50 protein-coding genes are annotated in these 57,671 nt (G+C 46.7%); 29 read left to right on the top strand and 21 right to left on the bottom strand.

Annotated elements, in window-relative coordinates; all coding sequences use genetic code 11:
• Positions 1 to 193: 193 nt before the first annotated feature.
• From CMO31_04330 to CMO31_04320, 3 genes are all read left to right on the top strand, one after another.
• Positions 194 to 1,183 (top strand): hypothetical protein, encoded by a 990-nt coding sequence (locus CMO31_04330; protein ID MAZ53228.1) that lies wholly within the window; start codon positions 194 to 196, stop codon positions 1,181 to 1,183.
• Positions 1,183 to 1,803, top strand: coding sequence for a redox-sensing transcriptional repressor Rex (locus tag CMO31_04325; GenBank protein MAZ53227.1), 621 nt, complete (start codon positions 1,183 to 1,185; stop codon positions 1,801 to 1,803). The genes CMO31_04330 and CMO31_04325 overlap by 1 nt, the downstream gene beginning before the upstream one ends.
• 71 nt (positions 1,804 to 1,874) lie before the next feature.
• The gene (locus tag CMO31_04320; GenBank protein MAZ53226.1) at positions 1,875 to 2,822 is read left to right on the top strand and encodes an octaprenyl-diphosphate synthase; all 948 of its coding nucleotides are present in this window, start codon (positions 1,875 to 1,877) and stop codon (positions 2,820 to 2,822) included.
• Positions 2,823 to 3,103: 281 nt separating this feature from the next.
• Here CMO31_04320 and CMO31_04315 read toward each other — a convergent pair whose 3' ends face one another.
• The 4 genes from CMO31_04315 to CMO31_04300 form a co-directional block, all read right to left on the bottom strand.
• Positions 3,104 to 3,397, bottom strand: coding sequence for an integration host factor (locus tag CMO31_04315; GenBank protein ID MAZ53225.1), 294 nt, complete (start codon positions 3,395 to 3,397; stop codon positions 3,104 to 3,106).
• A 164-nt stretch (positions 3,398 to 3,561) separates the two neighbouring features.
• The gene (locus tag CMO31_04310) at positions 3,562 to 4,161 is read right to left on the bottom strand and encodes a 1-acyl-sn-glycerol-3-phosphate acyltransferase (GenBank protein ID MAZ53224.1); all 600 of its coding nucleotides are present in this window, start codon (positions 4,159 to 4,161) and stop codon (positions 3,562 to 3,564) included.
• Between the two features lie 382 nt (positions 4,162 to 4,543).
• On the bottom strand, positions 4,544 to 5,032 hold the full coding sequence (locus CMO31_04305) for a hypothetical protein (GenBank protein ID MAZ53223.1): 489 nt from the start codon (positions 5,030 to 5,032) through the stop codon (positions 4,544 to 4,546).
• Positions 5,033 to 5,065: 33 nt separating this feature from the next.
• On the bottom strand, positions 5,066 to 7,933 hold the full coding sequence (locus CMO31_04300; GenBank protein MAZ53222.1) for an excinuclease ABC subunit A: 2,868 nt from the start codon (positions 7,931 to 7,933) through the stop codon (positions 5,066 to 5,068).
• 454 nt (positions 7,934 to 8,387) lie between these two features.
• Here CMO31_04300 and CMO31_04295 point away from each other — a divergent pair, with 454 nt between their 5' ends.
• The 5 genes from CMO31_04295 (at position 8,388) to CMO31_04275 (ending at position 13,134) form a co-directional block, all read left to right on the top strand.
• Complete coding sequence (locus CMO31_04295; GenBank protein ID MAZ53221.1) at positions 8,388 to 8,849, top strand: hypothetical protein; 462 nt, start codon at positions 8,388 to 8,390, stop codon at positions 8,847 to 8,849.
• Positions 8,850 to 9,255: 406 nt separating this feature from the next.
• Entirely contained in the window at positions 9,256 to 10,017 is a 762-nt protein-coding gene (gene sufC, locus CMO31_04290; GenBank protein MAZ53220.1) for a Fe-S cluster assembly ATPase SufC, read from the top strand.
• Positions 10,018 to 10,104: 87 nt separating this feature from the next.
• Complete coding sequence (gene sufB / locus CMO31_04285; GenBank protein MAZ53219.1) at positions 10,105 to 11,490, top strand: Fe-S cluster assembly protein SufB; 1,386 nt, start codon at positions 10,105 to 10,107, stop codon at positions 11,488 to 11,490.
• Positions 11,491 to 11,497: 7 nt separating this feature from the next.
• Entirely contained in the window at positions 11,498 to 12,820 is a 1,323-nt protein-coding gene (gene sufD / locus CMO31_04280) for a Fe-S cluster assembly protein SufD (protein ID MAZ53218.1), read from the top strand.
• Positions 12,817 to 13,134: a ferredoxin gene (locus CMO31_04275; GenBank protein ID MAZ53217.1), complete on the top strand. Its 318-nt coding sequence runs from the start codon at positions 12,817 to 12,819 to the stop codon at positions 13,132 to 13,134. Before sufD ends, CMO31_04275 begins: the two co-directional genes overlap by 4 nt.
• 96 nt (positions 13,135 to 13,230) lie before the next feature.
• Here CMO31_04275 and ispF read toward each other — a convergent pair whose 3' ends face one another.
• The gene (gene ispF / locus CMO31_04270; protein MAZ53216.1) at positions 13,231 to 13,719 is read right to left on the bottom strand and encodes a 2-C-methyl-D-erythritol 2,4-cyclodiphosphate synthase; all 489 of its coding nucleotides are present in this window, start codon (positions 13,717 to 13,719) and stop codon (positions 13,231 to 13,233) included.
• Positions 13,720 to 13,815: 96 nt separating this feature from the next.
• Between ispF and CMO31_04265 the strand changes: the two genes are divergently transcribed.
• Together CMO31_04265 and CMO31_04260 are read left to right on the top strand one after the other, a co-directional pair.
• Positions 13,816 to 14,961: an aminotransferase gene (locus CMO31_04265; protein MAZ53215.1), complete on the top strand. Its 1,146-nt coding sequence runs from the start codon at positions 13,816 to 13,818 to the stop codon at positions 14,959 to 14,961.
• Positions 14,958 to 15,932, top strand: coding sequence for a serine/threonine dehydratase (locus CMO31_04260; GenBank protein ID MAZ53214.1), 975 nt, complete (start codon positions 14,958 to 14,960; stop codon positions 15,930 to 15,932). Before CMO31_04265 ends, CMO31_04260 begins: the two co-directional genes overlap by 4 nt.
• A 141-nt stretch (positions 15,933 to 16,073) precedes the next feature.
• Here CMO31_04260 and acs read toward each other — a convergent pair whose 3' ends face one another.
• From acs to CMO31_04230, 6 genes are all read right to left on the bottom strand, one after another.
• Positions 16,074 to 18,020 (bottom strand): acetate--CoA ligase, encoded by a 1,947-nt coding sequence (gene acs, locus CMO31_04255; GenBank protein ID MAZ53213.1) that lies wholly within the window; start codon positions 18,018 to 18,020, stop codon positions 16,074 to 16,076.
• 171 nt (positions 18,021 to 18,191) lie between these two features.
• Entirely contained in the window at positions 18,192 to 19,658 is a 1,467-nt protein-coding gene (locus CMO31_04250; protein MAZ53212.1) for a potassium transporter TrkG, read from the bottom strand.
• A gap of 35 nt (positions 19,659 to 19,693) precedes the next feature.
• On the bottom strand, positions 19,694 to 21,040 hold the full coding sequence (locus tag CMO31_04245) for a Trk system potassium transporter TrkA (protein MAZ53211.1): 1,347 nt from the start codon (positions 21,038 to 21,040) through the stop codon (positions 19,694 to 19,696).
• Between the two features lie 72 nt (positions 21,041 to 21,112).
• The gene (lnt, locus tag CMO31_04240; protein MAZ53210.1) at positions 21,113 to 22,627 is read right to left on the bottom strand and encodes an apolipoprotein N-acyltransferase; all 1,515 of its coding nucleotides are present in this window, start codon (positions 22,625 to 22,627) and stop codon (positions 21,113 to 21,115) included.
• 37 nt (positions 22,628 to 22,664) lie between these two features.
• A complete protein-coding gene (locus CMO31_04235) occupies positions 22,665 to 23,798 on the bottom strand; it encodes a hypothetical protein (GenBank protein MAZ53209.1) in 1,134 nt (377 codons plus the stop codon).
• 89 nt (positions 23,799 to 23,887) lie between these two features.
• On the bottom strand, positions 23,888 to 24,205 hold the full coding sequence (locus CMO31_04230; protein ID MAZ53208.1) for a hypothetical protein: 318 nt from the start codon (positions 24,203 to 24,205) through the stop codon (positions 23,888 to 23,890).
• 341 nt (positions 24,206 to 24,546) lie between these two features.
• Here CMO31_04230 and rplU point away from each other — a divergent pair, with 341 nt between their 5' ends.
• The 7 genes from rplU to CMO31_04195 all read left to right on the top strand — a co-directional run bounded on the left by rplU (position 24,547) and on the right by CMO31_04195 (position 29,984).
• The gene (gene rplU / locus CMO31_04225; protein ID MAZ53207.1) at positions 24,547 to 24,939 is read left to right on the top strand and encodes a 50S ribosomal protein L21; all 393 of its coding nucleotides are present in this window, start codon (positions 24,547 to 24,549) and stop codon (positions 24,937 to 24,939) included.
• A gap of 27 nt (positions 24,940 to 24,966) precedes the next feature.
• Entirely contained in the window at positions 24,967 to 25,224 is a 258-nt protein-coding gene (locus CMO31_04220; GenBank protein MAZ53206.1) for a 50S ribosomal protein L27, read from the top strand.
• A 124-nt stretch (positions 25,225 to 25,348) separates the two neighbouring features.
• A complete protein-coding gene (locus CMO31_04215) occupies positions 25,349 to 26,617 on the top strand; it encodes a GTPase (GenBank protein ID MAZ53205.1) in 1,269 nt (422 codons plus the stop codon).
• Between the two features lie 525 nt (positions 26,618 to 27,142).
• Positions 27,143 to 27,664: a phosphohydrolase gene (locus tag CMO31_04210; GenBank protein ID MAZ53204.1), complete on the top strand. Its 522-nt coding sequence runs from the start codon at positions 27,143 to 27,145 to the stop codon at positions 27,662 to 27,664.
• A complete protein-coding gene (locus CMO31_04205) occupies positions 27,639 to 28,961 on the top strand; it encodes a hypothetical protein (GenBank protein MAZ53203.1) in 1,323 nt (440 codons plus the stop codon). The genes CMO31_04210 and CMO31_04205 overlap by 26 nt, the downstream gene beginning before the upstream one ends.
• 13 nt (positions 28,962 to 28,974) lie before the next feature.
• Complete coding sequence (gene rsfS, locus CMO31_04200; protein ID MAZ53202.1) at positions 28,975 to 29,331, top strand: ribosome silencing factor; 357 nt, start codon at positions 28,975 to 28,977, stop codon at positions 29,329 to 29,331.
• Positions 29,332 to 29,369: 38 nt separating this feature from the next.
• On the top strand, positions 29,370 to 29,984 hold the full coding sequence (locus CMO31_04195; protein ID MAZ53201.1) for an N-(5'-phosphoribosyl)anthranilate isomerase: 615 nt from the start codon (positions 29,370 to 29,372) through the stop codon (positions 29,982 to 29,984).
• A gap of 412 nt (positions 29,985 to 30,396) precedes the next feature.
• Here CMO31_04195 and CMO31_04190 read toward each other — a convergent pair whose 3' ends face one another.
• The gene (locus tag CMO31_04190) at positions 30,397 to 31,011 is read right to left on the bottom strand and encodes a hypothetical protein (protein ID MAZ53200.1); all 615 of its coding nucleotides are present in this window, start codon (positions 31,009 to 31,011) and stop codon (positions 30,397 to 30,399) included.
• Positions 31,012 to 31,107: 96 nt separating this feature from the next.
• Here CMO31_04190 and CMO31_04185 point away from each other — a divergent pair, with 96 nt between their 5' ends.
• The 3 genes from CMO31_04185 (at position 31,108) to CMO31_04175 (ending at position 34,576) form a co-directional block, all read left to right on the top strand.
• Positions 31,108 to 32,781: a hypothetical protein gene (locus CMO31_04185; protein MAZ53199.1), complete on the top strand. Its 1,674-nt coding sequence runs from the start codon at positions 31,108 to 31,110 to the stop codon at positions 32,779 to 32,781.
• Positions 32,782 to 32,892: 111 nt separating this feature from the next.
• Positions 32,893 to 33,954 (top strand): rod shape-determining protein RodA, encoded by a 1,062-nt coding sequence (locus CMO31_04180; protein MAZ53198.1) that lies wholly within the window; start codon positions 32,893 to 32,895, stop codon positions 33,952 to 33,954.
• 286 nt (positions 33,955 to 34,240) lie between these two features.
• The gene (locus CMO31_04175) at positions 34,241 to 34,576 is read left to right on the top strand and encodes a metal-sulfur cluster biosynthetic enzyme (protein MAZ53197.1); all 336 of its coding nucleotides are present in this window, start codon (positions 34,241 to 34,243) and stop codon (positions 34,574 to 34,576) included.
• A gap of 240 nt (positions 34,577 to 34,816) precedes the next feature.
• Here CMO31_04175 and CMO31_04170 read toward each other — a convergent pair whose 3' ends face one another.
• Together CMO31_04170 and CMO31_04165 are read right to left on the bottom strand one after the other, a co-directional pair.
• On the bottom strand, positions 34,817 to 35,284 hold the full coding sequence (locus CMO31_04170) for a 50S rRNA methyltransferase (protein MAZ53196.1): 468 nt from the start codon (positions 35,282 to 35,284) through the stop codon (positions 34,817 to 34,819).
• Between the two features lie 32 nt (positions 35,285 to 35,316).
• Complete coding sequence (locus CMO31_04165; GenBank protein ID MAZ53195.1) at positions 35,317 to 36,246, bottom strand: thymidylate synthase (FAD); 930 nt, start codon at positions 36,244 to 36,246, stop codon at positions 35,317 to 35,319.
• A gap of 227 nt (positions 36,247 to 36,473) precedes the next feature.
• Between CMO31_04165 and CMO31_04160 the strand changes: the two genes are divergently transcribed.
• Complete coding sequence (locus CMO31_04160; GenBank protein ID MAZ53194.1) at positions 36,474 to 39,362, top strand: hypothetical protein; 2,889 nt, start codon at positions 36,474 to 36,476, stop codon at positions 39,360 to 39,362.
• Positions 39,363 to 39,446: 84 nt separating this feature from the next.
• Here the strand turns inward: CMO31_04160 and CMO31_04155 are convergent, their stop codons facing one another.
• Positions 39,447 to 40,316 carry a diacylglycerol kinase gene (locus CMO31_04155; GenBank protein MAZ53193.1) on the bottom strand — a complete coding sequence of 290 codons (870 nt, stop codon included), beginning with the start codon at positions 40,314 to 40,316 and terminating at the stop codon, positions 39,447 to 39,449.
• A gap of 56 nt (positions 40,317 to 40,372) precedes the next feature.
• Between CMO31_04155 and CMO31_04150 the strand changes: the two genes are divergently transcribed.
• Together CMO31_04150 and CMO31_04145 are read left to right on the top strand one after the other, a co-directional pair.
• Entirely contained in the window at positions 40,373 to 41,044 is a 672-nt protein-coding gene (locus CMO31_04150) for a glucose-1-phosphate thymidylyltransferase (protein MAZ53192.1), read from the top strand.
• Positions 41,045 to 41,111: 67 nt separating this feature from the next.
• The gene (locus tag CMO31_04145) at positions 41,112 to 41,801 is read left to right on the top strand and encodes a rhomboid family intramembrane serine protease (protein ID MAZ53191.1); all 690 of its coding nucleotides are present in this window, start codon (positions 41,112 to 41,114) and stop codon (positions 41,799 to 41,801) included.
• Positions 41,802 to 41,975: 174 nt separating this feature from the next.
• On the opposite strand, the gene CMO31_04140 is transcribed toward CMO31_04145, so the two are convergent.
• The gene (locus CMO31_04140; GenBank protein MAZ53190.1) at positions 41,976 to 44,177 is read right to left on the bottom strand and encodes an AAA family ATPase; all 2,202 of its coding nucleotides are present in this window, start codon (positions 44,175 to 44,177) and stop codon (positions 41,976 to 41,978) included.
• Positions 44,178 to 44,540: 363 nt separating this feature from the next.
• On the opposite strand from CMO31_04140, the gene CMO31_04135 reads away from it, so the two are divergent.
• Both CMO31_04135 and cysK read left to right on the top strand, forming a co-directional pair.
• Positions 44,541 to 44,879, top strand: coding sequence for an NADH-quinone oxidoreductase (locus tag CMO31_04135; protein MAZ53189.1), 339 nt, complete (start codon positions 44,541 to 44,543; stop codon positions 44,877 to 44,879).
• 200 nt (positions 44,880 to 45,079) lie between these two features.
• Positions 45,080 to 46,027, top strand: a complete 948-nt coding sequence (gene cysK / locus CMO31_04130; GenBank protein MAZ53188.1) for a cysteine synthase A — start codon at positions 45,080 to 45,082, stop codon at positions 46,025 to 46,027.
• Positions 46,028 to 46,123: 96 nt separating this feature from the next.
• Here cysK and CMO31_04125 read toward each other — a convergent pair whose 3' ends face one another.
• Together CMO31_04125 and CMO31_04120 are read right to left on the bottom strand one after the other, a co-directional pair.
• On the bottom strand, positions 46,124 to 46,885 hold the full coding sequence (locus tag CMO31_04125) for a hypothetical protein (protein ID MAZ53187.1): 762 nt from the start codon (positions 46,883 to 46,885) through the stop codon (positions 46,124 to 46,126).
• Positions 46,886 to 46,890: 5 nt separating this feature from the next.
• Positions 46,891 to 47,670: an inositol monophosphatase gene (locus CMO31_04120; protein ID MAZ53186.1), complete on the bottom strand. Its 780-nt coding sequence runs from the start codon at positions 47,668 to 47,670 to the stop codon at positions 46,891 to 46,893.
• A 250-nt stretch (positions 47,671 to 47,920) separates the two neighbouring features.
• Here CMO31_04120 and CMO31_04115 point away from each other — a divergent pair, with 250 nt between their 5' ends.
• The 4 genes from CMO31_04115 to CMO31_04100 all read left to right on the top strand — a co-directional run bounded on the left by CMO31_04115 (position 47,921) and on the right by CMO31_04100 (position 55,164).
• The gene (locus tag CMO31_04115) at positions 47,921 to 49,510 is read left to right on the top strand and encodes a ketoglutarate semialdehyde dehydrogenase (protein ID MAZ53185.1); all 1,590 of its coding nucleotides are present in this window, start codon (positions 47,921 to 47,923) and stop codon (positions 49,508 to 49,510) included.
• 316 nt (positions 49,511 to 49,826) lie between these two features.
• Positions 49,827 to 50,945: a sporulation protein gene (locus CMO31_04110; protein ID MAZ53184.1), complete on the top strand. Its 1,119-nt coding sequence runs from the start codon at positions 49,827 to 49,829 to the stop codon at positions 50,943 to 50,945.
• A gap of 299 nt (positions 50,946 to 51,244) precedes the next feature.
• Positions 51,245 to 52,060, top strand: coding sequence for a 16S rRNA (cytidine(1402)-2'-O)-methyltransferase (gene rsmI / locus CMO31_04105; protein MAZ53183.1), 816 nt, complete (start codon positions 51,245 to 51,247; stop codon positions 52,058 to 52,060).
• 74 nt (positions 52,061 to 52,134) lie between these two features.
• Positions 52,135 to 55,164, top strand: a complete 3,030-nt coding sequence (locus CMO31_04100; protein MAZ53182.1) for a transcription-repair coupling factor — start codon at positions 52,135 to 52,137, stop codon at positions 55,162 to 55,164.
• Between the two features lie 211 nt (positions 55,165 to 55,375).
• Here the strand turns inward: CMO31_04100 and CMO31_04095 are convergent, their stop codons facing one another.
• From CMO31_04095 to CMO31_04085, 3 genes are all read right to left on the bottom strand, one after another.
• Positions 55,376 to 55,831 (bottom strand): hypothetical protein, encoded by a 456-nt coding sequence (locus CMO31_04095; GenBank protein MAZ53181.1) that lies wholly within the window; start codon positions 55,829 to 55,831, stop codon positions 55,376 to 55,378.
• 218 nt (positions 55,832 to 56,049) lie between these two features.
• Entirely contained in the window at positions 56,050 to 56,913 is an 864-nt protein-coding gene (locus tag CMO31_04090) for a phytanoyl-CoA dioxygenase family protein (protein MAZ53180.1), read from the bottom strand.
• Positions 56,914 to 57,038: 125 nt separating this feature from the next.
• Positions 57,039 to 57,671, bottom strand: a 633-nt coding sequence (locus tag CMO31_04085) for a hypothetical protein (protein ID MAZ53179.1), incomplete at its 5' end; no start/stop codon positions are given.

The following is a 57,671-nucleotide window of genomic DNA, read 5'->3' as shown; positions in this document are numbered from 1 at the left end:
TGGAGATAGGAATTGTGGGTGGTACGGGATGGATCAGAAGCGTAGGCCGTCTTTTCCAGGCGACGAGTTCGGATGTTTGGAATGCCGCCGGCTCCGGTATCAAGGTGAGAAAATTAAGGCTGCCGGGGTTTTGTCAGCACCACAATTAGTCTTGATTAACTTTTCTTCCGCGGCGGTTGAGTAGGTTTTCCTAATGGACTGGATTCGAAGAAACTGGCCTGATCTTGTGATAGGCGTGGCCCTAGTTTCCGTTATAGGTGCAATAGTAGCTACCCTAATGACTGGTGGATCGATCTTTAATCTCGTTGGTCGCTCTCCGTTATCCAATCCGATATCCAACATAGATGAGAATAAATCCCCAGATATGGTTCCGATAATTAAAGAATCTCTGCCTCAAATTTCACCGGTACCTCTTGGTGATAGTTATGATGAAAATGAAATTGAGTTGGAAGTCCCAACCGCCATGGAGAGAAGAGACCTAGAGGAAGCTTCTCCGACGCCAGTGCCCTCCCAAGATCTTGGAATAGCAGAGGAAGAGGCTTCGGGGTTGGTGCCCTCAATTGGAGACACCAGTTCCCCAACAGACTCCCAGGAAACTGGGCGGTACCGCATTTCAATAGGGGCATTTGGTAATAAAGAAAACGCTGAAGGTTTGTTGCGGGGTTTCCGTGATCAGGGTTACCCGGTTTTCTTGGGTAGACAGGGGACATTATTTATTGTTTTGGTTGGTCCTTATGAACTGTTAAAAGATGCTGAATTAATATCAGGCCGAATTGAGGAAGCGAACAATGGTGTCGATAGCACCCTGATTTATACCTACGATCCTAACGAGGATACGTCGGTAGTTACTCAAATTATGGAGACAAGTGATCCAGGCTTGGTAGAACCAAATACTGGGCAGCAGCAGCCGGTAGCAGAAGAGGTCATCGAGCAGCAAGGAGAAGGTTTTGACACGTTGAGATCCCAGGAATTAGAGCCGGAATCCTATTTGCAGGTGGGGGCCTATGCCTCTTTAGAGAGTGCCAGGCCGCAGTTGGATCGCCTTACTGAGCTTGGTTACTCAGTGAGTAGCCGGGAAGAAGGTGGGCTTGTCAAGCTACTGGTAGGCCCTTTTAGCACCGAAGAAATTTCTCTAGTTCGTACCAAATTGTTGACAGACGGGATCGATAGCTTCATACGGTAATGTCAACCATTCCGACAGCTACTATTAGTCGTCTTGTTACCTATCTGAGGATCCTAACCGATTTAGATTTTAGTGGAGTAAAGAAAACTTCTAGTGACCATCTTGCTGAGGAAGCTCAGGTATCTGCTTTCCAGGTTCGGAAAGATTTGGCGTACTTTGGCCGTTTTGGGACACGGGGGACAGGGTATTTAGTTCCGATGTTGAGACGTGAAGTACGGCGAATTTTGGGCCTCACTCGTCCTTGGAATGTTGTGATTGTAGGAATGGGTCGCCTAGGTCAAGCAATTGCCGATTACCCGAACTTTTACCAATATGATTTTTCCTTGTGTGGCTTTTTCGATATTGATCCCGAAAAAGCTGGAGACCAGGTGAGGGATGAAGAGATAATGCATCCGCGAGATATGCCGAGAATAGTCAAGGAGAGGGACATAGATATTGGTTTTCTTACGGTTCCGCAAGGTGCAGCCCAACAGGCAGCAGACCAGATAGTAGCTGCAGGTATTGGGGGAATATTGAACTTTGCTCCTTCGGTAATTAATGTTCCCGAAGAAGTTCATGTGGAATCTGTAGATTTTATGGCAGGCCTTATGAGGCTTTCATTTTACCGCCAGAATCGCTAGTCGAAGCAGAATTTCCATAAGATTTAATTTCGGCACTGGGTTCGTGGCGGATTGTGCCGTATACTTGCCCGGTGTCTGAGCTAATAAAATCGGAGTTAGCAGGTTTTGGGAAACGTTTGGCAAAAGAACTCCATTCTAATGTTGGCTTTATTAAAGAAATCAGTGAAGGCCTTGTATCTGCTGGAGGGAAGAGGCTTCGCCCAAGCCTCTCCCTCTTGGCTGGAAAGCTATTAGGGGTTTCTTCCGAAACAAGCATTCAAGTTGCTCTTACTGTTGAATTGACTCACTCAGCTACCCTTCTACATGACGATTTGATTGATAATGCCGAAACTCGTCGGGGCTCAGAGTCTGCTTTTCGGCGTTATGGGAGTGTGGTTAGTGTAATGTCAGGTGATTTTATGCTGGCCCGGGCCCTTGGATTGCTTGCAAGTCTCAATAACTCTGAGTTTACTCGTTTAATGTCAGAAACAGCCACACAAATTTGCGAAGGAGAGGTGCTCCAGCTTCAAATGGCTAGTGATGAGGCTTGGGATTTTGACCGCTATCGCCAGGTGATTGAAGGTAAGACAGCTGTATTGTTTGCAGCTGCTATAGAGGGGGTAGGGCTATTTTCCGGGAGGCCTGTTCAAGAGCTGGTTGCTCTAAGATCTTTTGGTATAAGTTACGGACGTGCTTTTCAGATGCGTGATGATTATCTGGATTTAATGGGTGACGAGAAGTTAATGGGTAAACCGGTTGGTGGAGACTTGCGAGAAGGTAACGGGACTTATCCAGTTTTATGGCTTTTGGAAGCGGGCATTGACGAAGCACAAACTATCCTAAGAAGGAGAGCGTCAGAAGACGGAGATATTAGTCGGATGGTTGATCTAGTTAGGCATTATGGTGCTGATAAGCTCACGAAAGAACAGATTGCAAAAGACATTCGGGAAGCCAAAAAGGCCTTAGAAATTTTCCCAACTTCTGAGGCTCGGACTTGCCTTATAGAGTTAGCTGAACTTGAAATATCTCGGGTCGAATAACATGGGCCTAGGCTATCTTGCGCCCACTATATGATGAAGCAGAGTGTACTCTCAGCATAAGGACTCATTAAATATCTAGAGTTACTTAACTATATCTACTGATGGGTCTGTAACTAAGAAAGAAATAAAAACTGTCGTACCCTAAACATGTTGACACTTTAATGTTGATAGATACTCCGAATGTTTGCGCGGCCCGCTGGTGTTCCGGGCCACGCTAACATTATTATCCTCAGGCTTTTGAGTCTAGCTTCGGGCTTTTTCCAAACCCTGCATAAGGAAACTTAGATGGACACTCGCTCTTTTAAGCTTTTCCCGGGTTTGAATGCAGGGTACTTACTTGCGGGAATATCTATTTTTTCTGTTGTTCCCGGTTTGACTCCCGTGCGTGCCCTCCGGGTACGCACTTCAAAGGTGCCAAAACCGGTTAGCTGTACCTTGAAGTCGTTATCCAAGTGAGAGCTAATTTTGTCAATGATTGTGTCCATAACATCCTTGACATCTTTCTTCTTCATTCCGGTCTCGTCGGCTACAAGATCTACCAAATCAGCCTTCGAGACGGTCTTTGATTTCGCCATATTGTCCCCTCCCCTAAGGAATTACGTAATGGCACTGTAACACGGTGAAGTAGGAGGGAGAAAGTATGATTACGTGCATTTCCTAACTTAATTTCTATACTTCACCTTAATTGCTTCGAATGAACCGACTTTGTTGTTAGGGGCCGTTGCAAAGATATCTAATTTCAATTGGCCTCATTTGGCAAAAGGAGATCGACCCGTTTCATTAGTTCTCTTGTGACTTTGGTTAAATCCTTTCGATGATCGGCTGTGGGTTGAATGGGCTCACCGAAACTAACCCTATACTCCCGGCCGAAACGCCATATAGCTGCCGGTTGAAGAGGAACACTTGCTCGGGTGGCCAAGAATGCAGCTCCGTCGAAGGGTTGAGCATCGCCACTATTACGAGTTCCCTGTGCAAAAATGCCAATGGCGAGTCCAGCATTTAAGCGCCGGAGGGAGTTTTTGATTGCGCCGACATCTATTTCATGTCGATTAACCGGAAAGGCTCTCAGGCCGAGCATCAATAATCTGGACCAAGGATTTTCAAAAAGTTCCATTTTAGCCATAAAGTGGATTTCACGGGGTACAGGGCCAGCTAAAAAGGGTGGATCCCAGGTAGAAATGTGGTTGCTTGCGATAACTAACCCTCCTTCTTTTGGAATTTTTTCGGATCCAAAAGCTTTTAGGCCGTAGAATTGACGACCAAATTGGTAGGCTAACTGTTTAGAGGTCCAATAAAACCAGTCAGACTTTACGAGGCTTTCCAACATATACATGGGCATTATTGTAACGCCGTTTTGTGTATTTTTACAGCCAAATACAGGTGGGTAGCGCCTATATTTGGCTGGAGAGGCTTACTGCGAGTAGTTGCACAACCCATCAAAAGGTTTAGGAGAGAATTACAAAAAATTGTCGGATAAAATCCAATTAATATTCCAGGATAGACCTGTAAGAAGGACATTGATTACCTGCTGTAGCTATTAGGAGGGAAAATCCTAATTAACAGGCTATAGATTTACAGAACTGATTAGGGCTTAAATTAAAACTTCAATAATTACCAGGTAAGATCATTTGTTTCTAGGCGTAGAGGTTGCATCAACGTGGTGAAATATCTATAGTCCCAGACCAGGTCATAACCTTTTAGGTTATGACCTGGTCTGGGACTTACGGATTTTTATTTCGTCGGCTTTGAAGAATGATTGCTAGAAGTACGCCAGTGATTGCCACCGTTGCATGAAGTGCAATCCACGTGCTGCTGTCGGCCTCCCAGGGTAAGTTGACCTTAAATAGCTGTTGTTTAGAAGCTTGCATTACAAATAACTGAGGGATGATAAGTAGTATCGGTGATATCAAAATCGCTGGATAGCGCCACGTTAGCTCTAGTCCAAGAAGAGCTAATAAATTAGAACTTAGAACTATTGGGAGCATAATTACCCAGTCTATATCCGCACTAATTAACCCAATTGGTGGGGCAACGATAGCTGCAAAAAAGGCGTAAGGTAAGCCAGATACCCCAAATGCCAGGTAACTAGCGGCCACAATCCCTAAGCTGCGGTACATTATGGGTAGTGGGGCAACAGCTGCTACAAAGGCTGTTAGGACCAGAAATACACCAATAATTAAGCCTTGTGGCGCCGTCTTAGGACGGTTCATGAGTTCATCTTATGTTACCTGTTGCGTAAGGGATCAAGCTACGTCGTGGACAGACAGTCCGTGGTTGCTGATCTCAGTGATCCTTTGCATGTAAAGTCCAGTTACTGAATCCGGGTTAGAAGCTATATCTTCCGGAGTTCCTTCTGCAATTATTTTGCCACCTTGTTCTCCACCTCCTGGACCCAAGTCAATGATCCAATCAGAGGTTTTTATAACATCGAGGTTGTGTTCTATCACTACTAAGGTATTTCCCCCATCCACTAGACGGTGTAAGACGCCGAGTAGTTTTTTTGTATCATCAAAGTGTAATCCTGTGGTCGGTTCGTCCAAGATGTATAGTGTTTTTCCAGTTGCTCTTTTGCCAAGTTCGGCTGCCAGTTTTATGCGTTGAGCTTCGCCCCCAGAAAGAGTTGGGCTGGACTGACCGATTCGTATGTAACCAAGGCCAACGTCGTACATTAATTTGAGCTTTCGGGCTACAGGCGGAATGTTCTCAAAAAACTCCAACCCTTCATCGACAGTCATTTCAAGTACGTCTGAGATTGAGCGCCCGCGGATTCGCACTTCCAATGTTTCTCGGTTATAACGCTGCCCTTTACATAACTCACAGGGGACGTAAACATCAGGCAAGAAGTACATCTCTACCTTGACGGTTCCGTCCCCTCTGCAGGATTCGCATCGACCTCCTTTGACGTTAAAACTAAAGCGTCCAGGTTTGTAACCGCGTTTTCGTGATTCTGGTGCCCGTGTAAAAAGGTCACGAATTTCAGTAAATATTCCGGTATAAGTTGCAGGGTTGGAGCGAGGAGTGCGTCCTATTGGGCTCTGGTCAATCTCAATGACCTTGTCGATTTCTTCTGTGCCAATGATATGGGTGTGTGCTCCCGCTATTGCTTTGGCCCGATATAGTTTTTTGGCGAGCGACGCATGTAAAATTCTGTGGACAAGCGTAGATTTTCCTGAACCTGAGACGCCCGTGATGCAAGTCATAGTTCCCAAGGGAATTGCGACATCTATATCTTTTAAGTTATGTTCACGGGCGCCAATTACCGTCAAGCGCTTACCATTACCTTCCCTGCGCGTTTTTGGTACTGCGATCCGTTTGTCACCACGGAGATAAGCTGCAGTCAACGAACCATTGTGCTTCTCAACGTCTTTCGGGGTCCCAACTGCTACTATTTCGCCACCATGGATACCTGCTCCTGGACCTATGTCCACGATGTAGTCGGCAGCTCGAATAGTCTCTTCGTCATGTTCAACAACAATTAGTGTGTTGCCGAGATTTCTGAGATTAACGAGTGTGGCTAAAAGCCGTCCATTGTCGCGAGGGTGTAGGCCAATGGACGGTTCGTCAAGGACATATAGAACACCCGTGAGGCCAGAACCTACTTGGGTAGCAAGCCTTATGCGTTGAGCCTCACCACCTGAAAGGGTATTTGCGCTCCGATCCAGGTTTAAATAGTTAAGCCCAACGTCTTCAAGGAATCCTAATCGGGCGTTTACTTCTCGGAGAATGGGTTTAGTAATAGGCGTGGCCGACTTCTGTAGTAATGGTCCTGAAAAAACTTTGATGGCCTCAAGGACAGTAAGTGAGGATAAATCAGCTATGTTCCGATCAGCTACTTTAACCGCTAAAACTTCTGGCTTGTAACGGCTTCCAAGGCAGTGTGGGCAAGGTACTAATGACATATATTCTTCTAATCGTTCCCGGGCAAATTCGCTCGAGGCATCCTTTAGTCTCCGTTCAAGGTTTGGGATGACTCCTTCGAACTCCACCTCAAATCGCATTGTTTCTTTGCTGTTGCGATGATAGACGATTTCTACAGGATTGTCGGTGCCCGTGAGAATCATTTGGCAAAAAGCTTGGTCAAGGTCACGCCAAGGGGTAGATAGGTCGAATTCGTATTGCTCAGATAAGGCCCGTAGGCGGTCCCAATAATATACGCGATTATCATCATTCCGACCTCCGGCCCAAGGAGCAATGGCCCCCTGGCTTATAGATAAGGAAGAATCAGGGATAATTAATTCAGCGTCAAACTGTTTTAAGTGACCGAGTCCAGAACAGGGGTTACACGCGCCGTAGGGGCTGTTGAAAGAAAATATTCTAGGTTCTAATTCTTCTAGGAAGGTGCCGTGTTCAGGGCAAGCTAGCTTCTCGCTGAACAGTTCTTCAACACCAGAATCTGGCAGGAAAAGCCTTAACAACCCCTCGCCCTTGGTTAGGGCAAGTTCGACCGATTCTGCTAGTCGTGGTCGATCTTCTAGTTGTATTTTGACGCGATCGATAACAATATCAACATCATGTTTCTCGTAACGCTCCAAGTTGTTTTTTAGGGCCTGGTCAACGGTCTGAATTTCGCCGTCAAGGCGCACTCGAGCGAAGCCTTCCTTACGAAGGTCGTCAAACAACTTACGGTACTCACCTTTACGTCCTCGTACAACTGGGGCGAGGATAAAGGCCCGTTCGTTAGCAAAATACTCTACGAATCTATCGACAATTTCAGTAACTGACTGTTTCTGGATTATGCGATCACAAATAGGGCAGTGTGGGGTTCCCGCCCGTGCAAAAAGTAGTCTCAAGTAATCATGGATTTCAGTAACTGTACCTACCGTTGATCGGGGATTATGGCTGGTAGTCTTTTGATCGATACTGATTGCTGGGCTTAACCCTTCAATACTGTCTAGATCAGGTTTTTCCATGATTCCCAGGAACTGTCTAGCATAGGCTGAAAGACTCTCGACATAGCGCCGTTGTCCTTCAGCATATATGGTGTCGAACGCTAAAGTTGACTTACCTGAGCCGGAAACCCCGGTAAAGACGATAAATTTGTTCCTCGGAAGCGCGATGTTGATGTTCTTAAGGTTGTGTTCACGCGCACCGTGAATAACTAGATCCTGCAAAGGCTAACGCCTCCTTGTTTTCACGCCCAATAGGGCCCCGAAAAAAGTCTGCCGCGGACTCGGATGACTACGAGCTTGAAGCCGAGCACGGGATTATACCAGAGGTTTGACCGATACTTAAAGTCACTCGCAAATTGTTTGAAGGATGTTTACTTGACTTAGGTGCAAAAAAGTACCGTGAATTTTGTATTGCAGATCAACACCTTTATGTTGTTATGTCTGTTTGGATGTATTAGGCGGCTTTCGCGACTCAAATCTTTTCGTGAACCGGAGTACTTATTATGTTCTTGTGAGGATTTACCGTCAGTGCGAATGGTGATTAAGTTATAGATTGTTTGTTTGTATTTTCACCTGCAGTTTCGCCGTGAAGTTGGATATGAGGCTGTTCGTGGGATAATCTTGTGAAGGTCAAGTGTTTTGTGGGAGTTATGTTCTGTCAACACTGGGAGGAACCGTGCAACAAGCTTATGAGACTTACCAAAGCGTTCTGAAACGCATTAGGGTCTTAATTGACAGGCTCGAGACCGTTGTGATGGATAATTTGGACGGTGGAGGGAAGCAACAGGTTCATAACGAGACTCTGGCAGAGGATAGGACCCTGATCCTGTATGTGATGCTCATTGCTCAGGTCGCAACTTTAGGGATCCTGTTCTTTTGGGCTATGGGCGCCCTCCTTCAATTAACTCAAAATGGTGGACATATCAACAGTCTTCAATTAGATACAATTGGGCCCGGTTTTTTGCACTTTGGGCTAGGACGCATTCTTTACTTTTCATATCCATTTGTAGCTTTTGGGGCTAGTGCTATTGGCTGGTTCCTTTTCTGGCACCGATGGCATCGACCTGCGGTCCTCTTTTGCGGATTTCCAGTGGTTGGAACAGTGGTTTTCTATTTAGCGTTAGTGTTGTTTCGTTAAGATTGGTTTCTTTAGGCTTGATTTAGTATTGAACAATGATTAGGAAGGCTAGTTGATAACCCTATGGGCCTTGGCGTTAATTGCAGTAATATTAGGGGTTAATAGCTTGATATGTTTAACTTAGCGTTCTCTAGCAGCAGACGTTCGACCTTAAGATTTTACTTAAGGTTACCTTTGATTATCTAGTAAACGTGAAACGATTTGATCCCAACAAGGACTCGGGTAAATAGGACGTTTAGACCTTTTCGTAACGGGCTTTTTCCTAAAACAGTGGATTTACTGCATTAATGTATATCTGAATACTAAGCTCGCTGCTCGACATTAACCTGGTTTGCAGGTTATATTTAAACTCGGAACGAATCCGAACTTTAGGGTTTTGCCCTTATGCAGGACTTCAGGAGAAGTAATGATCAGACAGCAGCTCGAAATTAAAAATCTTCACGCTGGAACTATTGCCGGCGAAGCTATTCTAAAAGGCCTCAATTTAACTATCCCCAAAGGAGAAATACACGCTCTCATGGGCCCAAATGGTTCAGGAAAGTCGACTCTTGCCAAAATATTGGCTGGTGACCCAAGTTATGTAATTAGCCAGGGAGATATTCGGATCGATGGTGAAAGCATACTTGAACTAAAGCCTCATGAGAGGGCACGAGCTGGTCTATACTTGGCCTTCCAATACCCTGTAGAGGTGCCAGGAGTTTCGATCGCCAATTTCCTCCGCCTAGCCCTTAATGCTCAGATGCCAGAGGGAGACGAAGCTAGTGTAATGGAGTTCTATAGTAAGTTACAGGCTGCGATTAAAACCTTGGAGTGGGACGAGTCAATAATTGAACGGAACCTCCATGAAGGGTTTTCAGGAGGCGAAAAGAAGCGCAGTGAAATACTTCAACTTCTAGTCCTTGAACCTCAATACGCTATCCTTGACGAAACAGACTCTGGTCTGGATGTCGATGCCTTAAAGGTCGTGTCTAAAGGGGTAAACGCTGCTAGGGGTGAGCAATTTGGTGCGCTGCTGATTACTCATTACCAGAGGTTACTAAACTATATTGAACCGGATCGAGTCCATGTAATGGCAGATGGTAAGATCATTCGCTCTGGCCCAAAAGAGCTGGCCATCGAACTAGACAATAGAGGTTACGACTGGGTCCGGGAGCCCATTGACGCCTGAGCTGTTTAAGTTTCATCGGAACGATCTGGAAAGGAATCTGTTATGTCTGATTTGCCAAATAACTCTGATGCTGACAAGCTCCAGGGAATGGAGCACGAAAAGCAGTATGACTATCAACTGCCTGAGAACTATTTTTTTAAGAGTGAAAAAGGTTTAACTAAGAGAATAGTTGAACGTATCAGCTATTACAAGGACGAACCAGAATGGATGCTCAAGTTCCGCTTACAAGCCTTTGAGATTGCAGAAAAGAAAGGTTGGCCGAGTTGGGGACCCGACATCTCGAAGTTAAATTTCGATGATATTTACTTCTATATTCGGCCTGAAGAACGTCAGGGCACTACAAATAATTGGGATGATATTCCTGAAGAAGTCCTGGAGACCTATCGCCGACTCGGCATTCCAGAAGCTGAACAGCGGTCACTTGCTGGGGTGGGTGCCCAATATGAGTCAGAAATGGTGTATCACAATCTCAAAGATGAGTGGGAGAAGAAGGGCGTAATATTCCTTGATAGCGACACTGGACTTAAAGAGCATCCTGAGGTTTTTCGCGAATATTTTGCTACGGTTGTACCACCTGAGGATAATTATTTTGCAGCAGTCAATTCTGCCGTTTGGTCGGGAGGATCATTCGTTTATGTTCCAGAAGGAGTAGAAATCGATGTGCCGCTTCAGGCCTATTTCCTTCTGAATGCTCAGAATATTGGCCAGTTCGAGAGGACACTTATAATAGGAGCCCCGGGTTCCAAGTTTCACTATATAGAAGGATGTACTGCTCCAAGCTATAATTCTGACTCATTCCACTCAGGTGTTATCGAGATCATTTGTGGTGAGGGTTCTGAAGTGCGATATTCAACCATACAAAATTGGTCACATAATGTTTACAACCTTGTGACTCAGAGGGCACTCGTCAATGCAGGGGCTTCAATGGGGTGGTTAGACGGTAATTTAGGTTCGAAGGTAACCATGAAGTACCCAAGTTGCTATTTGGTTGGCCAAGGGGCAAGGGGAGAGGTCATGTCGATTGCGTTTGCAGGGGATGGCCAGCACCAGGACGCTGGTGCCAAAATGATTCATGCTGCGCCTAATACCTCCTCATCAATCATTTCCAAATCTATCTCGAAAGGGCACGGGCGTTCTTCATATCGAGGCTTGGTGCAGATTAATGATGGTGCAACGGGAGCTAAGTCAAATGTAGAGTGTGATGCCCTTCTCCTAGATGAAACTGCAAAGACTGATACCTATCCGTATATTGAAATTGAGGAAAAATCTGCGCATGTAGGGCACGAGGCCACAGTGAGCAAGCTTAGCGACGAGCAAATTTTTTACCTAATGAGCCGGGGACTAGCAGAGGATGAGGCGAAAGCGTTGATCATCCGTGGCTTTTTAGAACCTGTTGCGAAAGAGTTGCCTCTCGAATATGCGGTCGAGTTGAATCGACTGATCGAACTCGAAATGGAAGGAAGTGTAGGTTAAGGTTCCTATGGTACTTTCGCCGGACCTTCCTTTTAAGGGTCAAGGAATAATCGAAAACTTTTTAGCCCGTGGTGAACCTGATTGGCTTAATGAGGTTCGGCGAGATGCTTTCCAGGTTTTTAAATCTCTCCCTAAACCAACAAATCGTGATGAGCGGTGGCGCTATACAGAGCTTGAACGGTTTGATTTTAAGGGATGTCGGCCCGTTGATAAGCCAATGAATAGGAGTTTGAGCCCCCACATTCGCCAGAGGATTTCTGATTCGGATGCAGATGGTGTTCTGGTACATAAGGGAGGCGAGGTTATTTTCCAAGAAGTTTCAGCGTTAGCAGAAGGTATCATATTCAAGGATTTACGCAATGCAGCTCTTGACCATGCCGAGCTAGTCGAGAAATACCTGGGTAAGGTTTTGGACCCGTCAAATGACAAATATGTTTCTCTTAATACAGCTTTTTGGAGTGGGGGAACTTTCGTATATGTGCCGAAGAATGTCGAATTGGAAGTACCGCTCGGCGCTTTCACTACAGCGGACCAAGGAGGGCTCGGAGTAGGACGCACTTTAATTGTGGTCGACTCTAACGCTAAATTAACCTTTTTAGACGAATACACCTCTGGAACGTTTGATGATCGCTTTTTTCAAAGCTCGGTCACGGAAATTGTCCTAATGGAAGGAGCCCAACTTCGATACGTTTCTTTACAGGACTGGGGTCGCAATGTTGTACATATGAACCATATAAGGGCTCATCTTGAACGGAATAGTCGGCTTGAGAGTTTGACTGTTAGCCTTGGAGCCGATGCTGCTCGGGATGAGGTAGAAACATGTTTGTTTGGACCAGGAGCTGAGAGTGAGATGTTAGGGCTTTACTTTGCAGACCGGGGGCAGCATTTTAATCAGTACACTCTTCAGCATCACCTGTCTGAACACGCTCACTCTGATTTGCTATTCAAAGGGGCCCTCCGGGACGGTAGCACCACAGTGTACTCTGGTGTGATTGTTGTTGATGAAGATGCACAACAAACCAATGCATACCAAACTAACCGTAATCTTCTCCTAGATTCTGAAAGTGAAGCGGTTTCAATTCCTCAGTTGGAGATAGCTGCGAACGATGTGAAGTGTTCTCACGGTTCAACCACTGGTCCGGTTCCGGAGGATCAACGGTTCTATCTTATGAGCAGAGGACTGGCGCCTGAGGTAGCTGAGCACGTGCTAGTTACCGGGTTCCTTCATGAGATTATGAGTCGGGTTACTCTACCTCGTGCGGCCAATTATGTAGAACGTATGGTTCAAGAAAAACTTGGTGTTCCAGGTGTCCATGAAAGACTATTATGACTGAAGGGCGAATAGATGTAGGAGCTACTTCAGATTTTGCTGAAGGAACCATGACTGGCACCAAGGTGAACGGTTCAGAAGTGTTGATTGTAAAACAGCGAGGCGAGTACTTTGCCCTTGAGGATCGTTGTACCCATGACAATGGGATACTTCATGACGGTGATCTTCTCGAAGGAGCCGTCAAGTGTGATCGTCATGGAGCCCGGTTTGATCTTCACACTGGTCGTCCGACCTTGCCTGCTGTGAAAAAAGTCCGAATCTACCATACAGAGGTTCAAGGTGACCGGTTGATTGTGATTTATCAGGAGGCGTAAGGCCCCTCTAAAATTATATTCTGAGGATATTAAGCGGCGAAAACTCTTATAGCTACTCTGAAACGTGATGATTAATTGTTAGTTTATGGTGTAGCGTTATGGTTCCGTGCTGGTCGCTATTAGCACAGAAACTCGGGCTTGGACGTGATCGGGGCTTAACCCTTCACTAGTTTTGAAAGTCACACCTACTTGCGAGGGATTTATGTTTGTTAGCGATGCAATCTGTTCCCGAATAGCTAAACGATGGGGCCCAAGTTTAGGTTTATCAATAGTTACTGTACCGGCAAGATTATTAATCGTAAAGTAACCGTGATTGGACCTTAGGTATTTTAGTACGGCCGCAAGGATTGTTTTGCTACTTAAGCCAATCGAATTTGAGTCACAAGGTGGGAAGAGGTCGCCAATATCCCCCTCGGAAAAACTCGAAAGAAGAGAGTCGGCTAAAGCGTGTAGCAAAACATCGCCGTCGCTGACCGCTTCTGCCCCATGTGGACTGTTAGGAATATCTACCCCACCGATTACTAATCGCCGGGTAGAAACCAGCCGGTGAGAATCTTCGCCGAAGCCGATCCGTAAACTTGAAATCACAGGGTATCCTATCAATCTTGAGTCCTCTCAGCTAAACATCTAACACTTTATTGACATACGCTAGGGGGTATTGTGAGAAAAAAGGAGCAACTAGTGAGTAGATTTAAACCGTTCTTGATGGAGAGGATGATGTCGAAGTACGAACAAAAAGTCGACTACAATCTTTCCGAAAGTGGAGTACACCCAATTTACTTACGAGAACTGTATAAGGAACACCCTGACGAGCTTGCAGCCCTCCTCGACTCGAGCCTAAATTACCCACATGTTAATGGGCTTCCCGAATTACGATCTCGTATAGCTAACCTCTATGAAGGGGCAAGGGAAGAAAACGTCTTAGTAACTGTTGGCGGCATTGAGGCTAATTTCATTGCAACCCGTTCGTTGCTAGAGCCCGGGCAAGAGATGGTGCTTATGCTTCCAAATTACATGCAGATTTGGGGTTTGGCTAAGGACTACAATTTTAATTTGAAGACGTTTCGACTCCTAGAAGAAAACAGTTGGGCTCCTGATTTAACTGAACTCGAAGAGCAGGTTACAACTGATACAAAAGTTATTGTAGTTTGCAATCCTAATAACCCAACTGGCAAGATATTGAGCGAAAAAGAGATGGCGGCAGTGGTGGCGATCGCCGATAGGGTCGGGGCCTGGATATTGGCCGATGAAGTTTATCGAGGTGCGGAACGCCTGGAGGCTGAGATGTCCCCTAGCTTTTATGGGCAATATGACCGTGTTTTGGCGACAGGTAGTATGAGCAAGGCATACGGGATGCCTGGTCTTCGTATCGGTTGGTTACTAGGACCACCGAAAATGCTGGAACGCGCTTGGGAACAACACGAATACATAACCTTGGCAGCTACCATGATGGCGAATAAAATAGCGTCCTTCGCACTCTCTCCTGATGTTTGGCCGGTAATCCTCGAACGTACAAGAGGTTACATTCGTCGAGGTTGGTCCCTTCTTGAAAACTGGCTAGAAGATCAGGGGAACATTATTCAGGTTACAGCTCCCCAGGCAGCAGCCATCGCTTTTTTGCATTATGGATTAAAAATCAACTCTTCAAAGTTAGCCGATAAACTGAGAAATGAGCAGAGTGTACTAATCGTCCCGGGTGATCATTTCGGTATGGATGAATTCCTTCGCGTTAGCTTTGGTCTCCCTCGCGACAATTTGATAGCCGGCTTAAATCGGGTAAGTACTCTGATGAAGGAATTAGTTGAAACCGAAGGCAAGTCTGAATGAATAATAGCTTATCTCTGGTAGAAGTTGGCGAGGCTGTATCACGCACCGAATCTAGAATCAGACCATACGTGCTAGATACGCCTCTAAAGATCTCGCCAAAATTCGGAGAGCTATGCGAAGCTCGTGTGTTTTTCAAGTATGAAAATCTTCAGCGCACTAGTTCGTTTAAGGTGCGGGGTGCGACGAATGCTCTACTTAGCCTCAGCGAAGAAGAAAGGTGCCGAGGTGTTGTAACTGCCTCTACTGGAAATCATGGGATTGCTATAGCCTGCGTTAGTAACCGGTTAGGGGTCAGAGCCACCATTTTTGTTCCTGTAGACAGCTCGCCAATTAAGGTGGACCATATGCGCAGATTAGGTGGAAATGTTCGCGAGCAGGGGGTTGATGGAGTTCAGGCAGAGGTGCATGCTAGAAAGTATGCTGCGGCTATCGGATCGCACTATGTGTCCCCTTATAACGACCCGGACGTCCTTGTAGGTCAGGGTACTGTGGGTTGCGAGATTTACCGTCGTCTACCAGAGGCTGACACCATATTTGTGGCCGTAGGTGGTGGCGGTCTTATATCTGGTATGGGGGCCTATCTCACCAGGTCGAACCCTGGCATCAACATGATCGGCTGCTCGCCAGAAAATTCAGCTGTAATGGTTTCCTCTTTACGCAAGGGGCGCCTCCTTCAAATCACTTCAAAGGAAACTATTTCTGACGGTACTGCGGGTGGAATCGAATCAGGATCAATCACCTTTGACCTCTGTCGAGAATTAGTTCCTGACCTAGAGACAGTACGTGAGAAGGAAATAATTGAAGCCCTACGTTTGTTTATTGACTGCCACGGAATGCCCATCGAGGGTGCTGCTGCTGTAGCCGTTGCTTCACTCCTAAAGCGGCGTGAGTCTATCAAAGGAAGCTGCGTGGTGGTGGTTTTATGTGGTGGCAATATTGATCCGGACAATCTAAAAAGAGCCGTCTCTTAAGTTATACGAGGTACTTACTTTAATAATTGGCGTTGCTCCCCAAGGATAAGCATTTTGCTAACGAGTTTTTATAGCCCAATTTCATTCTGAGTTATTGATCCGCAGCCAGATTAATTAGGGGAACCACAGCCGAAAGCTTTCTTAGTCCTTTCGCATAAGATCTTCAACGACATTGTGATCTTCGAGAGTAGAGATGTCCCCGCTAAGATCTTCCCCAGCAGCAATGTTGCGAAGCAATCGCCGCATGATTTTGCCACTGCGAGTCTTCGGGAGACCTTTCGCTATTCGTATATCGTCAGGTTTAGCTATTGCACCGATTTCATTTGCCACGTGGTTCCTGAGGTCCTCTGCAAGGGTAATAGAATCATGATGACTATCATCGACCGTTACAAACGCTACTAAAGCCTGGCCTTTGGTTTCGTCAGGGCGTCCAACTACTGCAGCTTCAGCTACTGTCGCATGCGATACAAGGGCAGACTCAATTTCCATTGTTCCGAGTCTGTGTCCACTAACATTTACGACATCGTCAACACGACCCATGATCCAGAAGTAACCATCTTCATCGAGGCGGGCTCCATCACCAGCAAAATAGACGTGGGGCACCTCACCCCAATACGTTTTGCTGTAGCGTTCATCGTCGCCATAAATGGTTCGTAACATTGAAGGCCAAGGACGACGTATTACTAGGAAACCGCCTGAACCTGAATCTTGCTTGTTTCCAGTTGCGTCGACAATAATAGGTTCAATCCCAAAGAACGGTAGTCCTGCAGAACCAGGTTTCATGTCGTGGATCCCTGGGAGCGTCGTGATCATTATTCCGCCTGTTTCGGTTTGCCACCAAGTATCCACGATAGGGCAACGGGCACCCCCAATGACTTCCCGGTACCATATCCAAGCTTCGGGGTTAATTGGTTCCCCCACCGTACCCAACAGGCGAAGGCTACTGAGGTCATGTTTAGCCGGGTGTTCTTTCCCGAGTTTCATAAGGGACCGGATAGCGGTTGGGGCTGTATAGAATACTGTTACCCGGTAACGGGCCACTAACTCCCAAAACCGATCTGGGCCAGGGTGAGTGGGTACACCCTCGTACATTACTTGTGTTGCGCCATTCATCATTGGGCCATAGACAATGTAGCTGTGTCCAGTGATCCACCCCACATCCGCCGTGCACCAGAAGACGTCGTTGTCCCTTAGGTCAAAAACATAGCGGCTGGTCAAGTAAGTATAGGTTTGGTAACCACCTGTAGTGTGTTGCACTCCTTTTGGTTTGCCTGTTGAGCCTGATGTATAAAGAATAAACAAAGGATGTTCAGAATCAACTGGTTCGGCGGGACATTTGTTGTCGGCTTTAGCTATAACTTCGTGGTACCAATGATCCCGACCTGATCTCAGGGTGACGCTGTTGCCAGCTCTGCGGACCACAAACACTGTTTCTACCATCGGACACGAAGCTAGGGCTTCGTCAACTGCTGGTTTTAATGGGAGGACCTTACCGCGACGATAACCTCCGTCTGCAGTTACTACGGCTTTCACTTCGCCGTCTAAGATACGGTCAGCTAGAGCCTGGGCACTGAAACCACCGAAGATTACAGAATGGGTAGCACCTATCCGCACACATGCAAGCATAGCGATAGCAGCTTCTGGGATCATTGGCATATAGATAGCGACCCGATCTCCCTTAATTATTCCTTTACTCTTTAGTGCATTAGCAAATCTACTGACTTCCTCATGCATTTGATTAAATGTAATTGTGCGCTTGTCTCCAGGCTCTCCTTCGAAAAAGAAGGCTACCTTGTTCCCTAGGCCTTTTGCAATCTGGTGGTCCAGGCAGTTATACGACAGGTTCGTTTTTCCACCTACAAACCACTTGGCAAATGGTTCTTTCCATTCAGCTACGTGGTGCCAAGCCTCAAACCAATGAAGTTCCTTAGCTATAGATCCCCAAAATTCCTCTGGTTTGTTTAAAGATAATCTATAGAGTCGGTCGTAGTCCTCATGGTTTTTTAGACGCGCGCTTGCACGAAACTCCTCAGTCGGGCTAAAACGACGATCTTCCTGTAAGACTGATTCGATTCGCTCAGGCATCATTTCTCCTCTTATCGCTTTGCCAGGTTGATTGTACCGAAGTAAAGCTACTATAGCCTGCGGGCTTGGGGTGGGTTTGTTAATCGATTTAGTTCGTATTAGGTTATATATTTTATTATACGCTGGTTAGGTTTCAGGAGGTTTTTCGATCCACTCCTGACTAACTTAGCGGTGTTATTTACGGAACAGTGGTGATAACCACCATCGGCTAGTGAAGACAACGAATACTGTTACAACTTCTAACCGCCCAGCGTACATATTAAAAATAAGCAGGATACGACTTACAGGATGTAGATCTGCGTAGTGGGCGAGCGGTCCTACTAGGCCTAATCCTGGGCCTATGTTCCCGACAGTTGCAATGGCAGCAGATACAGACGTGACAAGGTCTGCACCAAAAAATACCAAGACTATGGTTGAGGCAGCGAAAAGGCCTACAAACAATGTAGTAAAAGCCATTACCGAACGCATTACCTCTTCAGGAATGATACGGCCTCCTAAGCGTACCGGTAGTATGGCTCGTGGGTGTAGAGAAAGTTTGACCTCCCGTACAGTGTGCCTAGCAATGATTAGCCAGCGAACGATTTTTATGCCTCCGGCGGCACTTCCTGCGGTGCCTCCAATAAACATTAATACCATTAGAACCATTCGAGCGGGCAGCGGCCACGCTGCAAAGTCGGTTGAGGCGTAACCGGTGGTGGTGAGGATAGAGACGGCTTGAAATATTCCATGGCGGAGTGCTTCTAATGGGGCGTATTTGCCAATAAGGATGACGGTTAATGCGGTTCCGGCAGCCAATATAATGATTAGGTAAGCACGGAACTCCGTATCACGCCAAATATCTCTTGGGCGACCAATGAGCGCCCTATATTGTAGGGCAAAGTTTGTACCCGCTAAAATCATGAAAGTGATAGCGATCCAAGTGAGGGCTGGACTAGCTTGCTGAAAGCTTGCACTACTAGGACTAAATCCGCCCGCCGCTACGGTTGTGAGAGCATGATTGATTGCCTCAAATAGCGACATTCCTCCTAACAAATAGGCTATAGCGCAGAGAACAGTAAGGCTTACATAAATTATCAATACGGCGTAAGCAGTGGTTCGTAATCGGGGAGTGAGGCGCTCTTCGGTTGGGCCAGGAGATTCTGCAAAAAAAAGTTGACGCCCTGCTATGGCGAGTTGGGGAAATACAGCAATGAAAATTACGATTATCCCTATACCACCTAACCATTGGGATAGCGATCGCCACAAAAACAGGCTAGACGGTATCGAAGTGAAGTCGGTAATTACAGTAGCGCCAGTCGCAGTGAACCCACTCATTGATTCAAACAGGGCGTTAAGGGGAGACATTCCTCCTGACACGGCGTAAGGAATAGCTCCAAAGATAGGAAGGGCAAGCCATAACACTAAAATCCCTGTTAGACCGTCACTCCTTGAAGGGTCTGGGCTAGCCTTCCCCAGCCGAATGAGTAAACCACCTATTAGCGCCCCAAATACCCCGGTGATTATGAAGCCAATGATGGGTTCTTGAAGCAGAAAAGCAATTAGCGTGAAGAGCATCGAGAAAAGACCGAGGCTTATCAAGCTCGCCCCAACTATGTAGGGCGCGAAGTGATCGCGCACGCTAATAATGTACCTCGAACTCATGTGATTGCGAGAGCATTATTGTGGCAGGCCCTACGTTAGGCCTCTACCTCTTGGCGTTTTTGTGCCAGCCAACCATTTACAGAAGGCACGTTGTCTGGGGTGGTAACAATGTACAAGTGGTCACCATGCTGAATTGTGGTGTCCCCGTTTGGAATGATAACTCTATCCCTACGCAGGATAGCCCCTATTAAACTTGTGGCGGGTGCGCCGAGATCACGAACTTTGCCTACGTTACATTCGTATGGGTAGGATATTTCCATTACTTCAGCCCGGTTTTCTATTGTGGCTAGATGGTCTACTTCGTCTACCTTGAGCCAATTGAGGACCTCTTGTACAGCTGCGGTGCGCGGGGTAAGTGGGGCTTCAATACCAACCCATTCAAATAATCTTCTATTGCGGGAGCGACCAACTCGAGTAACGACTTTAGGAATGCCAAGTTGTTTCGCTAGCATTGAAACCAAAAGATTCTTACTGTCATCATTCGTTACAGCAACAACAACATCAGCTTCTTCAATTTGTTCTTGCTCTAGAAGTTCCAAATCGGTGCCGTCACCTCGAAGGATAAGGGCCTTGGGGAGCCAGTTAGCCAGGCGTGCGCAACGGCGCTCTTCTTCTTCAATAATAGTGATGTTGGTTGAGGTGTTTTGCAGTTGTTGGGCCACCATGAAACCTACGTTGCCCCCACCAACAATAGCTAAGTTGGTTGACCGCTTACGGGGCGCAAATCTTTTCTCAATATGACGCATACTTTCTGAAGTGCCCATAAAGATTACTTTGTCATCTGGGCGGAGGATCGTATCGCCGGAGGGCACGATAAAACTGTCTTCTCTAATCGAACCAACTACTAGGACGCTTTGGGGAGGAGTGGTTTTGGATAAGGGTAGGCCGATAAATGGATCACCTTTTTCCAAACGGTATTCAAGCATTTTTATTCTGCCACCAGCAAAGTGTGCGCTGTCGAGCGCTCGTGGAACTCGAACAATATCTACGATCTGGTTAGCAAGTGTCCGCTGTGGCCACAAGATTCTATCAATAACCAGCCCAACCGATTCCATAGCCCCTTTCGAGGCAAAGGCGTCGACGTACCGTTGTCTTGTAACAAACGCCATTGTTTCCTTTGCGCCTAGTCCTTTGGCAGCAAGACACGAAAGTATATTCACATCATCGTTGGATGTGGCTGCAATAACCGCATCGGCTTGTTCAGCTCCTGCCGTCTTAAGGTCATCTGGGTCGCTACCTGTTCCTTGTACGAATTGAACGTCTAGGCTCAACAAGCTTTCTCGCGCCTCTTTAACGTCAAGCACAGTTATATTGTGAGCACCGTGTAGGGCACTGGCTATTTGTAGGCCTATTTCTCCGCCACCGACGATTAAGACATTCATCAGCGAGATTATAGCCTTCCATCAGTTAGATAAGGTGCTGTAAACGACGCCCGGGAGTGACCTATCGGTAATTTAATGTCTTCGGATCCATAAGAGGAGGCTTGCTAACATAAAATATGCCAGAACTACTGGGATAAAGAGGTGGCCGTATCGGACCCACACTGTTTTTAGCTCGATAAGTTCAAATCGAACAGGTAGTGCGGCTGTTATGCCCTGTTGTAGTTGAGACACGATTGTGCCAAAAGGGTCAATTGCTGCTGTTATGCCGTCGTTGCCAGCACGAAGCAAATAACGACGAGTTTCGATAGCTCGGAGCCTCCCCATCTCGAAATGTTGTTGAGCCCCGTTACCCCTACTGAACCAGGCGTCGTTAGTGATGTTGATGAGCACCCTTGCTCCTTGGCGCACCATGGTGCGCTGAACTTGTGGAAATACTGACTCGTAACATATGTAGGCGCCAATGAGTCCTAATTGGGTGCTGATTGGACGTACCATTATTCCCGGTGATGTGTTTTGAAGAAATGGCAGATTTAGTATTTTGAATATTGTTCGGTAAACTGACGCGACCGAATCTATTAGTGGCCATCTTTCCCCAAAAGGTACAAGAAATACCTTGTCATATCGATCATCGATACTTGCGTTTGAAAGGGAGTAGGCACTATTAAAGGAACCTCGTTCATGCTGCGTGCGGCCACCTATAATAAATGTACTTGATAACGCGCTTGCCTGAATTTCTTCCCGGTTTTCCTTTCCTAGACTTCCAACAACATTTAATCCACCAATTGCGCCTTCTGGCCAAACTACTAGTTGGGGGGCGTCCTTGGCCAAAAGCTTTTTAGTGGTTAGGTTTCTATGAATTAGCATTTCATTCTCAAAGCCAATTGTTCGATCCAGTGGATTAGTATTCGCCTGGACAAGTAGTGCTGTTGCAGGTGAACTCGGGAAGGCTATCTTAGAACGAGTCAGGCCCAGATTCCACAAAATTCCCCAAAAGAGTAATGGTATTACAAGTAGCACTAGAATTCTGAATAAACCCTGCTTTGATCGAAAGGACAAGGTTGTATTTACAAACGGTATAGCTAACAAGGCAGCTAGGACAGTTGTAATGAGACTAAGCCCATACACTCCTATAATGTCTGCAAATTGGGCGATAGGTGTGTCAAGCCATATGTATCCAAAGGTACCCCAGGGGAAGGCAAGATACCCCTGACCGCGAATCCATTCGACAATGACCCAAGCTGCGGGAAGAACCCAAAGCGTACGCGTACCTGGACCGGCTACCCAACGACAGAGCGCTGTAGTGCTCCCCCAAATTATTGCTAACCAGTTAACTATGATTGGGAAGGCTATCCAAAAACTAGAACCCAGGGTTTTTGAAAAACTTAAAGGGATCCAAAGTAAATAAAGGGTGAAAAATGCTAAGGCAAAGACATAACCGAGCCAGAAGGATTCGCGCGTTCTCTTGCTAAGAGCCACCAGCACAAAAAGTGGTACAAGCGCTAGAGCGAATGGCCACATGGTGTGCGGTGGTAGTGCGGCTGACGCTACGGCCCCACAAGCTGCAGTAACAATAAGCTTTTTCAGCATGGTTAAAAACTAATGCAATAATTCGACATCAGGTCTATCACGCCATTTCAGTAAGAAGCGCAGTCAATAGAGCAACCCTCTCTAGTGTTTCTTTGAGCTCAATGTGTTCGTGGCGAGCGTGCATGCCTACACCTAGGCTCCCAAGGCCATCTAATGTAGCAATACCTAGTGCGGAAGTGAAGTTGCCATCTGATCCACCGCCAACTACTGCTGCACCTAAGTCAAGTCCCAGTTTGCTTTGAAGTACTTCGGCCTCTCGGAGAAGGGACGTGTTCGCTTTGGTTTGTTCCATCGGGGGGCGGTTAAGATCCATCGTTATCGTCACCTCAACTCGGGGGTCTTTGTTTTTGTAGTTATTAAGTGCCTGTTCGAGGCGGTTAGACTCAGCTAATGTTGTGAAGCGCATATCGACATGCGCTTCGGCTGATTCAGCAATCACATTTGGAACGCTACCACCCGATGCAACAGTGAGGTTCACAGAAGTTTTCTCTAGCTGATTGTTGAGATTTTCTACGAAGAAAAGAAAATGTGCCAGCTCACGCAAAGCACTTGCGCCGGCTTCCGGATTGTTACCGGCATGGGCCCCCTTACCTTTTGCCTCAAATTGAGCTACCGTCGTTCCTTTACGACCTACTTTCAATTCTCCGCTTTCTGGGCTTGGTTCTACCACTAGCACCCGATCATGGCGCCTCGCAGTTTCCTCAATCAGATTGCGGGAGTGGTGACTTCCACTCTCTTCGTCGCTGGTCACTAGCATTGTCACGGGTCCCTTTAACGAAAGATCAAGGTCCCTGGTTAGTTGCATTGCTTGTATGCAACTTGCAATGCCAGCTTTCATGTCGGATGTTCCTGGGCCGAAAATACGATTACCTTGCTTTCGGAATGGCATTTCTTTAAGCGTCCCTAATGGCCAAACGGTATCGTAATGGGCTAGGAGTAAGGTGGAGACGTCACCTATTGAACTCTGCTTTGCTATCAACTGGTCACCTACGAGCTTTTTAGGGTGCCGTTGCACTATCCATCCATGTGATTTTAGTAAGTCTTCTAAGTGGTCAGCTAAACTGTCGGCTGCTTTCTTATTGTTTGTAGGTGATTCAAGATCAACAAGTCCTTTTAGAATTTTTAGGTAACTGGTTTCAGAAGCTAGGGCTCGTTCTAAGAGGATGTGCATAAGGTTATGCTAACCCGCCTGAAGAACGATCAGTCGCTGCAACTGGAAGCTAAGAGAAGTTACGAAGCTCTACGGATTCAGTCTGGTTTCTATTTTATAGTAATTTGTCTCGTTGCCCATAGGCCTTCGGCAAGGTTTCTAATAGTTGGGTCTCGAGTTGTTTTGGCATAACTGTATCCGATCCTAAGGTCTTGTTCTGCACCTAGCTTGTCGGCGTTTAGATTGGTTTGATAACGAGACAGGTATACCTGCGCAAGTAAAACGTCACGCATCCGCTGAGGCCGGACCGCATGTAAGTCCTTGAGGGCATTGTCGTAGGCAGTTTTGGCTTTGTCTAATTCTCCACGTTCCATAAAACTCTGACCACGTTTGAAATGCTCAGCTGCATTGTAAAGTAACTCACGCATATCTAGATAAGAAGTATACCGTCATAATTCGGCTAAAGTAGGTATATACCCTTGATTACAGATTTTAAAAAAAGCTCTATCCATTGGCTCTTACGAGCCAAAAAGGTTGGTCCTGCCCTAGTTCTGGAAGAAGTAGAGAATAATTTGTGTTTCCTAGGAGCTTGCTCCGACTCGCGTTCTTCGCTATAATCGCGAGTCTCTTGTCCTAACAAGGTTGATTGTTAGGATCCGTCGGCTGGTTATTAGTTCCGAAACTAAACGGCGTTGTGTTTTGATGCGGGATGAGTCGGGTTGAGAGTAAGTTATTTTCGGCCTGGTTGGTACAAGGAGTTGAAGATTAAATGTTCGCGATTATCCAGTCTGGTGGTAAACAATACCGTGTGAGCAAGGGTGACGTCCTTTCGCTGGAGGCTATTGACCTTGATCCTGGCGAAGAGCTGGAATTACCGGTTCTCATGCTAGGTGGGGAGCAAGTTGTTATTGGGACCCCTATTGTTGATGGGGCAAGTGTCGATGCTGAGGTTCTTGAACACGGTTATGGTGACAAGATACACGTTGTGAAGTACAAGGCAAAGATAAACTATCGTCGTAAGTATGGTCATCGTCAGCGTTACACGAAGGTAAGAATTAGTGAGATCCGCATTGATGCAGACCAGAGTGCTGATGGGTCATCTGATCCTCTGGAGTCAGATTCAATAGTTCAGGATGAATCACCAAGTATTACAGTAGAGTAACGCTGGGACCCGAGGAGGACCACAAGCATGGCTCATAAAAAGGGCGTCAGTAGTTCGAAAAATGGTCGTGACAGCGAATCGAAACGATTAGGCGTAAAACGTTTTGACGGAGAAGAAGTACTTGCTGGAAACATTCTGGTAAGACAACGAGGAACTCGCTTTCATCCTGGTAGAAATGTAGGGCAGGGGCGAGATTTCACTCTTTTTGCCATGCGGGATGGCATAGTTCGTTTTAACGATAAGGGCAGGAAGGGTCGTTTCATAAGCGTGGAGTTAGGTGCTTGATGAAGCGTCTTATTTAATCAGGGTAAAGTCCTACACTGATTAAAACCTAATTACGCGTGGCCAACTCGGTAACTGTTACAGTATGACGTACTTTTTTCAGAAGCTTAGGTAAGTTTAGGTAGACATGTCCTTCCAAGATACTTTAACCATCACTGTTCAAGGCGGTAAGGGAGGAGATGGGGCCGTTTCTTTTTTGCGCCTGAAGTACCTTCCGAAAGGAGGTCCTGATGGTGGTGGTGGTGGGCATGGTGGCAGCGTTTATTTTGAAGCTGTTGACGATGTGACCTCATTAAGTAGGCTTGTCGGGAAGAGATTTTTCCGGGCTGGTAATGGTCAGAATGGTGCTGGCCGCGATCGAATGGGGCGACGAGGTCAAGATCTCGTGGTTAAAGTTCCTGTGGGAACTTTAACCACCAACCTTAATGATGGCAGAATCGTTTCTGACCTAAATGAGATAGGCCAGCGAGAGCTGGTTGCCAAGGGCGGAAGTGGTGGACGGGGCAATGCGTCTTTTGGCAGTTCTATTCAACGGGCGCCACGCTTTGCCGAGCATGGAACTTTAGGATCAAATCACAAGTTAGGCTTAGAGCTTCGCCTGATTTCTGATGTAGGTCTGGTAGGGTATCCGAACGCTGGAAAGTCTAGTCTCTTGGCTTGTATTAGTAACGCTCGTCCAACTATTGCTTCATACCCTTTCACCACACTTAGCCCTAATCTCGGGGTAGTTAAAGGACAACGAGATCGGTTTACAGTCGCTGATATTCCTGGAATTATTACAGGTGCTCATCTCGGTAAGGGTCTTGGGATCGATTTCCTACGACATATTTCTCGCAATCGATTATTAGTGTTTGTCATAGATATTAATGATGAACCCGGCATTAGACTTGATTCCTTACTTAGCGAGCTACGAGAGTACGACCCTACTCTTATAAACCGAGGTGCTCTCATTGCCTTAAACAAAATTGATTTAGTTACTGATGAAACGCTCGAGGAGAAAGAGAGAGACTTGAGTCGTTTCGGGATGCCTATTTTAAGAGTATCGGCGCTCCACAAAAAGGGGCTTGATGATCTTTGTGAGACCATTATCACCATGCTGCCTGAGAAAAAAACTCTTGAGCCCGTTGAGAGCCAACCCGAGAAAATAATTTCTGATCCCATCCGAGTAGTTCAGCACCCTAACAGACTGGGTTGGCGCGTAGTTGGTAACGACCTCGAAAAAGTGGTGTCCCGCTTTGATTGCGCTAACAGGGACGCGGTTTCTTACCTTCAGCGATACTTTGTAAGCCTCGGACTTTTCAAGCTGCTGAAACGTGCAGGCGCAAAAGACGGGGACGATATTTTTGTTGGGGAATCTGTTTTCGAGTATCTTGACGAGTTCAAGGATGATGAATAACTATAACGTTGTGCTGCAGGCACGATAAGTTCCATTTAGGCTCATTTTATTTTGTGGTTTTGTCAGATTACATTCGAGCCTGTGATGTTCCCCTAAATCACATGTATTTAGCCAAAATCATTGATTACGATTCACTTACTCGAAAAACAAAATATTGTATCGATAGGCAAAACTTTGGTGCTATCAGACCAATTTCTCCAGAGGGACTATTTTAAAATAGGGCAGCTTCGTATACACAAACATTCCTGAGGTCCATATAGATACTTCATTCCGGATTGCAGTCCCACGTGCTAACCTCATGGGCGAGGTGTTTTTAGCACTTAGGGATGACGGGGTTTTATAGAAACGAGAGTACCAAGTTTTACACTGCGAAAGCTCCGTTTGGTACATCGGCACCGAGCTTGGCTCGTTAGGGCGCATACCTTGAATTTTTCTAATCTAAAAAAGGAAATTTATGACAAAGGACCCTTGCATCGGGGTGGCCCAAGCTATTGCGTTAGTGCCGATGATTACCACGAATGTGTCATGGCAATGGTTACGCCTAACCGTTTTGAACACATTCTTCGTGTCTCCGCATTAGCAGAAGAAATTGCTCGAGCTAATGCGTTTGATCTTGCCGATATAGCTAGAATCAGGGTAGCCGCTGTCCTTCACGATGTCGCTCGGGATCTTAATTTTGAAGAGATTTTTCAGTTATCACCACCCGAGTTTGACCTAGAACGGCAGTATCCTCTCAGTTTACATGGCCGAGCTAGTCGTGTTATTGCGGAATTGTGGGGCGTAGCTGATCAGAGGATTCTTGAAGCCATTAGTGGTCACGTGTTTGGTGTATCCAAAAGCAATCGGATTGGTATGGTGGTCTATGTTGCTGATGTTTCTGAACCTGGACGAGGTGTAAATGGAGGGATAAGAGAATTAGCTATGGTTGATCTATTTCGTGCTTACCAACTAGCAGTTGAGACAAAAGTTAATTACTTGCGTTCGGAAGGCAAGGCGGTGCATCCCGAAACCATTAAGGCTTATGAAGATATTCTTGATACTGCGTAATTGGGCAACGGTCGGTAACGCCCGCCTTCTTCAGATTGTAGGTTTAGCTGTAATCCTAACTGGGTTAGGCGGATTCTGGTTTTCTGATGCTGAGTCAAGGGTAAGGCCTACCGATGAGCAACGGGCAGCATTTGGTTTGGAAAAGGGGGAGTTCCAGGCAAGCTTTGTCGTTGCAGGGAAAGATGTCTTTTACTCAGCAGATGGCGGTGCAGATCCTGTTTATAACGCTGATGGAGAGATAGTGGCTTGGGATTATCATGGTTCTACCGATGTTAACGGGATGAATACTGATACTATTTTGTTTGTTCAGATCATTAATAACGAGATTACGCTGATTCCAATCCCAAGAGATATTTACCTTGATGATTGGGGAAATCGTATTAATGCTATGTATTACTCTGAGGGCGCTGAGGGTCTTAAGAGGAGTATTTCCGAGCTTTTAGGCTGGCCAATTGAATATTATTTTGTTGTCAATATCGATATTTTTTCTAACCTAGTTAATGCCCTGGGAGGCGTTGAGGTAAACATTCCTTACCGGATGCAGTACGTAGATAATGCCGCTGGGTTAGAAATAGATTTTGAACCGGGCCCAACCCAACTTGACGGAGAGGCAGCTGCAAAATTTGTTCGTTATCGAAATACGTTTAGGGGTGATCTTGACCGGTTGGATAATGTCAAGAGCCTTGCGGTAGCGCTTCTTGGCAAAATAAAAGAGCTCAACATTCGTACGGTTTCTCTTGTTCCTGAGTTATTCCAAATGCTTATTGAAGATGTTGAGACAAATGCTGGTCCAGGACTTTTACGCCAGCTTGTACCTAGAATTGGTAATTTGGAGATTAGGACTGCTACATTACCGACTTTAGAGATAAATGATGAGACCTATCTTAGTTACGACCGATTGGCGATTGAACAGTTTTTAGCTCAGACGTTCCAAGGTATTGGGCGGAGTTTTACTGCCACCCCTAAGGCTACGCTTCTTATCACTAACAGTAGTGGTCTTGAAGGGCTTGCTGGTTGGTATCGAGACCAACTTCGAGGCTTAGGTATACCCATGAGTCGCGTTGTTACGCGAGTAGGCCCTTTCGATTCATCTCCTACCCGCCTTCTGGTCACTGATCGCAACTGGCAGTATGCCGACTTCTACACCGAGCTATTGCATACTACTAAGCATCAAGTTGATAGATTACCTAGAGTTAATAGTAAGGAAATAGACATAGAACTCATCCTAGGTCGGGACGCTGCTCGGCGGTATGCTGATTCTGTTTTGATCAACGAAGATCTTCCTTTAGGGTACTAAATAAGGAGTAAACTTGACTAAACTAGCGGCCGTTCCGATAGAGGTTCAATTAATTGTCGACGCACTTGATAACAAGCGTGCTAAGAATGTTGTGGTGATGGACCTTACTGGAGTTTCGGAGAGCCTTGACTACTTTATTCTCGCTGTTGCCGAATCTTCTCTCCAGCTTAAGGCGTTTGAAGAAAGTATCAAGGAAAAGCTCAAAGAAAATGGATCTCGCCCTCGGGGTGTCGAAGGCCCCTCAGATCGCTGGCTTCTTCTCGATTATGGCGAGGTCGTAGCTCATTTGATGAGTTATGAGGCGAGGGAGTTTTATGACTTGGAGGGACTTTGGGCCGATGCCAAGCGTGTTAATGTCATCCCAAATTGAATAATTGAGGCTCCTTGTGTTTGTCATATAATGGTTTCATGCGAATCAAGATTTGTGGCATCACAAGTCCCGAGGACGCCACCTTAGCTGAGTCTGCTGGGGCGGATGCGATTGGACTAATCTTTGTCTCGGAATCTAAACGTGCAATCACAGTTAGTCGTGCTCAGGAAATCGTTAGTTCGGTAGGACCGCTCCTTGTTCGTGTCGGTGTTTTTTCTAATGCTCCCTTGGAACAAGTGCTTAAGGCTATAAAGATTCTTCGGTTAGGTGTAATTCAATTACATGGTTCAGAGGAGTCAACTTATGTTGCTGAGATACAGAAGCACGTTCCTGTCATTAGAGCTTTCTCGTTTAAGCAAAATCTTACAACAAATGACTTAGAAGGCTATCGTGCCGACGCGTTTCTTATTGATGGCCCAAAGCCGGGTTCCGGTAAGGCATTCGATTGGTCCCAGGCAAGTCAACTTAAAGAAGTTTCACGAATGATTCTTGCTGGTGGGCTGAACCCAAGCAATGTCGCATTGGGCATAAGGCAACTGGGACCTTACGCTGTTGATGTGGCCACAGGTGTTGAGAAGAGTATTGGGGTTAAGGCTCCCCATAAGGTACTTGAATTTGTTCGAGAAGCTAGATCTGCGTTCGCGAATCGGTAGAATTTCCCGTTTAGAAAGGTTTCTCAATCCTTTGGACTTCTCTAAGTTTAATAAGTCCTGTCTAGGACGAGGTATGTGTGGGTTATCCACAAGCTTTAGCTTTTTTTCCACAAGCTTGTGGAAAAAAAGCTAAAGCCCTTCTAGTTTTTTGCCTATCCTTACGGGATCTTGAGAAAACCTGTCAGAGACAGGTTTTCTCAAGGTTACATGCTATAGGGCGAATCTGACACTATTGTATTTGAACTTGTGCTGAGGCAAGTTATCCACAGCTGGGGTCATATTCTTGATAGTACCGTGTTTACTGACAGGGACGGTAAAAACCCGAATCCCTAGTGTTCTTAATTAGGCTTTACACAACAAGCACAGTACTAGATGAGGCGAAGGGACGCTCTAAAGATTTGGGCAATCAGAATTAACTGACAATTGGTTCGTTACCGGGCTTCCATTTGACAGTACACCCTACAGCGTAAGTTTCTGCCTCCTGCACTGTGTTACCAGAGGTTAGAGCCTCAAGAGCATTACGCAATTCGGTCGACGTAACATTGTGCGGCTCCTTAGCATTATCGTCGATACGACCATGGTAGCGGAGAGTTCTGTCCGCATCGAAAACCAATATTTCGGGGGTCCTGACAGCCTTATAGGCCTGAGCAATGGATTGGTCCTCATCGTAAAGATAGGGGAAAGGAAGGTCCTGATCTAGCGAAAACTTCTTCATTGATTCGAAATCATCATCAGGGTAAGTTGCTGCATCATTTGAGTTGATCATTACGAATTGCACGTCTCTTGCCTGGAAATCATTAGCAAGGCTTTTGAGGCGATCGAGATATCCGATGACGTAAGGGCAATGGTTGCAACCTTGGACGTAAACTAATACAGAGGCATCGAAATCACTTAGGCTATACTCTTTTCCATCGGTGGCTGGCAAAAAGAAAGACGGTGCTTGCGCTCCAATAGCAAGGACTTCAGGATGAGTGTTCACAAAAAACTCCTTTAAAACAAGAAACGTGTGGAAACTGGCACGGAAAATATTCCATACTCCTAGGAGGTCCTAATGGAATCCTTAACTAAGGTTACACTGCTTCTAGATGAAGTCAAGTGCGGAACACAAAATAAGCGAGGTTAAGTGGCTCTGAGTTTTTTATTTCCTGCTTTTTTTTGGGTATTAACAGCTATACCAGTAGTAATACTTTTGCATTTCCTAAGGAGGAACAAGCGGCGAAAAGAAGTATCTGCACTGTTCCTTTGGCGTAATGCCTTAGAGATTACCCGGAACCGTAGGCGGTTTGCGGCCAGTTGGGTGTTATTTGCTCAGGTTCTTTTCATTATTTTTATCGTTCTTGCTCTTGTCCGACCAAACCTTAGTGCTGATGGGTCTCCACCACAAATTTTTATTATTGATTCATCTGCAAGTATGGCAGCTCGCGATAGTGATGGGGTGCGGATAGATAAAGCTGTTCGAGAAGCAGAGAAGCTTATTCGAGGCAATGGTCGTGCTCTTGTGATCCGAGCAGGCTTAGATGCCACTGTTGTACAACCCATGACCAGTAATACCCGTACTTTGCAAGAGGCTCTTTCTAAACTCAGAGCATTTGATCGAGATGCTGATTTGGGCAGGGCTATAAAGTTAGCCAATAGCATTGCTTCTGACGGAGAAGTGCACTTGTTCAGTGATCAATCTCCGCCTTCTGGAGCGACCGCGCATTATCACGATGTGAGTGGAGATGGCGTTAACATTGGCATAAGGACCTTTGAGGTTGGAATGCAGCAGGCTTATGTTGCTGTGATTTCGACCAGTCCGCGACCACAAGAAGTTGTAGTTGAGATCACCAAAGATGGTGAGGCCGTTTCTAAAACTAGTCTTTTAATTCCAGCTAAGGGGCAGTCCACTGCTATATTGCCCTTGGCGAGTCACAGAGGGATTTTCGAGGCTAGAATTAAAGTGCCTAGTTGGGATGCCTTGAGTTTGGACGATACAGCCTATGCCGGTATTGAAGACCAAGTGGTTGTTATCGATTCGCGGTCCCCTCAAATAATTAAGGCTCTCGATGCGATACCTGGTGTTACTTGGAGTGTAAGTAGATCTCCAGAAACTTTTGCTGATGCTGATGTTCGAATCTTAACTGGGGTTGATCCAGCAACTCTATCGGGTGGTCGTTATGTGCTCTTTCCAACACCAAGCTCTAATGCCCAAGCGTATGTAGTTAAGGACTGGGATCAGGTCGACTCTCTACTTCGATTCGTAGATTTACGGGAGGCGGTAGTCGGCATAGATCCCGTTTGGAGTGCCGGGGAAGGTAATTGGAAGGTGTTGGCCTGGACCAGAGACCTAAAACCGGTTCTTATTAAGGCTGATTATGCTGATCTTCGAATCGTAAACTTTGCTTTTCATCCTAGCCAAACAAACATAGTTCTTAGACCGGCGTTCCCTGCTCTTATAACCAACATTCTTAGGGAGTTTAGTGGGGATAAGTCATTGGAGCTTGGAACCCCGCTTCCCGACGGTTCTACTTTAAATGGGGTTCTTGTCCAAATGGTAGAAGTTCCCGGAAGTTATGTGGTCGAAGAAAATTTATACACAGCTAACTTGAACAGTGTTGTTGAGTCCAGACTGGAATCATCGTTCCAGAGTGAGAATTTACCAACGAATTATCAAAACCTCGAAGTTTCATTTAAAGATACGACTCACCCCGTTTACATTTGGTTTGTTCTCATTGCTCTGGTAGTTCTTGTTGGAGAATGGATATTGTGGGCCAGGACAGGTGGCAGGAATTGGGTTATGACTAACTCTAAGACTTAAAAAATACTAGCTGTCTGTGTTATTTCTTATCCGTCCAAGGCATATCTTCAATTTGGTAAGCACCTAGGTTGAGTTCCATTTGTTAGCCTATGGTTGGATGGAGACTAAAGAGTGATCAGAATAGATCTTGCTCTTCCACTAACTACCTTTGTGATTCTAGCTTTCGGGCTTTTGACTCTGAGCACCGCAGCGCCCTCTAATGAATTAATACGTCAATTGGTTTTCCTCGGTGCAGGTATTGTGGCAAGTGCAGCGACACTTTGGTTAGGCCGCAGGCGCCTTTTAAGATTCTCAATGCACTTATACATCGCTACTATGGGACTACTCGTCTTAACCAAGCTAATTGGTGCAACCATTAACGGTGCAAAATCATGGTTAATTCTTGGTCCATTGCCAGGTTTCCAACCATCCGAGTTATCGAAAATAGCGCTTATTTTAGCTCTCGCTTCTGTATTCCATGAGCGTCCTGTCCAGGGACCAATGAGTTATTTGAGGCCAGTAGTGTTGATTGCCCTGCCGGTAGGGTTGGTTTTTCTTGAGCCGGATTTGGGGAGTGCTTTGGTGCTCGCAGCTGTAGGCGTTGGTATTTTTATGATTAGGGGTATACCTTGGCGACATCTAGTCGTGTTTGGGACTTTGTTTCTGGTAGCCGTCCCCACTATCGTTTGGCCAAATTTAGAGCCCCACCAAAAAGAACGAATGGTCTCGTTTTTGAACCCTGCAGCGGATCCCCAAGGAAGCGGCTATCAGGTCATTCAATCTACCATTGCGGTTGGTTCCGGAGGATTATTCGGTAAGGGGTATGGCAGAGGAACGCAGTCGCAATTCGGGTTTATCCCCTATCGACATACCGACTTCATTTTTCCGGTTTTAGCTGAAGAGGGGGGGTTCGCAGCAGCCTCAGTTCTGTTGCTCCTGTATGGTTTGCTGTTCTGGCGGTTAGCGTCAATGGCGATGGAGTGCATCTTTCAGCGCGATCAATTTATCGTGGCCGGCGTTCTCGTATTGATTGGTTTTCAAGTTCTGGTAAACGTAGGTGTGACACTTGGGCTTGCGCCGGTGACGGGGATCACCTTGCCTCTTGTATCTTATGGTGGCACGAGTTTAATCGCTACTCTTCTTGGGTTGACTCTCGCTTACGTAGTTCATCGTGATCGTTACGCAGATCGGTAATTACATCTATATATGTTTGTAGCGAATTGTTTTTACCCTGGATATATGCCTACTAGTTGGTATGATCGCAAGGCTGGGGGTTTAGCAAAAACATGGGTTTGGAGTTAACCATAAATGATGTCTAACTACTAGACTTTTTACTGTCCAGTAGCGTCTGAAGGAATCTTATTTGGCGAAGATATTTTAAGTACCTTTGTTATTTTCCATAATCTGATGATCTGGCCGTAAAGCTTCTCCGTCTTGTAGATCCTAACCTCTTGACACAAGCTCTGATACGCTGTGGGTCATGAGTGCACCCGAGAACAGTGACCAGTTTAAGGATGAGATATTGGAGGCGCTTAAGGTGGTACGGGACCCTGAGATTCCTGTGAATGTGGTGGACCTTGGTCTTGTATACCACCTGGAGGTTAGTGACGAGGGTGCGGTTGATATTGAAATGACCCTCACTAGCCCTGGTTGCCCGGTAATGGATATGATCCAGGCTGACGCTGAGTTGGCTGCGATGCAGGTCGATGGGGTTACTAAGGCTAGCGTGACGTTTGTTTGGGATCCAGTTTGGACAACTGAAAAGATGACCGAGGACGGAAAAAAGCAAATGAGGATGTTTGGGTTTAGTGTTTAAGGTTATCTGGTAAACGCTTTTGGTGGTTAAGTATGGATGTTAGGTAACAAAAGGGGTTCCTTGTAGTATGTTGCGAAATTTAGTTATCCCCGGTTAAACAGATAATTCACTGATGTTGGGTTGGGTAATGGAAGAGCTCAGGGTTTTGCTTCATGGGTTTCTGTGCTCTCTAATTGTGCGTTGGGATTTTGCTTATAGAAATTCTGATAAACGAATGATTTTGGATGCTGGAAACTTGTGTTAACTATCCCGGTGGTATGGGTGTCCTGTTCGTATTGTTTCAGCGCGATAGAGTTGCTCGAGCAATACAATGCGAGCTAGTTCATGAGGAAGTGTCATAGGTGATAAACTCCAACTATCGTGGGTGTCATTAGAGGTTACGAGATCTTTAGGGTGCCCTTCTGCGCCCCCGATAAGAAAACTCATTAGACTGACTCCTCGGGTTTCTAGATCACCAATGTGTTTCGCTAAATCTCTCGAACGCCAGTCTCGGCCTTGCTCGTCAAGCACTACAACATAACCCTTTGCGTGATTTAGTAGCAGGTTGGACTCCTCGTATTGGCGTTCCCGGACTATTTTGTTCCGGGAGGGTCGCACTTCAATCAGCTTGGCTTTGCTCAGCCCTGACAAGCGTTTAAGGTAGTGATCGCCCACTTTCGCAAAAGATGTATGTTTTAAGTTGCCAATGGTAATGATCTGGTAACGCATTTATTTAGGGTTATATAGCAGGGCCCGAGATATTACTTTTTCTTACTAGGAGCTGTAGCTGTAGTTGAGGCTTCTTGGGAAACCGTCTCGGTTTTCCCTATTTTAGGGGTGGCTAGTTGTGCGTCAAGTTTATTTAGGAACTCGTTGCGGCGGGTTTTTCGCAGATTACTTTTTTCTAAACTTTTGGTAAGTTGTTCAAAATCAATCGCGGCCCGAAGTAACTCTAATTCGCTTCGGGAGAAGGTTTGGCCATGAAGTATGTGTTCCTCGAATGCCTCAAAGGCTAATGGCGACACTGCTTTGACGATTTCTGCCATCGCATCTCCATAAACACGGATCTCGTATTGTGCATGCCAGTCCATACGAAGGCGCAAAAAATGAAAAAGGTTGTTTAAGTCGATTTGCCAATACATCTCTGTATAAAGCGAGAGGGGTAGGTTGATGCGGGCTAGTTCCCGCGCAAGACCGTCTTCAAGGATTTCCTGGTAATTTTCGTAGACATTTTGCTGATCAGATGCGAGCATCTGAATTACTTTTTGTTGCAGGTCAGTTGGGACTTCCGCCTCGCTGCCACCCTGGCGGTTTCGTTGTGATTGTAATCGGACCTCGTGCTCTCTGGGGAGGTAGAATTCATCGCGCATGACACTATATCGACCACTTATTTCGTTTAGGCGAGCTGTCCGGTGCCGGATCCATTGGCGGGCAACGAAGATCGGCATTTTTACGTGAAAGGTAAGGATTACTTGTTCGAAAGGGGAGGTATGGCGATTGCGCAAAAGGTAATCGATTAGTGCTCGATCCTCACGAACAGTTTTAGTTCCCTCGCCGTATGAAACCCGAGCTGATTGAACAATGCGAGCGTCGCCACCCAGGTAATCTATCAGTCGGACAAAGCCGTGATCCAATACAGGGAACTCCTGATCAATGAGCTGTTCAGCCGCTGGGACGTTAATTCTAGCCATATAGAGTTCATTATACTCAGCTGAAGCTCCTTCCATGGGTTTGCTGGTGTCCTTGAAAAGTCACCCATGAGAGTATTCTGAGTGACTAATCTAACAATGGCGAGTTCTTGCGTCAGCAAGGGCACTTCTTAGTTCTCATGGACTCTTCATTGTTATTGACATTAAGGGGTTAGATGTGACATGCTGATCATGGATTTGTGTCACTGCTGGGGACGTATCGGAAGGAGGTGGAAACCCCAAAAGCGGTCTTAGCGGAAACAGGTCCCGGTGGGAAACCCAGTATCCGTCGAAATTTTGAGGAGGAAACACGGACACTCCCCAATGACTTTCGAAAGATTCAGGGCGGAACACCGCGTAACTTAATTAATAAATACAAGGGGTTAATTACAGTGAATAAACTGATTGTTGCTTTTCTAGCCGCATTTTTGGTAAGCGGCGCGATGGCTGACGGCCACGACTTCCCGGATGTTCCGGCGAATCACTGGGCTGGCGACGCTGTCCACCGCATTGCCGACCACGGCATAATCATCGGTTTCCCCGATGGAACCTTCCGTGGTAACGAAAGTTTCACACGTTATCAAGCCGCGCTAGTGATCAGCCGTACTGTGGCTGTCCTAAGCGCCAACGCTGAGGCTGCGAACGCCATGACGGCTGACGATATCGCCTCACTACGCAATGCTCTTCAATCTCTAGCTTCAGATGTGTCCGCTAACAGCGTTCGCTTAGCTGCCCATGAGGCCGCCATCGCTTCGATAGCTGATGCTGGTGAAGTTCGTTCGGACGATATAGCGGCCCTTTCATTGGGGAACGCTGCCCGTCTTGACGATCTTGAAGCTGCCATTCACGACGCTCATCATGATGATGGCGCTAGCTCTGCTGATGTTCAGGAGCTGCAGGATCACGTGGCCTCTCTTGGTCAACAACGTGACCTTGCTCTAAGTGCAGCTGCTTCCGCTGGTGATCTTGCTAGCGATGCACTTGCTCACGCTGGTAAGGCTGCTGCTCGCGCACGTGAGAACGCTGCTGCAGTATCTGCCCTTGGCACCGTTGTCAACCTACTTAGCGATAATGTTGTAGCGCTAGTACAGGCCCCCGCGCCTGCCGCAGTTGATGTTAGTGGTATCGCTAGTAATGCGAGCGATATCGGCAACATTCGCGAGTTCGTAATTACGCTGCGTCGCGACCAAGTAGCTATCGGTGAGCGAGTTTCCGCCCTCGAAGCGTCTGACGCTGCTAATTCCGCTGCGATCACTTCGCTCGAAGGTCGCGTAACGACCCTCGAAAGCAACGTGTTTGATGTTTCAGGAACACTTGGTTTCGACTTCGATGTAGTTCGTACGGGTGGTGCCGGCGAGATGTTTGATATTGATCGTGCCTTCGGTGACGGCTTTACCGCTGGCGGCGTCTCTGCGTTCAGTACTGGTACGTTCGATGATGACGACGACGGTGAAATCGATCGTGAAGCTAACGAAGACGCCGAAGTTCAAGGCAACGTAGCTGGCGATTTCGCTACCGATCTTAGCGTTTCTATGGGCTGGGCTTCAGCCTTTGACGGTGTCGGCAGCCCGAATGGTCTTAATTCCTTCGAGGGTGTTCTTGATGTCGCCATTGAAGCGCTTGTAGACGATGCTGGTGAAGCTGTCGTTGATGAAGATGGCAACCCAGGTTACGGAATCACGGTTGAGAGCGGCACAGTTGCTGGCCTCATCGGTGATGAGAGCAGCCTCTTCTTCAACTTTGGTGAGGAATCAGGTCTTCAGCTCGGTGGATATGGTGCTGATCACGTCGAGAACGACGGCTTTAACTTCGGCCTTCGGTCTGATTCGATCGCTGGTGATGCTGTCCTGAACGGTTATTACGTCACTACTGCTGCCAATGCGTACGCTACTGGCCTCGAAGGCCGCTTGGCTCCGCTTGATGGCTTCAGTGGTGGGGCTATGGTCTCCATCAACAACACTAATGCTAGCGAAGCTGGTGATAGTGCTGACGATAACGTCCGTACCCTCGTTTGGGGCTTTGACGGCGCAGCTACTCTTTCTCTAGTCGATGTCACTTTTGAGTACCAGAATGGTGCCGTAGAAGGTGGCGATAGTCTCTCCGCGGTTACCTTGAATGCTACTGTTGATACGACTGATTTGGGAGTTCTTAACGAACTGTCGCTCGGTTACTTCGACGTTCCAGCAGGTTGGATTGCTCACGCGGGTGCCGATGCTGATATTGTTGAGGATAATGCTGGTTTCATCATTAACACTGGTGTAGACCTCCTCACACTCGATATCGACGGGCATTTCACGCAATACAACACTGCTACGGAGCAAAACAGGGCCTTCGGCGCCTCGGTTGCACTTGACCTAGACTTCGGTCTTACTGTCAGCGGTAGCTTCAACCAGGCTTACCAGGACGGTACCCTCGTTGATGCCGCTACTGAGCGTGACGCTGAATACGAGTCTAACTTCGGAGTTACCGTAGATCATGACGGTAGCGCAGATGACGCCATAATTGATGGCCTGACGCTCGGCTTGGCTTACACTCAGAGCGAGGCCGACAATAGCGGTACGGAAGTCGCAGTTTCAGCTGAATACGGCTTGAGCTTCGGTGTCCTCGCTATTGATCCGTACGCTAACTACACCAGAACTGCTGACTCTGACGCTGATGCAGACGACACTACCGAACTCTTGGTTGGTGCTTCTGTAAGCTCTGAGACTCTGGACGTCTTAATGGCGCCTAGTCTCTCGGGTAACGTCAACTACCGCACCAACGCTCACTCCATGGCTGATGCGGATGGCGATGAGTACACAGCTACAGAAATTCAGTTCTCTGCTGGTGTCACGTTGAACGAGTTCCTGTTTGACAACAGTGTCCTCAGTGCCACCTACGCGTCTTACAGTGGTACCAACACCACTGTTGATGCGGGCGCAGACGCCACTATCACTGCAGTTAGCACTGATGCAGATACCAGTGGTGTCAACAGCACTACCTCGGGATTCGAATTGTCCTGGACCTACTGGGATCTTAACTTCCTATACGGCCAGTTCACATTTGATCCTGATACGGCCACTGCATCCGACGCCTCGTCGGCTCAGTACTTCAGCCTCTCTTACACTATCGACTTCTAAACATCTCGATTTAGAGAGGAAGAGAGCCCCGCTTTTGCGGGGCTCTCCCTTTTTTTGTTGTTCCGAAATTTGGATAGAGTTTCTTTAACTGTAAACCCGTAAAGCTTTTGGTAGTATCTCAATTCTGAATTCTTTGCAAGGTTCCATCATTTCACCATCCACATGCGCAAAACGTGGAGTTTCCCAGCTGAGTAGGACTTTACTCCCACGGAAGGAGAAAACTTCTGGATGACTTAGGTGTTTACCCCGCATAGTTCTAGGGATGATGCCCAGTGTGCCTAAACGCCCAAAGTAACCAGCGGCAACTACGTCAAGCATTCCGTCGTCAGGGGATGCATCGGGTGCGAACAAGAAACTACCACCTACTCGTGGTCCATTATGGGTAGATACAAGTAACGAACGACCCCCGTAAACCAAATTTCCGTCTACCTCAATCTCAACGCGGACTAACTGGTGCGCTACCAACGTAGTGACTGCTGCGTAAAGGTAGGCTACCTGGCCCTTCAAAAACCTAGGGGCACTACGCATTCGGTTCGCTACATCAGCGTCAAACCCCACGCCAACTGCATTGAAAAACGGAACATCGTTAACTAGGCCAACGTCTATCTTTCTTATTTGCGCACGGTGGATAATGTTGACTGCTTCCGACAAATCAAATCTATTGACATTAAGTGCGAAAGCAAAGTCGTCACCTGAACCAACTGGTAACACGCCTAACGTCCGTCCAGTACCAAAGCATGCTGAAGCAGCCTCATGGACGGTACCATCGCCACCCAGCACAATAACGTCCGCATCTTTCGGCAGGGACTTTACCAAGCAGGTTGCGTGGCCTGGTCTTTGTGTGACAAGCACTTCGTGATCAAAACCAGCTTTTAGTAAAAGATCCCGTGCAAGCGGCAATGCCTTGGACCCCCGGCCTCGGCCGGCTACAGGGTTAAAAACAACGTAAATCAAGAGCTCCCATGTATTTTAACCTGCCGAAACATCAAGCGACAGGCTAGAATCAGATTATGTTCTCTACGGTTGAATTATTTTGCCTCGAAGGCCTTCCCAAGGAACTACGTTCTATTCTAGAGACTGAGCATCCCTGGGAAGTACTCGAAGGTATAGACGCATTCACAAGACAACTGTCTGATGACCGTCGGGGAAAGGTTCACCCGACAGCGGTACTTGAAGGATCAGTGTTTCTATCTGAAGATGCTGTAGTTGGCCCACATGCTTATATCCGTGGTCCAAGTTGGATCGGGTCTGGGTGTAAGGTTGGTCATGGTGCTTACATACGGCCTCAAGTCGTTTTGTGTCCAGGGGCATTCGTTGGGCATGCTTCGGAGGTTAAACGTTCACTGTTTCTTCCTAACGCCAAGGCGCCTCACTTTAATTATGTTGGCGATAGTGTTCTTGGTCGTAACGTAAATCTTGGGGCGGGCGTAAAGATAGCCAACTTGAGCGCAATAGGTGGTCAAATACCTTTAGGTGACGTTACTTTAAAGAAGTTTGGGGCAGCCTTGGGCGATGACGTATCTGTTGGGTGCAATGCGGTTCTAGCTCCCGGTTCTATAGTCGGCAAAAGGACAGTCATATATCCGAGCGTCATGGTTAGGGGTTACGTCAATTCTGACTCGATCATGAAATTCAAACCTAAATCCGAGACTGTAAAGCGTAAAACACCTAATAAGTCGTAGCGTGATGGACTGAATAGTGGTTTTCCCTCTCTATGATGACAATCCACGCCATGGACCCGCTGTGGTTATGTGGGCCCTCGTTGTGGTTAACGTCGCAATATTTCTTTTCCAAAATCAGCTTAACGATCGTGATCAATTCCTCTTTATTTTGCGTTACGGCCTCATTCCAAGTGATCTCTTCGGGTCCCCTTTTAGAGAAATTCCCAACCTAATATCAAGTTCTTTTCTGCATGGAAGTCCACTACATTTAGTCAGCAACATGTTCTTCTTGTACGTATTCGGTGATAACGTTGAGAATCGGTTAGGCCATTTTGGCTTTTTAGGTTTCTACCTGTTCGGCAGCATAATTGCTGGCTTGGTACACGCTAATTTCGCCAGTAGCTCTTTTGTGCCTATGGTAGGAGCATCTGGCGCAGTTAGCGCGGTCTTGGGAGCCTATATTTTCCTTTTCCCCCGCCGTAAGGTTCTAACACTGATTACCCCGCTATTTGTGCCGTGGCTAGTGTTACGTTTAATCGCGAGAGTCCCTAGATTCTTTCTTCCGTGGCTCCCAGCTTGGATATTTATCGGTTACTGGGCTTTAATTCAAACGATAAAAGCTACTAACATGCTTATGCAAGGTTCTACTGGATCCGCGGGCGGTATCGCCTGGTGGGCCCACGTTGGTGGTTTTGGCATAGGTCTTATTACCGTGGTTATTTTTTCGGTTTTTAGGAATACGAGACCCCCAATACGGAAAACCATAGAGCGGGATTAAAAGAAAGCTTTAATATTTTGGTTGTATCAATAAGTCAAGAATCAGCTCAGCCTGTGTCTCGCGGGTTGAGTTAGCACTTCGATCTTTTGATTATTAGGAAATCATGGTGCTAATGCGGTTACCCCTGTGCCATTGAGGTGAAAATAGGGTTCTAGTTGGGCGGTCCGAAGGTTTTTAAGTGATTTGAAGACGAGCGTAGCGGACTAACAAATGTTTAAGCCCCACTGATTCAAATTGAACAGCTACTTCAATCTGAGTGCCTTGGCCCTTCACTCCAACCACCGTTCCGGATCCAAATCTAGGATGTTTGACACGTTCACCACCTTTATAGGGCGATCCTGCTATTCCAGAAGTGACAGTCTTAACCAAAGAGGTGTCCTCTTTGGAACTATTGATGGAATTTTGATTTGATGAGGCGTGTATCTCTCTCCCTAAAACATCAATCTCGACCAATGCTCCCTTCGGTATATCCTCAAGAAAGCGACTTGGCCTAGCGTACTCTGTGCGCCCAAAACTCATTCTAGATTCGCAATTGACTAGGAAAAGGTCCTCTTGCGCTCTAGTGATTCCCACATAAAGAAGGCGTCGTTCTTCCTCAATCTCTTGCAGGCTGCTGGTTGAGCTACGATGCGGGAGAAGATTCTCCTCAATTCCGACCAGTAGTACAACGGGGAATTCTAGTCCTTTGGCGTTATGAAGAGTCATGAGGGTAACCGCTTCTTCTGGTAGTTCATTGTTAGCTGCCTTAACTGCACGGTCGTCAACGCTAGCCATAAGAGCCGCCTCGTCAAGAAAATCACTAATTGAGCCTCCCTCTTCCGCTTCCCATTCAGCTACAGCGTTTAAGAGTTCCTCGAGATTTTCCAACCGACCTTCAGCTTCAAAAGAACCTTCTTCTTTAAGGGCTTGCATATATCCAGATTGATCTATAACGGCTTTCATAAACAGACCAGCTGGCAAGGAACTAGCTTCCTCAGAGAGGTCATCCATGAGCTCCACAAAGTTTGCTATTTGCCTAACTGCAGGAGTACCACGTAAGACGCTCTCTGCTTGTCGGAGCGCATCAATCAAATGGATTTGCTGATGAGAAGCCGCTTTAACTAGCTTATCCTCACTGGTTTTGCCAATTCCTCGTTTCGGACGGTTCAGAATGCGCTTCCAGGCCATGTCATCCAATGGATTGATAGATGCCCTGGCGTAAGAAAGGACATCCTTCACTTCCCGGCGTTCGTAGAATCCTACCCCACCTACGATGCGGGTCGGTATTGATCCCCGCCGTAGCGATTCTTCTAGCACTCTTGATTGGGCATTGGTACGGTAAAGGACTGCGAAGTCGTTGAAACTGTAATCCTTTTCGGCCATCAACAGCTCGACTTGTCTTGCCACGAAATCCGCCTCAGTGCGGTGATCGGTAGCGCGATAAAGCCGAACGCGATCACCACTCTCTTTGACAGGTAGAAGTTTCTTTTCTAGGCGGCTTTCATTGGGTACGATGATGGCGTTGGCTACTTCTAGAACGTGAGCTACACTCCGGTAGTTGAGTTCCAAGTGAAAGACAGCAGCATCCTCATAATCACGCCTAAATTCAAGAATGTTGGTAATGTCGGCTCCCCTGAAGGCATAAATACTCTGATCAGGATCACCCACGACCATGAGATTACCGTAACCTTCAGCTAATTGACGGGTAAGCCTATACTGAGCGCGATTCGTATCCTGATATTCGTCCACATGAATGAAAACCGCTCGCTTCTGAACTTGGTCAAGGACGTCTGGATGGTCGTCAAATAACTCGACTGTTCGCCCTAAGATGTCATTGAAATCAACTGCATTAACCTGCCGGAGTCGAATTTCATACCGTTTGAAAACCTCAACTAGAAAGTCTATGGGCACGCCAGACACAATCCGCCCTAGAGTTGTTTCCCCCGTTGCCTCAAGATTCTCAGGTGTCCACAGGTTAGATTTAGCCCGATCGATTAGGGCTCTGAGCACCCGAGGATTTATTTCTTTAGTTCCTTGCAAGGCAAGGATCTCCTTAAGAACATCAAGTTGATCAGTATCATCATAAATTGCGAATCCTGACTGAAGTCCTACCCTCTCCCCATAAGTTCGCAATACTTGGAGGCAGGCAGAATGAAAGGTATTCACCCAGATGTCTCGTGCAGTTGTACCAATAAGGTCCTTGACCCGCTCGCGTAGTTCACCAGCAGCCTTATTGGTGAAAGTAACCGCTAGAATCTGGTTAGGATCAACTTCGTGTTCGTTCATTAGATAAGCAATGCGTTGCACTACTGTCCTAGTCTTGCCAGATCCAGCTCCCGCGATAACGAGAGCTGGACCAGTGTGATGCATAACAGCTCTTTTTTGCGCGTCATTCATGTGAGATAGCAGCGAGTGATCAGACACAGCCAGGTTATTCTAACGCTTTGCTTCAGGACTTACGTCCGCAAAGAAATTTTACAGGAACCAAGCTACAAATTTGTATTTATTAAAGACGGGTTCGAAAAGATTGTTTGGTTATTGGGGGGTCACTGTTATGGTTGATTTAGAATCGATAAGTTAAACATCTTCTTGAATGGGCTAGGAAGTGTTAGGACAAAAAGCTGCCTCAGTGCATCAGAGTAATAGAATCAGGAATGGTGAGCGAATGGACATGCTAAGCGTTTCGAAAATAGTAAACTGGATTTCGTGAGCGAACCAGATAAAGCATTTTACTGTGTGTGGAGTAACGTTCTTGAATGGATGAGAGCCTATGCGAATGAGAATGGAGTTGCGCTTTTTGAAAAAGAGGCTGACTTTCCAGACTATATATATCGAATGGAGCGCCCCTACGAACTTCCCACCACCATTATGAGTGCGAGCCTATCAGATCGAGATGGAAAGCCTGTTTTGATGCTAAATGCAAGTCCGAGACACGCTATTTTCAAAGAGGTGGTGTTACACCCGTTCGAGTCTCACAGTTATCGGAAGCTAAAACTCAATTCTGAAGGCACTGCGCTGGTGGAAGGCAAGCGGCAGTTTACGCGTGAAATGCTTTACGGCCTAGCAGATGACCTTTTTGGGGAATCCATTTCATCCTGAACTACTGCGAACTAGTGGAACATGCTGTTTTTGTATGTCAGAAAAGTTTCACTACTTCTCAATCGATTAGTAATAATTAACCGCCAGGAGGTCTTGTTTGTAACCACGCAAGCCTTGCCAAAGATGAACAAGTGCTTTAGTTGGGGTTATGAGAAGTCTTCCCGACTGTGTTTTCGCTTCATCACAGCTAGACTAACAATATGAAACATCGTGGCGAACCCCTACGCTTTCGGCGCATGGACCATTTGATTGGTCACACCCCAATTGTAAAGCTACAAAATGTTGGTCATAAAGATATGGCTGAGGTGTGGGTCAAGCTTGAGGGACAAAACCCTGCGGGCTCTATCAAGGATAGAACTGCTTTAGGCATGATCGAGGATGCAGAGGACAAAGGCATCCTACAGCCTGGCTCTGGGCAGCGGATAGTAGAGCCCACGAGTGGAAATACAGGCATTGGATTAGCCTTTCTGGCTGCTGTTCGCGGTTACCGCTGTACCATCGTTTTGCCAGATAGTATGAGTGAGGAGCGCAAAAAGACATTAGTCGCCTACGGTGCTAAATTAGAGTTCACTCCAGGCCATTTGCGAATGCAAGGTGCCATTCCACGGGCCCAAGAGATTGCCGATCAAGATGGGGTTTGGATGCCTAATCAATTCGAAAACCCTGCCAATCCAGAACATCACTACCGGGTTACCGGACCGGAAATATGGGAACAGATGCAAGGTAGGATAGACGCTTTCGTTTGGGCTAGTGGTACGGGAGGGTCTATAAGTGGTATTGGTCGTTATTTCAAAGAGCAAAATCAACTGATCCAAGTAATCGCTGTCGAACCTATCACGAGTGCAGTTATTAGTGGTGGGCAACGGGGGCCACACCTCTTCCAAGGTATGGGACCAGGTTTCCTACCAAAAAACCTAGACCTCGATTTGCTTGATGGCGTTCGTTCCGTTAGGGAAGAGGATGCTTTCCCGCTAGCTCGCCTTCTTGCCTCTCAAGAGGGATTATTTGTTGGAATGTCATCTGGAGGAAGCATTTGGGCAGCTCTTGAGGTAGCTCGTGAACTTGGGCCAGGGAAAGTAGTTCTAACTTTGGCTGCAGATAGTGCAACACGGTATGTCAGTACAGAACTATTCGACGATAACTCATAGGTAGTGAACCCACTGAAGGGTCCAAGATCTCTGGTTGATTGATAGAAAGCGATGTAAGCAACAGTTGTTTCACCAATCACTTGATGTTGAAAGTACTCATGCGCTGATGTCGCTACCTGCGAACAAGTGCGACGAAGAGCCAACTGGCTTAGCGTCCTCCACACGATCAATCCTGAAAGTCAAGACTTTTTGCCTAACATGACAGTAGGCACGAATGTGCGTCCCATTGAATCTACGAACATCGACTGTTCTTTCCCGACCGTTATATACCATCCATACGCTGATCGATCCCTGAGCTGCCCTGTGGAAAACGTTTTCAAACTTACTACTAGAAAAATCTATCTTTATTACTTCCTGTTTGCCCTTCTTCTGATACAGTAGCTGCCCGTGTTTTAGGGCGTACTCGTAAAGGTCCCGGGTGAGACGTACGTCTTCAAGGCAGTAGCGTTCGAGTTCNCCCCAATTCTGTTGGCGGTAATATTCTAGGGCATCTAGCCCTGAACCAACCTTGGAGCTGCCTAAGGTCTCCTGTGCTATTGCATCGAGGCTTAAGCGGTGTCCAAGTGATTTTTGCACTTCGATCATCAAATCCCGTGTGGGAAGATCTAGCACCCACTCTCCCAGCGTACCGGCAAGTACGGGCCAGTCAAAAGCCACAAGATTAAATCCAATAATAAGATCAGCAGCCCGTAGTTCAGCTTCTAACCTAGCGAAGTCGTTTTCCCTATAGCCGTTAAAACACTCATTTTTATAGTGATAGACACCTACGATACTCACTCCTAACTCAGCCCTAAGATGCCTCCCACCAACCTCATCAAATGAATGTTTGGTTTCCAGGTCAAGAACCAGCTGATTCATTGTAATTACTCATCAACTTTAACGAGGCCTAAGATTTCATCGTGAATCTTACTATTGCTTGCGATAAGGACAGGGTCTACTAAACGATAAGTGTCACCTATTCGGTTGGTCACGGTTCCACCGGCTTCAGTAACTAGAAGCAAACCAGCGGCAACATCCCAGGGGTTGAGAGTCAACTCCCAATAAGCGTCAAGCCTGCCGCTTGCTACGTAACTGAGATCTAGAGCTGCGGCACCAGGCCTACGGATGGTTCTAACTTTTGGGAGGACCNTCGCGAACACTTTAATATTTGCCATGGCAGCCTCGGGGTCATAAGCGAAACCCGTAGCCAGCATAGATTTCTTCAAGATTGTTTCGTCTGTGACTGATATTGGACGACCGTTTAAGAAGGCTCCGGAACCACGTATCGCAGTAAATAATTCGTCACGGACAGGATCCAATACCACAGCTATCATTATCAATCCCTCAATTTCAAGAGCTATTGACACGCAGAAGTAAGGGAAACCGTGAGCATAATTTAAGGTTCCGTCAAGGGGGTCTACAATCCAACGATAACTACCCTCACTACTTTGTCCTAATTCCTCGCCTAGCACAGCATGATTCGGATAAGAACCCAAGAGCGTTTGGCGAATAGATTGTTCACACATCCTATCGACCTTAGTCACGAGGTCGGTATCTGTTGATTTTGTATCAATTTCTAAGTCTCCACCTAAATGAAACATTTGTATTCTTGCTGCTTGTTGAGCAGCTTCAATTGCGGTTTCTTGATAATCCACCAAATTCATAACGTTCATGATAACGCTCCTTGCAGCTGAAGTTGTGAGACAGGTCCCAGATAAAAATCAATGATTGCAATAANATCTCGTCAGAGTTAGAAGATTGGAAAGTGATTACTTAGGCCGCCCTACATTAGAATAGTAAAGGTTAGATCAACGTAGAATGAACGTAATGTGCTATCGCTTTACGTGAGACTATTGGTCTAATCTTAGAGCGTATTAAGACTAGATTATAATTCCAGATTGACAGGGGAGAAGTATGTCATTAGAGCCAATTCTTATAGCTGGTACTTGGAGTCAAGCTAAAGATCCAAAGGGAAGTTTTTCTGCTGTTAATCCAGCAACCAAACAAACCCTCCAAGAATCCTTTCCGGTTTCCGGTCGACTAGACATACAAGACGCTGTTCTAGCCGCTAAGGGGGCGGTTTCCAAACTTCGAACCCAGGGCCCTGAGAGAATTGCAACCTTCCTAGAACTATATGCAAGCGGCATCGAGGAACGATCAGAAGAACTAGTCAACAGAGCCAATCTCGAGACGGCTTATCCTCAGGAACCACGACTCCGTTCGGTGGAGCTACCCAGGACGACTGATCAATTAAGACAGGCTGCCGCAGCTGCATTACAAAGGTCTTGGACGCATTCCACAATCGAGACTGCCAGTAACATTAGGTCCATGTTCGGCCCTCTGGGAGGACCCGTAGTAGTCTTTGGCCCCAATAATTTCCCTTTCGCTTTTAATTCTGTAGCTGGTGGAGATTTTGCAGCAGCGATAGCAGCAGGCAATCCAGTGATAGCTAAAGCGAACACTGGTCATCCCGGGACGACAAAAATCTTAGCTGAGATTGCTTTAGAGGCTGTGAGGGCAAGTGGATTACCGGAGTCAATGGTGCAGATGATTTATCGAACACCACCTGAGATTGGTCTTGAGCTCGTGTCTGACCCGCTTGTGGGAGCAACCGGTTTTACGGGAAGTCAATCTGCAGGGCTGAGCCTTAAGGAGGCAGCTGATAANGCAGGAAAACCGATCTATCTAGAGATGTCTAGCGTCAACCCTGTTTTTGTACTTCCGGGTGTTTTGAGCGAACGCTCAAACGAAGTAGCAGACGAGCTTTACTCCTCATGTGCTCTAGGGGCAGGTCAATTTTGCACTAAGCCTGGACTGACAGTAATCATAGAGGGTAGTGCAGGGGAGAACTTTATTGACCAGCTAAGTGAACGCTTCGAAGGGAATCCAGCGGGAACTCTCCTTGGAGCTAGTGGGCTAAATGGCATTACCGAAGGTACAAGAGTCCTGCAAGCACATGGTGCGGAGATTGTAACTGGGGGCAAAGAGATAGACGAACCTAGATATGCTTTCGCTAATACTTTATTGCGGGTTAGTGGTGATGTTTTTTTACAGAATTCAGACGTCTTGCAAGCAGAGTCGTTTGGAACAGTTAATCTCGTGATNGTGTGTCGCGACATCACTCAGATGTCGGAAATAGTGTCNANNCTAGAGGGCAATTTGACAGGAAGTATNTACAGTCNTAGTGNTGGTGAGGATGATGCTGCATACCGTTGTCTTGCAGCTACCCTTCGTGAAAAGGTAGGACGTTTGCTCAATGACAAAATGCCTACGGGAGTCGCTGTAGTTCCGTCCATGAATCACGGAGGGCCGTTCCCGGCAACAGGTCATCCCGGGTTCACAGCTGTAGGAATTCCAGCTTCTCTTTCCCGCTTTGCTGCTCTATACAGTTATGACGAGGTAAGGTCCCACCGACTCCCTCCTGAGCTCCAGGACGTTAACCCAACTGGTTCTATGTGGCGGTTAGTTGACGGAGAGTGGACTAAGAATGATGTTCCAAGCTAATGTCAAAAAATAGGATCTTAACGTAAAAGGTTTTCAATAATTGAGATTGACATTATCCTGGAAAGAAGGTCCTTCTTTTGGCGTTGTACCGGTGAGGTGGGTTTCGCAATAGAGATCCGATGGGATGTTGAGTAGAACACTTCGGGCAGAAATCAACTCTCCACGGGTGGACTGAAAAGACTACTAATCGATTACTTTATCGCTTGTTGTGAAGGTTGCAGTTGTTACGATAATTTACTAAATGGGTATTGGGTCAGATGCTAATCGTGGAAAACTTCTAAACAAGGCATTGTTTTGGAGAGCATAATTAACTTCAATGCGTAATTTTATGTTGTGTGGATTAACGCTCTTGTTTTGTTCCAGTACTTTGAGCCAATCTTATGCCACGTCAGACATTCGTGTTCTTTTAGACAACGGTATTGCTACTGTGAACATCATTTTTAGTACTAAGCATCGTGGTTTTGTGGACGGAATATTAAAATTTGACGCTACATCGGGACTTGAATGGCAATTGGAAGCATTAGAAAGCCGATTATATGTCGACAACGAAAATATCGGCCAGAGTATTACGTTTCAACCTATAGGAAGTTTAATCAACTGGCGTGGCCAGAAATACCGTGGTGCAATTCAATTTGTTGCTGTAGGCGAGAAGATCAGGGTGATTAATCGCCTTGACCTCGAACAATACCTTCGTGGCGTCGTGCCAGCCGAAATGCAAGGAAACTGGCCTCTAGAGGCGCTTAAAGCACAGGCTGTAGCTTCGCGTAGCTATGCTCTGGCTAGGCTTAATCCCCAGGGAGACTACGACGTTTGCGGCACGATCCAGTGTCAGGTGTACCGTGGGGTATCTGTCGAGCACAACCGTAGTGACCGTGCGATACGGGAGACGAACGGAACGGTGCTTATGCATCAAGGTGAAATAGCAGTCACCTACTATCATTCGGATTCTGGGGGTACAGTCGCGTCTAGTGCTGAGGTGTGGGGGGTATTTGAGCCTTATCTAGTGAGTAAAAGTGATGTCGGTACTTACACACCACACCGTAACTGGCAGTTTCGAATTGACCCTTCAAGGGTAACTACAGCCTTACGAGGACTTGGTTCCGACATCGGCTCAGTTTCAAGTCTTCAGATTCTAGAATACAGTGAATCTGGTCGAGTTTCCCAACTAAAAATATCTGGATCGGACGGGAGTTTGGTCCTCAAGGGGCAGGTCTTAAATAAAATTGTACGAGGGTGGGGTATGAAGTCGACCCTATTTGTGCTTTTGGATGGCCTAACGGCTCAAGGAGACGGATGGGGACACGGAGTGGGTATGAGTCAATATGGGGCAAAGCAACTTGCTCAATCCGGTTATAAGTACAGCGAGATCCTGAGGTTTTACTACCCAGGTACACGATTAACAAATGTCAGGTCTCCGAGAACGCCTAAAGAATAAAATTTCGTGTTAATCCAAAAAATATGCAGGCGAGTTGTGCTCATGCTCCTACCAAATAAAGTTGTTCAGGCTGCTATTCAGAAATCCCTACCGGCGTCTGCATATTAAGGTTGTTTATTGAGGGTCCTTTAGTTATCAGGGATAATTAAGTGATAACCTGTTACGCTTGACGAGATGACAGTTGTTGTCGAGCTACCTGCACTTCTCAACTTTAGAGTCCTGATTGTCAACAAAAAGAACCNCCATTATTATGCGAGCCAAATGTACAGGGCCTCAAAATTAAGTGAAGGTGAAACCTAGTGACCCAACTGACATATGTACCAACACCGATCGGAAATTTGAAGGATATTACTATCCGAGCTCTTGAAGTCCTCCGGATTGCTGATGTGGTGGCGGCTGAGGACACTCGAAGAACACGGAAGCTATTGAGCCACTACGAGATCTCGACCCCGGTAGTGCGGCTTGACCAGCACACCATATCTACTAGGGCACGGAGAATTTTAGAAGCTAATGAATCGATAGCCTTCGTTACGGACGCTGGCACCCCAGGAATTTCTGACCCAGGCGCCGATCTACTAAAATTGGCACTTGGTCTAAACGTGGAGATCGAGGTTCTACCAGGCGCAACCGCATTAATCCCAGCCGTGGTCCTATCTGGCCTCCCTATTACCCGTTTCCGATTTGAAGGGTTTCTACCACGTAAGGGTAAAGCTCGACAGGAAAGGATAGAAGGTATTGCAGCGAGCGAGGTAGCAGTGGCATTGTATGAAAGCCCAAGTAGGGTCAGGTCAACTCTAGAGGATCTAGCGAGAACCTGTGGGGTTGAAAGGCAAGCTAGCTTTAGCCGGGAGATTAGTAAGCGNTTTGAAACAACTGTGCGGGGCGATTTGAAAACACTAATTGAAGTTATCGGCGAACAGACGCCTAAAGGAGAGTTTGTGCTAGTAATAGGCCCTAAAATACAAGGTCCTTCCCCACAGGACAATGCTGAGATCGCAAGAAGCTTAGCTAGAGAGGGTCTTTCCGGTCGTGCTTTAAGAGAGGCTCTAGTAGCTCGCGGGATACCTCGAAACGAGGCTTATATGCTTGCGCTGGCGGTAGCCTCTCACTCTTAGGACTTCTGAGAGCAGCTGATGTTAAAAGCTTTTGGAAGTGATGTGACTTGGAGCGATTCTAACTAGGGGAGATGATGAACGAANCAACCCAATCTAAACCAAAAATTCGTGAACGTCGGATCGGGCTTCCAAGCGTGGCCCGAGCTGCTCGTTTTGCAAGATATCCGGGTCCAGCAGTTCTGGTTACTACTGAAGAACGGTTAAGTTTATTTTCTGATTTGGATTTGTTCGGGGTGTCGTGTAGCAGTAACCCCAATTTGAGCGACTGGCCCGATCGTAATGAGAAGGTAGTTATTTCGCTCAAGCACGCTATGGCTAGCTTTCCAGATGAACCTGACAGTTTTGTAATGTCCCTAGAGCAAGGACGTGAATATCCCCGTCAGGATTTAATTGATAAGTTACTTAGTTTCGGTTACGAGAGGGATTCTGCGCCAGGTTTTACTGTACAGGGTGACACAGTCCTCGTCTTTATTAATGAGGATGTCGAAGATTTTTTCAGATTAGAATTTTTTGGGAACGAACTTGAAAACATTAGTCGAGGGGAGAAAGCCTTTTCGGTTCTTGATGTTACCCCAAAAGTTGGACTTAACATCCAAGAGGAATGGACAAATAAACTTATAGAACACCTCGAGGGAGTCATTTTTCTTGACGCACCGGAACTTTATCCAGGCGCATTAGGCGTTAAACAAAGTCTCTGGCTATGGGAGTATTTAGCTAATCGAGAAGTGATCTCTTTCGGACGTGATTCTATTGACTTGGTAGAAGTCGTTGATGACGTTATTTCTTTAAATCATTACCGTGGTCAATTATCTGATTTTGATCGTGATGTGAGAAGTTGGACTGAAGGCGGTTTTAGTGTCAGCATCCTCCTAAAATTTGAACGAAGCGGGGCTTACTTAAGAAAAAAAGTACTCAGTCAGGTAGAAAGCAAATGGATGAATCAGGTGAATCGGCACCCAGGAGTCGTTGGGATGGTCCTTGCTTCGGGTCCCCAAGAGGGGGGATATAAGAATCTGGTTTCGAAAGAAGTATTGATTACCGAAGAATTGCTATATGGATACCAAGGTGGGAGAAGGCTCAAACGTTTGAGTGGAAAACGGGTTCAAGATGCCTCCCAACTGAGTGTAGGAGATTTCCTAATTCACCCTGATCATGGTGTTGGCAGTTTTCTTGGCCTGGAACCCCGTAAGGTTGTTGGAATAGTTCGAGACTATCTAAATCTTCAATATGCTGGCGAGGGACGACTTTATCTTCCCGTAGATCAACTGCCTCTTCTCAGGCGTCACCCCGGAACCACTGATAACCCCCCACGACTATCAACTCTAGGAACTAACGAATGGGCGAGAGCGAAAGAGCGTGCACGTTTGAGTGCCCAATTATTGGCATCGGAACTTATCAAGGTCTATGCCAAGAGGCAGATTAGTGATGGGATTTCTTATCCTCCGCTACCCGAGTGGGACCCCCTAATAGAAGAGGGTTTTCCGTTTACGCTAACTCGAGATCAGGAATCTGCCATTTCATCTACTTTCGAAGACATGGAACGTTCGGTACCAATGGATCGCCTGATCTCCGGCGATGTTGGGTTCGGAAAGACAGAGGTAGCGCTTCGTGCGGCACACCGAACTCTAGGACATGGGAAGCAAGTGGCGATGCTTGTGCCGACTACGGTGTTAGCGAGACAACATTACGAAATCATTCGGGACCGATTCAAAGTGTTACCGGTCCGAGTAGCTATGCTGTCAAGATTTACTCCGGATAAGGAATCAAAAGAGGTAGAGAAAGGGATGAAAGACGGATCTATAGACCTTGTAGTAGGTACGCACCGTCTACTTGCAAGGGATGTTGTTTTCAAGAATCTTGGGTTATTGATCATAGACGAAGAACACCGTTTTGGTGTCGGGCAGAAAGAGCGTCTGAGGTCTTTACGGGATAATCTCGATGTGTTGTCCTTGTCGGCCACTCCAATCCCTCGGACCCTGTATATGAGCTTGGTTGGCCTTCGCGATGTTTCGCAAATCCTCACGGCTCCCGAGGGTCGTCAACCTATCCAAACNGTTCTACAGCCTTATGATGCCCTTGCCGTACGCGAGGCTGTACTCGCTGAGATCGAAAGAGGGGGAAAGGTCTTTTACATCCACGATAGGATTGGGTCGATCGGGTTACGAGCTCGGACCCTTTCACAGCTGATACCAGAAGCCCGTATTGGTGTAGCTCACGGCCAAATGGACATTAACTCTCTAGAAGAAGTAATGCTAGCTTTTGAAGATGGCGCTTATGATGTGCTGCTATCCACCACTATTGTTGAATCTGGACTCGATATAAACGGAGCCAATACACTCGTCATAGAGCGGGCTGACCGTTTAGGCCTAGCTCAGCTATACCAGCTCCGGGGGCGCGTTGGTAGACGTGAGACTGAGGCTTGGGCTTACTTATTTTATCCCGGAAGATTAACTGAGCAGGCTCAGCGGCGGCTCTATGCTATAGCTGAATTAGATGATTTGGGTAGCGGACATCTTCTCGCTGAGCGTGACATGGCAATTCGTGGAGTGGGCAACTTGCTCGGTCCAGAGCAGCATGGCCACGTTAATACTGTGTCGATCGTAGTTTATTCAGAGCTAGTTGCAGAAGAAGTAGCCAAACTGAAGGGAGAAAAGAGACCTGAAAAGCCACCGGTAGTGGGGCTACACGTGGAACTTGACGCCAGAATCCCAGCAACTTATATTTCTGATGATAACGAACGCATTACCAGTTATGGTCGATTAGCTGAGACAGATAGTTTGGTTAAGGTGAATCAGATAACCAAAGACCTAAGGCAACGTTATGGCCCTTTCCCTCCTGAAGTCAAAACTTTTCTAGATCTTGTTAAGCTTCGGCTTCTAGCTTCTGGTAAGGGTGTCGTTAACATCGAGGAACACCCGACCGATATTCAAATGAGTTTTGTATTGGATCAAAAAGATATCGATTTTGATTCCCGNAAACTTAGAGATCTTCCCTATTCGGTAGAGCCTACAAAGTATCCACCAGGTTTTAGTCTCAAAAAAAGAGGCCTAGCGCCCGAAAAGTTCCCCCAGGCTCTCATGGAGATACTGTATTTATGTGGCTAAATTATGAATCGTGACAATNTTCGTGATCCTAGGTTCCGAACCATTCATGTATAACAATTTAGATGGTTGGTTATTTATTTCTCGATAATCATATGGGTAATACAGGGCATCTCAAGCCTGGTACTGGGGTTTCACAAATCAATTTTTGACAAGAAGCATAAAAAAGTGGTGGGCTTAGACTTTTGAGGGGCCCACCACTTTTTNGTGACGTTTATTTAGAAAAGTTAATACCCAGTCGGGCAGATAACAAATCAACGCCATCAACATTTCCGAATGGTTCAAAAGTTGCGCCGCCTTCCAAGAAAGCGGATCCTATGCCCCCAAGATCATACTCGGCACCCACAAACGTGTTTAAGAGTACGCCTGTAGTACCGCCATCAATTAGAGCTAGTCCTGGTCCAGCTCCAAAGTAAAAATCAACAGCGGTAATTGGGGTAACAGGTAAATCGAGAATAACGTCAACTCCTAAAAGGTAGCCTGATGTGCTACCTAAGAGGAGTGTGCCGTTGCCACGGATATCTACTCCATCCCCAAGTCCATTTTCAAATCCCACATGCCCTGTCACCGCAAAGGGAAGGCTTCCCGACACGCCACCCCATACTTGAGCAAATGAAGTGCCTGCCCCAAGTACGAGTAGGGTCAGGAGGCCAACAAACAATCTGCGCATTTACTACCTCCAAAGTTGTCTTGAGAAGATTTAATCCTTCCCGCTTCAAGTTTTTATAGCACAGCTGTTTTTTGTTGAACCGTAGATTCCTTCACAACGACTACTTTCGTCCATCCAGTTATGCAAATAAATTTGTCCCAAAATCGAACCCGAAGAAGCTACTTAAGCGATTTAGTGAAGTTTCTAGGGTTAGTGACCATAATTTAACCTCGCTAACTTTAATCAGGAGGACGTGGCCCTAGCGGTTTCTCGGCAGCTCTGTCGGCAGCTTCTTCGGAAAACCATGAGGGTATTTTTTCTTCAGTTGGTCTGGGGTGATGCACCCAGTAGCCTTCTGGATCATGACCACGAGCTAGGATAGCGTACTTAGTACGTAGATCTTCGTTACCCCGCACTTCGACAGGGTGATACCGGAGGGTAAGGCCACAGCGACGACGGTTGGATGGGTTAGGCATGGATCCGTGAAGAAGCATGTCTGTGTGGAGAGAGATTTGGCCAGCTTTAAGCTCAACTGAAATTGGTTCCCCGTATTTCTCTTCGGGGTTATGAACGTGTTGGTTAAGCACGCCGTCTTCTTCGTCGGTGACCCATTCGAATGGGACGATGCCAAGATGATGCGTGGTGGGGAAGAGTTTCATGGCGCCATTTTCGACGTCCACATCATCGATTGCTATCCAGACAGTCACTACTTTACTGGGTGTGAGTGGCCAGAATTGTGCGTCTTGGTGCCAGTACACTGATTTTTTGTCTCCCGGTGCTTTCGAGAAGTAGGCACTCATGGTGCAAACGATGTTAGGGCCGATTATGTCCTCTACGTAGTCTAAGATGCGGTCGTCCGTGATGAGGTCATAGAGTCCCTGGCAGGTTGTGTGCCAGCCGTTTACGTCCCAATCGCCAAGTCCGTGTTCGTGTGCCATAACTAGGAGTTTGTCGAAGTACGAGCGGTTAGTTTCGATCTCGTCAGGCGAGTAAACGTCTAGTGGGAAGACGTACCCTACTTCGTTGTATTGTTTGATTTGCTCTTTAGTAAGTTTTTTTGGATCTTTTGTTTCAATGGGAAAGAATTTTAGTTCTCTCTCCATATCTGGAATAGCATCTGTTTGTGCCACTACCCGTACCTCCTGAATGGTTTGCAAACTAACTAAGGGCAACGTCTTGTTTAACTAATGATACAAAAAATTAAAAGTTTTAGGGTTGCTTATTGTTTTTACTTCCGGAATTCAGGTGAGGCAGGAGTTCCCCAGCGGTTAGACCAACGTTCGTTGGGATCCCACACCTTTGGGACGTATTTGGCGTCATCCCATATTTGTTGCATGTCGGCTGAAAACTCAACTATGTTCCCCTCGGTATCGTGGAAATAAATAAAAAGGTTATTGCCCGGTCCGTGTCGTCCAGGGCCGTAAAGAAGGACACGGTCATGCTGTGCTAAGTACTCAGCTTGTTGAACTAACTCCGCCATGTCCCTTACTTCAAAAGCTATGTGGTGGAGGCTTTGTTTTTGGTGACGTGATACAGCTAGGCCGTGATGGTCGGGGGTGCATCGCATCCATACGAAGTCCTCCCCAACGCAATCTGAGATACGAAGCCCAAGTACTTTGGTGTAGAACTCGAGACCAGCACCAAACTTTGGGGTTCTGAGAGTGATGTGTTGGAACTTTCTAGGTCGAACCGTTCGTACGCCAGAAGGTGGAGTGAGTTGGGACAAGCCAGTGATGAGTTCCACATTAAATCCAAGTGGGTCGCGGAAGCGAATAGACTCCTCATGCCCAAGTTCGGTTGAAAAGTTAGTTTGGCACTCTATGCCTGCTCTTAGTAATTGCTCTTGCGCCGCTTCGAGGTC

This window comes from Trueperaceae bacterium (assembly GCA_002707365.1).
Lineage (GTDB): Bacteria > Deinococcota > Deinococci > Deinococcales > Trueperaceae > UBA6957.
The sequence above is the reverse complement of the archived record's forward strand: the minus strand, read 5'-3'. Positions and strand labels throughout refer to the sequence as shown.

Coding starts and splice junctions, on each gene's coding strand:
- CMO31_04220 (MAZ53206.1), top strand. CDS start 24,967: ATGGCTCATAAAAAGGGCGTCAGTAGTTCGAAAAATGGTCGTGACAGC.
- CMO31_04150 (MAZ53192.1), top strand. CDS start 40,373: ATGTTCTCTACGGTTGAATTATTTTGCCTCGAAGGCCTTCCCAAGGAA.
- CMO31_04215 (MAZ53205.1), top strand. CDS start 25,349: ATGTCCTTCCAAGATACTTTAACCATCACTGTTCAAGGCGGTAAGGGA.
- CMO31_04090 (MAZ53180.1), bottom strand. CDS start 56,913: ATGGAGAGAGAACTAAAATTCTTTCCCATTGAAACAAAAGATCCAAAA.
- CMO31_04140 (MAZ53190.1), bottom strand. CDS start 44,177: ATGAATGACGCGCAAAAAAGAGCTGTTATGCATCACACTGGTCCAGCT.
- sufC (MAZ53220.1), top strand. CDS start 9,256: ATGATCAGACAGCAGCTCGAAATTAAAAATCTTCACGCTGGAACTATT.
- sufD (MAZ53218.1), top strand. CDS start 11,498: ATGGTACTTTCGCCGGACCTTCCTTTTAAGGGTCAAGGAATAATCGAA.
- CMO31_04305 (MAZ53223.1), bottom strand. CDS start 5,032: ATGAACCGTCCTAAGACGGCGCCACAAGGCTTAATTATTGGTGTATTT.
- CMO31_04145 (MAZ53191.1), top strand. CDS start 41,112: ATGTGGGCCCTCGTTGTGGTTAACGTCGCAATATTTCTTTTCCAAAAT.
- CMO31_04260 (MAZ53214.1), top strand. CDS start 14,958: ATGAATAATAGCTTATCTCTGGTAGAAGTTGGCGAGGCTGTATCACGC.
- CMO31_04330 (MAZ53228.1), top strand. CDS start 194: ATGGACTGGATTCGAAGAAACTGGCCTGATCTTGTGATAGGCGTGGCC.
- CMO31_04245 (MAZ53211.1), bottom strand. CDS start 21,040: ATGAATGTCTTAATCGTCGGTGGCGGAGAAATAGGCCTACAAATAGCC.
- CMO31_04235 (MAZ53209.1), bottom strand. CDS start 23,798: ATGCACATCCTCTTAGAACGAGCCCTAGCTTCTGAAACCAGTTACCTA.
- cysK (MAZ53188.1), top strand. CDS start 45,080: ATGAAACATCGTGGCGAACCCCTACGCTTTCGGCGCATGGACCATTTG.
- CMO31_04325 (MAZ53227.1), top strand. CDS start 1,183: ATGTCAACCATTCCGACAGCTACTATTAGTCGTCTTGTTACCTATCTG.
- lnt (MAZ53210.1), bottom strand. CDS start 22,627: ATGCTGAAAAAGCTTATTGTTACTGCAGCTTGTGGGGCCGTAGCGTCA.
- rplU (MAZ53207.1), top strand. CDS start 24,547: ATGTTCGCGATTATCCAGTCTGGTGGTAAACAATACCGTGTGAGCAAG.
- CMO31_04095 (MAZ53181.1), bottom strand. CDS start 55,831: ATGCGCAGATTGTTTGTTGGCCTCCTGACCCTACTCGTACTTGGGGCA.
- CMO31_04210 (MAZ53204.1), top strand. CDS start 27,143: ATGGCAATGGTTACGCCTAACCGTTTTGAACACATTCTTCGTGTCTCC.
- CMO31_04165 (MAZ53195.1), bottom strand. CDS start 36,246: ATGGCTAGAATTAACGTCCCAGCGGCTGAACAGCTCATTGATCAGGAG.
- CMO31_04170 (MAZ53196.1), bottom strand. CDS start 35,284: ATGCGTTACCAGATCATTACCATTGGCAACTTAAAACATACATCTTTT.
- acs (MAZ53213.1), bottom strand. CDS start 18,020: ATGATGCCTGAGCGAATCGAATCAGTCTTACAGGAAGATCGTCGTTTT.
- CMO31_04315 (MAZ53225.1), bottom strand. CDS start 3,397: ATGGCGAAATCAAAGACCGTCTCGAAGGCTGATTTGGTAGATCTTGTA.
- CMO31_04310 (MAZ53224.1), bottom strand. CDS start 4,161: ATGCCCATGTATATGTTGGAAAGCCTCGTAAAGTCTGACTGGTTTTAT.
- sufB (MAZ53219.1), top strand. CDS start 10,105: ATGGAGCACGAAAAGCAGTATGACTATCAACTGCCTGAGAACTATTTT.
- CMO31_04135 (MAZ53189.1), top strand. CDS start 44,541: ATGAGAGCCTATGCGAATGAGAATGGAGTTGCGCTTTTTGAAAAAGAG.
- CMO31_04275 (MAZ53217.1), top strand. CDS start 12,817: ATGACTGAAGGGCGAATAGATGTAGGAGCTACTTCAGATTTTGCTGAA.
- CMO31_04230 (MAZ53208.1), bottom strand. CDS start 24,205: ATGCGTGAGTTACTTTACAATGCAGCTGAGCATTTCAAACGTGGTCAG.
- CMO31_04110 (MAZ53184.1), top strand. CDS start 49,827: ATGCGTAATTTTATGTTGTGTGGATTAACGCTCTTGTTTTGTTCCAGT.
- CMO31_04205 (MAZ53203.1), top strand. CDS start 27,639: ATGAAGATATTCTTGATACTGCGTAATTGGGCAACGGTCGGTAACGCC.
- CMO31_04195 (MAZ53201.1), top strand. CDS start 29,370: ATGCGAATCAAGATTTGTGGCATCACAAGTCCCGAGGACGCCACCTTA.
- CMO31_04250 (MAZ53212.1), bottom strand. CDS start 19,658: ATGAGTTCGAGGTACATTATTAGCGTGCGCGATCACTTCGCGCCCTAC.
- CMO31_04175 (MAZ53197.1), top strand. CDS start 34,241: ATGAGTGCACCCGAGAACAGTGACCAGTTTAAGGATGAGATATTGGAG.